General features: G+C 32.6%; 51 protein-coding genes and 2 pseudogenes (2 of these 53 running past the window's edge). 4 read left to right on the top strand and 49 right to left on the bottom strand.

Annotation, left to right across the window (positions count from 1 at the left end):
- The 21 genes and pseudogenes from HMPREF3058_RS08860 to ylqF all read right to left on the bottom strand — a co-directional run.
- Positions 1-1,285, bottom strand: partial view of a proline--tRNA ligase gene (locus tag HMPREF3058_RS08860; RefSeq protein WP_002491396.1) — the 5' portion only. The gene continues 419 nt to the left of window position 1, outside the view; 1,285 of the gene's 1,704 nt are visible here — the first part of the coding sequence; the start codon lies at positions 1,283-1,285; its stop codon lies beyond the left edge, outside the window.
- 18 nt (positions 1,286-1,303) lie between these two features.
- A complete protein-coding gene (gene rseP, locus HMPREF3058_RS08865) occupies positions 1,304-2,590 on the bottom strand; it encodes an RIP metalloprotease RseP (RefSeq protein WP_002446294.1) in 1,287 nt (428 codons plus the stop codon).
- 232 nt (positions 2,591-2,822) lie between these two features.
- Positions 2,823-3,605: a phosphatidate cytidylyltransferase gene (locus HMPREF3058_RS08870; RefSeq protein ID WP_001829499.1), complete on the bottom strand. Its 783-nt coding sequence runs from the start codon at positions 3,603-3,605 to the stop codon at positions 2,823-2,825.
- Between the two features lie 3 nt (positions 3,606-3,608).
- Positions 3,609-4,379, bottom strand: a complete 771-nt coding sequence (locus tag HMPREF3058_RS08875) for an isoprenyl transferase (protein WP_002487391.1) — start codon at positions 4,377-4,379, stop codon at positions 3,609-3,611.
- Positions 4,380-4,599: 220 nt separating this feature from the next.
- Positions 4,600-5,154: a ribosome recycling factor gene (gene frr / locus HMPREF3058_RS08880; RefSeq protein WP_002446292.1), complete on the bottom strand. Its 555-nt coding sequence runs from the start codon at positions 5,152-5,154 to the stop codon at positions 4,600-4,602.
- A 16-nt stretch (positions 5,155-5,170) separates the two neighbouring features.
- The gene (pyrH, locus tag HMPREF3058_RS08885; RefSeq protein ID WP_002439511.1) at positions 5,171-5,893 is read right to left on the bottom strand and encodes a UMP kinase; all 723 of its coding nucleotides are present in this window, start codon (positions 5,891-5,893) and stop codon (positions 5,171-5,173) included.
- 140 nt (positions 5,894-6,033) lie between these two features.
- A complete protein-coding gene (gene tsf / locus HMPREF3058_RS08890) occupies positions 6,034-6,912 on the bottom strand; it encodes a translation elongation factor Ts (RefSeq protein ID WP_002446291.1) in 879 nt (292 codons plus the stop codon).
- A gap of 151 nt (positions 6,913-7,063) precedes the next feature.
- Positions 7,064-7,852 (bottom strand): 30S ribosomal protein S2, encoded by a 789-nt coding sequence (gene rpsB / locus HMPREF3058_RS08895; RefSeq protein WP_001832557.1) that lies wholly within the window; start codon positions 7,850-7,852, stop codon positions 7,064-7,066.
- 356 nt (positions 7,853-8,208) lie between these two features.
- Entirely contained in the window at positions 8,209-8,982 is a 774-nt protein-coding gene (gene codY / locus HMPREF3058_RS08900) for a GTP-sensing pleiotropic transcriptional regulator CodY (protein WP_002446289.1), read from the bottom strand.
- A 23-nt stretch (positions 8,983-9,005) separates the two neighbouring features.
- Positions 9,006-10,409 (bottom strand): ATP-dependent protease ATPase subunit HslU, encoded by a 1,404-nt coding sequence (hslU, locus tag HMPREF3058_RS08905; RefSeq protein ID WP_002491368.1) that lies wholly within the window; start codon positions 10,407-10,409, stop codon positions 9,006-9,008.
- A 69-nt stretch (positions 10,410-10,478) separates the two neighbouring features.
- Complete coding sequence (gene hslV / locus HMPREF3058_RS08910) at positions 10,479-11,021, bottom strand: ATP-dependent protease subunit HslV (RefSeq protein ID WP_002446288.1); 543 nt, start codon at positions 11,019-11,021, stop codon at positions 10,479-10,481.
- 3 nt (positions 11,022-11,024) lie between these two features.
- Positions 11,025-11,885, bottom strand: coding sequence for a tyrosine recombinase XerC (gene xerC / locus HMPREF3058_RS08915; RefSeq protein WP_371093967.1), 861 nt, complete (start codon positions 11,883-11,885; stop codon positions 11,025-11,027).
- Between the two features lie 253 nt (positions 11,886-12,138).
- Entirely contained in the window at positions 12,139-13,446 is a 1,308-nt protein-coding gene (gene trmFO, locus HMPREF3058_RS08920) for an FADH(2)-oxidizing methylenetetrahydrofolate--tRNA-(uracil(54)-C(5))-methyltransferase TrmFO (protein ID WP_002491408.1), read from the bottom strand.
- Positions 13,447-13,470: 24 nt separating this feature from the next.
- Positions 13,471-15,540 (bottom strand): type I DNA topoisomerase, encoded by a 2,070-nt coding sequence (topA, locus tag HMPREF3058_RS08925; protein WP_002446285.1) that lies wholly within the window; start codon positions 15,538-15,540, stop codon positions 13,471-13,473.
- 182 nt (positions 15,541-15,722) lie between these two features.
- The gene (gene dprA, locus HMPREF3058_RS08930) at positions 15,723-16,595 is read right to left on the bottom strand and encodes a DNA-processing protein DprA (RefSeq protein ID WP_002491388.1); all 873 of its coding nucleotides are present in this window, start codon (positions 16,593-16,595) and stop codon (positions 15,723-15,725) included.
- Between the two features lie 323 nt (positions 16,596-16,918).
- Positions 16,919-17,019, bottom strand: a pseudogene (locus HMPREF3058_RS12505) (IS200/IS605 family transposase); the annotation flags it as partial.
- 57 nt (positions 17,020-17,076) lie between these two features.
- Positions 17,077-17,188, bottom strand: a pseudogene (locus tag HMPREF3058_RS12510) (IS200/IS605 family transposase); the annotation flags it as partial.
- Between the two features lie 196 nt (positions 17,189-17,384).
- Complete coding sequence (gene sucD, locus HMPREF3058_RS08935; RefSeq protein ID WP_002446283.1) at positions 17,385-18,293, bottom strand: succinate--CoA ligase subunit alpha; 909 nt, start codon at positions 18,291-18,293, stop codon at positions 17,385-17,387.
- A gap of 21 nt (positions 18,294-18,314) precedes the next feature.
- Complete coding sequence (gene sucC, locus HMPREF3058_RS08940; RefSeq protein WP_002439496.1) at positions 18,315-19,481, bottom strand: ADP-forming succinate--CoA ligase subunit beta; 1,167 nt, start codon at positions 19,479-19,481, stop codon at positions 18,315-18,317.
- A 107-nt stretch (positions 19,482-19,588) separates the two neighbouring features.
- The gene (locus tag HMPREF3058_RS08945; protein WP_002489955.1) at positions 19,589-20,359 is read right to left on the bottom strand and encodes a ribonuclease HII; all 771 of its coding nucleotides are present in this window, start codon (positions 20,357-20,359) and stop codon (positions 19,589-19,591) included.
- Between the two features lie 4 nt (positions 20,360-20,363).
- Positions 20,364-21,227, bottom strand: coding sequence for a ribosome biogenesis GTPase YlqF (gene ylqF, locus HMPREF3058_RS08950; protein ID WP_002491374.1), 864 nt, complete (start codon positions 21,225-21,227; stop codon positions 20,364-20,366).
- A gap of 327 nt (positions 21,228-21,554) precedes the next feature.
- Between ylqF and HMPREF3058_RS08955 the strand changes: the two genes are divergently transcribed.
- Both HMPREF3058_RS08955 and HMPREF3058_RS08960 read left to right on the top strand, forming a co-directional pair.
- A complete protein-coding gene (locus tag HMPREF3058_RS08955) occupies positions 21,555-24,155 on the top strand; it encodes a YfhO family protein (RefSeq protein ID WP_002491381.1) in 2,601 nt (866 codons plus the stop codon).
- Entirely contained in the window at positions 24,148-26,751 is a 2,604-nt protein-coding gene (locus HMPREF3058_RS08960; RefSeq protein ID WP_002491362.1) for a YfhO family protein, read from the top strand. The genes HMPREF3058_RS08955 and HMPREF3058_RS08960 overlap by 8 nt, the downstream gene beginning before the upstream one ends.
- A gap of 179 nt (positions 26,752-26,930) precedes the next feature.
- On the opposite strand, the gene rplS is transcribed toward HMPREF3058_RS08960, so the two are convergent.
- The 17 genes from rplS to HMPREF3058_RS09045 all read right to left on the bottom strand — a co-directional run bounded on the left by rplS (position 26,931) and on the right by HMPREF3058_RS09045 (position 44,956).
- Positions 26,931-27,281 carry a 50S ribosomal protein L19 gene (rplS, locus tag HMPREF3058_RS08965; RefSeq protein ID WP_002436293.1) on the bottom strand — a complete coding sequence of 117 codons (351 nt, stop codon included), beginning with the start codon at positions 27,279-27,281 and terminating at the stop codon, positions 26,931-26,933.
- Positions 27,282-27,386: 105 nt separating this feature from the next.
- A complete protein-coding gene (trmD, locus tag HMPREF3058_RS08970; RefSeq protein WP_002491394.1) occupies positions 27,387-28,124 on the bottom strand; it encodes a tRNA (guanosine(37)-N1)-methyltransferase TrmD in 738 nt (245 codons plus the stop codon).
- Positions 28,124-28,627, bottom strand: coding sequence for a ribosome maturation factor RimM (gene rimM, locus HMPREF3058_RS08975; protein WP_002446276.1), 504 nt, complete (start codon positions 28,625-28,627; stop codon positions 28,124-28,126). Before rimM ends, trmD begins: the two co-directional genes overlap by 1 nt.
- Positions 28,628-28,753: 126 nt before the next feature.
- Entirely contained in the window at positions 28,754-29,029 is a 276-nt protein-coding gene (gene rpsP, locus HMPREF3058_RS08980) for a 30S ribosomal protein S16 (protein ID WP_002439483.1), read from the bottom strand.
- 244 nt (positions 29,030-29,273) lie between these two features.
- The gene (ffh, locus tag HMPREF3058_RS08985; RefSeq protein WP_002446275.1) at positions 29,274-30,641 is read right to left on the bottom strand and encodes a signal recognition particle protein; all 1,368 of its coding nucleotides are present in this window, start codon (positions 30,639-30,641) and stop codon (positions 29,274-29,276) included.
- Between the two features lie 30 nt (positions 30,642-30,671).
- Positions 30,672-31,004, bottom strand: a complete 333-nt coding sequence (locus tag HMPREF3058_RS08990; protein WP_002457379.1) for a putative DNA-binding protein — start codon at positions 31,002-31,004, stop codon at positions 30,672-30,674.
- A gap of 1 nt (position 31,005) precedes the next feature.
- Positions 31,006-32,232 carry a signal recognition particle-docking protein FtsY gene (gene ftsY / locus HMPREF3058_RS08995; RefSeq protein ID WP_002491391.1) on the bottom strand — a complete coding sequence of 409 codons (1,227 nt, stop codon included), beginning with the start codon at positions 32,230-32,232 and terminating at the stop codon, positions 31,006-31,008.
- Entirely contained in the window at positions 32,229-35,798 is a 3,570-nt protein-coding gene (gene smc, locus HMPREF3058_RS09000) for a chromosome segregation protein SMC (protein ID WP_002499370.1), read from the bottom strand. The genes ftsY and smc overlap by 4 nt, the downstream gene beginning before the upstream one ends.
- Positions 35,799-35,924: 126 nt before the next feature.
- The gene (rnc, locus tag HMPREF3058_RS09005) at positions 35,925-36,662 is read right to left on the bottom strand and encodes a ribonuclease III (protein ID WP_002491399.1); all 738 of its coding nucleotides are present in this window, start codon (positions 36,660-36,662) and stop codon (positions 35,925-35,927) included.
- Positions 36,663-36,776: 114 nt separating this feature from the next.
- Positions 36,777-37,010 carry an acyl carrier protein gene (locus tag HMPREF3058_RS09010; protein WP_001830184.1) on the bottom strand — a complete coding sequence of 78 codons (234 nt, stop codon included), beginning with the start codon at positions 37,008-37,010 and terminating at the stop codon, positions 36,777-36,779.
- Between the two features lie 288 nt (positions 37,011-37,298).
- Complete coding sequence (gene fabG / locus HMPREF3058_RS09015; RefSeq protein WP_001830161.1) at positions 37,299-38,033, bottom strand: 3-oxoacyl-[acyl-carrier-protein] reductase; 735 nt, start codon at positions 38,031-38,033, stop codon at positions 37,299-37,301.
- Positions 38,026-38,955: an ACP S-malonyltransferase gene (fabD, locus tag HMPREF3058_RS09020; RefSeq protein WP_002491398.1), complete on the bottom strand. Its 930-nt coding sequence runs from the start codon at positions 38,953-38,955 to the stop codon at positions 38,026-38,028. The genes fabG and fabD overlap by 8 nt, the downstream gene beginning before the upstream one ends.
- Position 38,956: 1 nt before the next feature.
- Positions 38,957-39,934 (bottom strand): phosphate acyltransferase PlsX, encoded by a 978-nt coding sequence (gene plsX, locus HMPREF3058_RS09025; protein ID WP_002457382.1) that lies wholly within the window; start codon positions 39,932-39,934, stop codon positions 38,957-38,959.
- A 1-nt stretch (position 39,935) separates the two neighbouring features.
- Complete coding sequence (gene fapR / locus HMPREF3058_RS09030) at positions 39,936-40,496, bottom strand: transcription factor FapR (protein WP_002491364.1); 561 nt, start codon at positions 40,494-40,496, stop codon at positions 39,936-39,938.
- A gap of 160 nt (positions 40,497-40,656) precedes the next feature.
- A complete protein-coding gene (recG, locus tag HMPREF3058_RS09035; protein WP_002491367.1) occupies positions 40,657-42,705 on the bottom strand; it encodes an ATP-dependent DNA helicase RecG in 2,049 nt (682 codons plus the stop codon).
- Positions 42,706-42,908: 203 nt separating this feature from the next.
- Positions 42,909-44,567, bottom strand: coding sequence for a fatty acid kinase catalytic subunit FakA (gene fakA / locus HMPREF3058_RS09040; protein WP_002491386.1), 1,659 nt, complete (start codon positions 44,565-44,567; stop codon positions 42,909-42,911).
- 14 nt (positions 44,568-44,581) lie between these two features.
- Positions 44,582-44,956 carry an Asp23/Gls24 family envelope stress response protein gene (locus HMPREF3058_RS09045; RefSeq protein ID WP_001830156.1) on the bottom strand — a complete coding sequence of 125 codons (375 nt, stop codon included), beginning with the start codon at positions 44,954-44,956 and terminating at the stop codon, positions 44,582-44,584.
- Between the two features lie 357 nt (positions 44,957-45,313).
- Between HMPREF3058_RS09045 and rpmB the strand changes: the two genes are divergently transcribed.
- Complete coding sequence (gene rpmB / locus HMPREF3058_RS09050; RefSeq protein ID WP_001830107.1) at positions 45,314-45,502, top strand: 50S ribosomal protein L28; 189 nt, start codon at positions 45,314-45,316, stop codon at positions 45,500-45,502.
- An 83-nt stretch (positions 45,503-45,585) separates the two neighbouring features.
- Here rpmB and HMPREF3058_RS09055 read toward each other — a convergent pair whose 3' ends face one another.
- The 9 genes from HMPREF3058_RS09055 to HMPREF3058_RS09095 all read right to left on the bottom strand — a co-directional run bounded on the left by HMPREF3058_RS09055 (position 45,586) and on the right by HMPREF3058_RS09095 (position 54,615).
- Positions 45,586-46,221: a thiamine diphosphokinase gene (locus HMPREF3058_RS09055; RefSeq protein WP_002491384.1), complete on the bottom strand. Its 636-nt coding sequence runs from the start codon at positions 46,219-46,221 to the stop codon at positions 45,586-45,588.
- Positions 46,222-46,225: 4 nt separating this feature from the next.
- Positions 46,226-46,870 (bottom strand): ribulose-phosphate 3-epimerase, encoded by a 645-nt coding sequence (rpe, locus tag HMPREF3058_RS09060; protein ID WP_002446262.1) that lies wholly within the window; start codon positions 46,868-46,870, stop codon positions 46,226-46,228.
- Complete coding sequence (rsgA, locus tag HMPREF3058_RS09065; RefSeq protein ID WP_002491385.1) at positions 46,871-47,746, bottom strand: ribosome small subunit-dependent GTPase A; 876 nt, start codon at positions 47,744-47,746, stop codon at positions 46,871-46,873.
- 307 nt (positions 47,747-48,053) lie between these two features.
- Positions 48,054-50,054, bottom strand: coding sequence for a Stk1 family PASTA domain-containing Ser/Thr kinase (gene pknB / locus HMPREF3058_RS09070; RefSeq protein ID WP_002499341.1), 2,001 nt, complete (start codon positions 50,052-50,054; stop codon positions 48,054-48,056).
- Positions 50,051-50,794 carry a Stp1/IreP family PP2C-type Ser/Thr phosphatase gene (locus tag HMPREF3058_RS09075; RefSeq protein WP_002446259.1) on the bottom strand — a complete coding sequence of 248 codons (744 nt, stop codon included), beginning with the start codon at positions 50,792-50,794 and terminating at the stop codon, positions 50,051-50,053. Before HMPREF3058_RS09075 ends, pknB begins: the two co-directional genes overlap by 4 nt.
- Positions 50,795-50,800: 6 nt before the next feature.
- Positions 50,801-51,895: a dual-specificity RNA methyltransferase RlmN gene (gene rlmN / locus HMPREF3058_RS09080; protein ID WP_002446258.1), complete on the bottom strand. Its 1,095-nt coding sequence runs from the start codon at positions 51,893-51,895 to the stop codon at positions 50,801-50,803.
- 2 nt (positions 51,896-51,897) lie between these two features.
- Positions 51,898-53,205: a 16S rRNA (cytosine(967)-C(5))-methyltransferase RsmB gene (gene rsmB, locus HMPREF3058_RS09085; RefSeq protein ID WP_002491366.1), complete on the bottom strand. Its 1,308-nt coding sequence runs from the start codon at positions 53,203-53,205 to the stop codon at positions 51,898-51,900.
- Positions 53,202-54,134 (bottom strand): methionyl-tRNA formyltransferase, encoded by a 933-nt coding sequence (fmt, locus tag HMPREF3058_RS09090; RefSeq protein ID WP_002446256.1) that lies wholly within the window; start codon positions 54,132-54,134, stop codon positions 53,202-53,204. Before fmt ends, rsmB begins: the two co-directional genes overlap by 4 nt.
- Positions 54,127-54,615, bottom strand: coding sequence for a peptide deformylase (locus HMPREF3058_RS09095; protein WP_001830064.1), 489 nt, complete (start codon positions 54,613-54,615; stop codon positions 54,127-54,129). The genes fmt and HMPREF3058_RS09095 overlap by 8 nt, the downstream gene beginning before the upstream one ends.
- 221 nt (positions 54,616-54,836) lie before the next feature.
- On the opposite strand from HMPREF3058_RS09095, the gene HMPREF3058_RS09100 reads away from it, so the two are divergent.
- Positions 54,837-55,040 (top strand): TM2 domain-containing protein, encoded by a 204-nt coding sequence (locus HMPREF3058_RS09100; protein ID WP_001830141.1) that lies wholly within the window; start codon positions 54,837-54,839, stop codon positions 55,038-55,040.
- 105 nt (positions 55,041-55,145) lie between these two features.
- Here the strand turns inward: HMPREF3058_RS09100 and priA are convergent, their stop codons facing one another.
- Both priA and coaBC read right to left on the bottom strand, forming a co-directional pair.
- Positions 55,146-57,554 (bottom strand): primosomal protein N', encoded by a 2,409-nt coding sequence (gene priA / locus HMPREF3058_RS09105; protein WP_002499343.1) that lies wholly within the window; start codon positions 57,552-57,554, stop codon positions 55,146-55,148.
- Positions 57,554-57,671, bottom strand: the 3' end of a protein-coding gene (coaBC, locus tag HMPREF3058_RS09110) for a bifunctional phosphopantothenoylcysteine decarboxylase/phosphopantothenate--cysteine ligase CoaBC (RefSeq protein ID WP_002491373.1). It continues 1,082 nt past the right edge of the window; only the last 118 of its 1,200 coding nucleotides appear in the window; its start codon lies beyond the right edge, outside the window; its stop codon occupies positions 57,554-57,556. The genes priA and coaBC overlap by 1 nt, the downstream gene beginning before the upstream one ends.

Here is a 57,671-nt window from a genome sequence, read left to right on the forward strand (position 1 = left end):
GATTATCTAGAAAAGTTGCATTCATTGATTCAGAATATTTTGTTCCTAATTTGAAAACTTGTCCTACTTCAATGCCTTCAGCAAATTGTGCTACTCCCGAGCCATCACTTAACATCTCACCTTGTGTAATGAACCTAAAGTCACTGTATTCTGTTACGTCAAAGTCTCTACCAATATTGACATTTATATAGTGATAATGATCTTCATTAGCTCCTACAACATAGTTATTTAAATCTTGTAAGTAATTATCGGCATAAATTTTAATATCTTTTTCAAAAATAGGACCAATAGACCCCGGATTGGCACCTACAAGATTAACAATTTCATCCTGTGTAGCCATTTCAACATGTTCCGTGCCGAAATATGCTTTTAATTTCACTTCATTTAATTCATGATGTCCACGAACTAGTAACATAATAAATTCGCCATCTATTTTAAAAATCATCGTTTTTACAATTTCATCTAATGGTCTCTCTAAATAGTCTGCAACTTCTTGAGCTGTTTTAACATTTGGCGTCTCAACTTTAGTCAATTCTGCAAGTTCAGAATGCTTATGAGAAGGATGATAAACAACTTCGGCCTTTTCAATATTAGCTGCGTAGTCACTCTCATTACTATAAACTATTGTATCTTCCCCAATTTCACTCAATGCCATAAACTCGTGTGTATGACTTCCCCCTATTGCACCTGAATCTGCCACAACCGGTCTTGCATTGATGCCTACACGTTTGAATATGCGACTATATGCTTGATACATATCTTGATAAGTTGCATCTAATGAAGCTTCATCTGAATGGAAAGAATATGCATCTTTCATAAGAAATTCGCGTCCTCTTAATAATCCAAAGCGTGGCCTTTTCTCATCTCTATATTTGGATTGAATTTGAAATAAAGTAAGGGGTAACTGTTTATACGATTTTAATTCATCTCTTACTAAAGAAGTGACTACTTCCTCATGAGTAGGTCCTAATGCAAATTCACGTCCGTTTCTGTCTTTTAAACGCATTAGTTCTGGACCATATGCACTCCAACGACCTGACTCTTCCCATAATTCTGCTTGTTGTAAAGCTGGCATAAGAATTTCTACAGCATCTATACTTTCCATTTCTTCACGTATGATTTTAGATATATTATTTAGGACACGTGTAGCTAGTGGTAAGTAACTATATATACCACTTGTACTCTGTTTAATTAACCCTGCTTTTAATAATAAACGATGGCTTAATGCTTCCGCCTCTGCAGGGACTTCTCTCATCGTTGGTATAAATACTTTAGATTGTTTCATTCTCTTTTTCCTCCCTATTTATAAGAAATACCGTTGTATATCATTCCAAGTGACTAAAATCATAATAATAACCACAAAAAGTGCGCCTACAGCAATAATTCCTGTTTCCGCTTTTTTATTCACTGGTTTTCTAAAAATAGCCTCATATAGTACAAATAATATGCGACCACCATCAAGCGCTGGAATAGGTAACAAATTCATTATTCCTAAGTTAACACTTAATAAAGCGGTGTATCCTACTAAATTAATAATTCCAGATTTAACAACAGAATCAACACTGTGATAAATACCAACAGGGCCATTTAACATATCAAATGAAAATTCTCCTGTAAATATACTGGCTAACATACCAACAACAGCTGTAAAAATAAGCTTACCTTTGTCGAAAAAGTTATAAATACCGTAGCTTATTGGTTTAAAAACGCTGTGTTCTGTAGTAGGAGCAAAACCAATTTGATAAGTTGTTTGAGTTTTAGTTTTAGTTATCTTTCTTTCTACTTTTTTAGGTTGGAGATCTACAGACTTGGTTTGGCCATCCCTTTTAATTTTTACAGTTGTTTTAGCCGTTCTATTTTGGTCAAGAACATGTTTGATATCATCAAAATTTTTAATTTTATGATTACCTACCTGAACTATTTTATCACCTTTGTGCAATCCAGCTTCATCAGCCGGAGACTTCTTCACAACTTCTCCTATGACATTGGTTGGCGTACCTTGGTAGTATGCTAATCCAATAAATAGTACTAAAGCTAAAATAAAATTAAATAATGGACCTGCAAACAATGTTAAAAACTTAGGCAATGGTTTCTTATGTGCAAACTGTCTATCTCTTGGAGCAATTTGTACAAGGCTTCCATTTTCGACAAAAAATGCCTTTTTCGCTATAGTGAAGTGATGCCTTTCGTCATCATAAGAAGTAATACCTTCAATATATAGGTCATCTTTAAAATCACATTTCTTAACTTCTATAGCTTCAATTTGTTGAAATTTATGTTGATCATCTAGAATTATATGTGTGATTTCATCTTGGTTATTTAACTTTATTTTTACGTTCATACCTGGTTGAACTGGGGGTTCTTCAAGACCATCACCAGCCATTCTTACATAACCACCCACCGGTAATAGACGAATTGTATATAATGTTTCATCTTTACGAAAACTAAAAATTTTAGGGCCCATACCAATCGCAAATTCAGGACACATAATTCCTGCTCGCTTAGCAAAAAACATGTGTCCATATTCGTGAACAGTTACGAGGACACCAAATACGATGATAAATGAAATAATCGTAATTAAAATGCTCATGTTCTACACCTCTAATGAATTTATGTTTAATTAAAAAATCATCTAAGTAATTAAATCGAAGATAATATTAAATATTATAATATGTTAATACTTAATATCATATTATTTTGTGTTATTGTATCTTAACAATTTATCAATAAGTGCTGAAAAGGAGTTAAGAGATATTCACCACTCATCAACATCTCAATAACTCCTTCATTATAACATCTATTCCATTTTACAATTCATAAATTTAAGTTTGTATCAGTAAAATATTTAATAGCGGTAATACAAACATGAAGCTATCAAATCTATCTAATATACCGCCATGCCCTGGTAGTATACGTCCCGAATCTTTAACACCAAAATGACGTTTAAACCCAGATTCTACTAAATCACCTAATTGACCAAACATACTTAACACAATTGTGACTAATAATAAAAGCCAAATATTCATATGTAAATCTACAAACATTTGCATCACTAATGGTACTAAAATGCTACATAAAATACCACCAAAGAAACCTTCAATTGTTTTATTAGGGCTAATAACTGGCCATAACTTATGTTTACCCATAAGGCGACCAAAAATATAAGCACCCGTATCTGTTAGCCAAACGATTAAAAATGCAAATAAAATATATCTCAAGCCCTCAGAACGTGTCTCATAAAAATACATGAAACCAATTCCTACATAAGCTACAGACATCAAACAAAATGCAGCATCCATAAAACTAAATCTGTTTTTAGATAGCACTGTATAACTTAAAACTATGAAACTCATAGCAATTAAACCTTTAAGTTGGATAACTTGAACCCATTCACCTGCATCTTGAGGTAACATGATAATAATTAGGGCTAAAGCACTAATCAGACCAGGTATAGATAAAAATTTAATCATATTCATATTAAGTAATTCTTTTAAGGCTATCAAAGCTAATAAAAATGCGAAAAGCATTAATATTAAGCCACCCTTGAGCAAGATAGGCAAGAATATTAATAAAGCTATAATCGCGGTTAATGTTCTTACTTTCATTTTTTACTCCTCACTTAATCCTCCAAAACGTCTTTGGCGTGATTGATATATTTTCAAACACTCTCTTAACTCTTTTTCATCAAAATCTGGCCATAGCTTTTCATTAAAAATAAATTCACTATATGAAGCTTGCCATATTAAGAAATTGCTTATCCTTTGTTCTCCTGAAGTGCGTATTAATAAGTCTGGATCTGGATAACTATGCGTCATTAAATGACGTTTTATTAACGCCTCATCAATCACATCAGATCCTTGTCCGTTTAATTGTAATTCGTTATATATTGTTTTCATACTCTGAATAATCTCAGCTCGTCCACCATAATTTATGGCAAACACAAGAGTTAACCCAGTATTGTTCTGAGTTTTAGCTTTAGCAAAATCAATAGCATTAATTGTCGATTGTGGTAAACCTTCATAAAACCCTATTGTTTCAATTTTAACATTCTTTTCAATTAATTCTGGTAGAAATGTTTTAAGGAAATTCACAGGAAGATTCATAATATAATTAACTTCACTTTCAGGTCTAGACCAATTCTCTGTTGAAAATGCGTATAGTGTTAAGTACTTAATACCTAAATCACTCGCTTCGCGAGTAATTTTTTTGATTGTTTGCATACCTTCATAATGTCCTTTAATTCTAGGCATTTTACGTTTTTTTGCCCAACGTCCATTTCCATCCATGATAATAGCCACATGTTCAGGTATATTATGTATGTCTAAATCATTATTATGGTTTGTCTCAGTTTTGTTTTTATTTTTCAGCTTTTTAAACATGGTCTTTCCTCCGAGCCTGATCGTCTCTGTTTATAATATTAGTTAATTAAACAATCATCTATCATTTTATCATACTCATTTATTCCATTGAATAAGCAAATAAAAAAACTGTACCAAAGTCTTAGTTGGTACAGTTTAGACTATGAAGATATTCAATGTCTGACAGATGTTTCATTTTAGATAATATACTAATATGAATGTGTTTGCGATAATAAAATACCTATACTGACATAATATCTTTTTCTTTGTCGGCAACCAATTGATCTATATCTTTAATCGAATTATCTGTAGCTTTTTGTACATCATCAGTTTGACTTCTTAAGTCGTCTTCAGTAATGTCACCATTTTTTTCGTCTTTTTTAAGCTGATCATTAATATCACGACGAATATTTCTAATTGAGACTTTAGCATCTTCACCAATTTTTTTAACTTCTTTAACTAATTCTTTTCGTCTTTCTTCAGTTAAAGCTGGTACAGAGATACGAATAACCTCACCATCACTCGTTGGATTAACCCCAAGATTAGCCGCGATAATTGCTTTTTCAATATCAGCAACTGATGTCTTATCATATGGTGAAATAACTAATAGACGTGCTTCAGGCACATTGATACTTGCTAATTGTTGCACTGGTGTAGGTGCACCATAGTAGTCAACTGTAACACCATTAAGTAAATTGGAGTTTGCTCTACCAGCACTAATGTTAGCAAGTTCACGAGATAAGTTATCAATTGATTTTTGCATTCTAGACTTTGTATCTTTGATTATGTCACTCATTTTTTACACCTCAAAATTATTTTGTAATTAATGTTCCGATTTTTTCACCCATTACAGCACGCTTAATATTACCTTCTTCCATAATAGAGAAAACATTTAATGGAATGTTATTATCCATGCAGAACGATGAAGCTGTTGAATCCATCACTTGTAAACCTTCTTGAAGCATTTGAATATGTGTCAAATGTTCATATTTAATTGCATTTGCATCAACTTTTGGATCAGCTGAATAAACACCATCTACATTATTTTTACCCATTAAAATTACATCTGCTTCTACTTCAGCCGCACGTAAAGCAGCAGTTGTGTCAGTTGAGAAGTAAGGATTACCAATTCCAGCGGCAAATATAACAACACGTTTTTTCTCCAAATGTCTAATTGCACGTCGACGAATATATGGTTCAGCAACTTGTTTCATTTCAATAGAAGTTAAAACACGTGTATCACAATCTAATTGTTCTAAACTGTCTTGTAATGCTAAAGCATTCATTACAGTAGCAAGCATCCCCATGTAATCAGCCGTACCACGATCCATGCCTAGGTCGCTACCAGTTTTGCCTCTCCAAATATTTCCACCGCCGACAATGACAGCAATTTCACAATCCATTTTGGCAACTTCAGCAACTTGCTGTGCAACGCTTTTGATAATGATAGGATTTATGCCGAATCCTTTATCACCTGCTAAAGCTTCACCACTCAATTTTAATACTACACGTTTATATTTAGAAGTTTGTGCCATTTTCTTATCCTCTCTATCGTAAAAATATGTAAATATATAAGTAAAGAAGACACGAATGTCTCCTTTTAGCTATCTTAACAATAGGCTTATAAAAAGGAAACGTGTGAGGTGTCTTCTTCCTTGTTAAACTTTATGACAGATTATTTCATTTGTCCTTTAACTTCTTCAGCAAAGTTTTCTTCACGTTTTTCCATACCTTCTCCAACTTCATAACGAACGAAATCAGTAAGTTTACCACCTTTAGCTTTTAAGAAAGCTTCAACAGTTTCGTCTGGATTTTTAACGAAGTTTTGATCTACAGCACAAATTTCTTGTAAATATTTACGTAAACGACCTTCAACCATTTTTTCAACGATTTTTTCTGGTTTACCTTCGTTTAATGCTTGTTGTTTTAATACTTCTCTTTCATGATTGATTTCTTCTTCGCTTACTTGTTCAGAAGAAACATATTTAGGGTTGATTGCCGCAATGTGCATTGCTACGTCTTTAGCAGCTTCTTCATCAGTAGTACCTTCAACTACAGTTAACACACCAATACGTCCACCCATGTGTAAATATGCACCAAATGCATCATTATCAGTTTTTGTTCTGATAGAGAAACGACGGATGCTTAATTTTTCACCAATTGTTGAGATAGCTTCTTTCATTCTTTCATCAACAGTTTTACCGCTAGATAATTTAGATTCCATCAAAGCGTCTACTGTTTCTACCTTGCTATCTAAAATATGGTTAGCAATTTCTTTAACTAATTCTTGGAAACCTTCGTTACGTGCTACGAAGTCTGTTTCTGAATTAATTTCAACGATTGCAGCTTCATTACCTTTTACTTCAACGTGTACAAGACCTTCTGCTGCGATACGGTCAGCTTTTTTAGCTGCTTTTGCAATACCTTTTTCACGTAAGTAGTCAATCGCTTTATCGATGTCACCATCAGTTTCAGTTAGCGCTTTTTTACAATCCATCATTCCTGCGCCAGTTTTTTCACGTAATTCTTTAACAAGTTTTGCTGAAATTGCCATTCATTATTCCTCCAATATAAATAGTAATTATTGATATACCTAGATTTTAGCATTATTTTAGGTTATATTTCCATTACAGTATTATGATTTAATTTTATTTTTAAAAAAAGGTGATAAGCATTAGTATCTTATCACCCATTTAAACTATCTCTTAGTTTGATTCAACAGAAGTGTTTTCTTCAGTTGTTTCTGCTTGTTCAGATTCTTCTTTGTCATCTAAATTGATGTTTTGTTCTGCAGCTACTTCTTCATTAGATACACCTTGTTGACCTTCTAAGATAGCGTCTGCCATTTTACCAGTTAATAATTTAACGGCACGAATAGCATCATCGTTTGCTGGGATAACGTAATCAATTTCATCAGGATCACAGTTAGTGTCAACAATACCTACGATAGGAATATTTAGTTTGCGAGCTTCAGCAATAGCGTTGCGCTCTTTACGAGGATCAACAACGAATAATGCTTGAGGCATTGATTTCATATCGCGAATACCGCCTAAGAACTTAATTAAACGGTCGTATTCTTTTTTAAGTTCAACAACTTCTTTTTTAGGTAATACTTCAAATAATCCGTCTTCTTCCATTTTTTCAATTTCAGAAATACGTTTAATTCGTTTTGAGATTGTTTTGTAGTTAGTTAAAATCCCACCTAACCATCTTTGGTTAACGTAGAATTGACCAGCACGCTCTGCCTCAGCTTTAACTGATTCTTGCGCTTGTTTTTTTGTACCTACGAATAAGACTTTTCCGCCTTCTTCAGAGATTTGTTTAACAAAGTTGTATGCTTCTTCAACTTTTTTCACTGTTTTTTGTAAATCAATGATATAAATACCATTTCTTTCAGTGAAGATATATTTTTTCATTTTTGGGTTCCAACGGCGTGTTTGGTGACCGAAGTGCACACCGGCTTCAAGTAATTGTTTCATAGAAATTACTGCCATTTTAAATTCCTCCTAGTGGTTATTTACCTCCATAATCAACTGATATAAAGACAAATATTTAATTTGCACCCTTTATATTTAAATTGATTATGTGCGTATTGGCTTTATAGCCGTCAATTAATATATCATATTTAATACATAAAAGCAATAACATGATTTGTATTATTGAATTTCTGTTTGAATAACAATAAAGATGGAGATTATTTAATAACATTCTTAATTTCTCTAAACATTTTATAGTCGATAATTAACATATAAAATAATAGGTTTCTGAAAAAGTAAAAATCAGTCCATTCATTATTCACAGATTAATCTTAATTTACTAATATTTCAAAAAAACATTTCATATTCAACTTTTACTTATTTTTTTCAAGCTCATCAAGGAATTTATCTTTTTTCACTTTAATAAATGTCCCTTTCATTCCAAGAGAACGTGATTCTATGACACCAGCACTTTCAAGTTTGCGTAAAGCATTCACTATGACTGATCGTGTAATGCCCACTCTGTCAGCTACTTTTGAAGCTATAAGTAAACCTTCTGTACCACCAAGTTCTTCAAATATATGTTCGATTGCTTCTTTTTCTGAGTATGAAAGTGAGTTGATTGCCATTGTTATAGCAGCTTTATCTCTAGCTTCTTTTTCGACTTCATTATGTTTTTCTCGTAATATTTCCATTCCTATTACAGTGGCTGCATATTCTCCTAATACTAAGTCATTTTCATTGAAGTCGTCTTGAACTCGACCTAAGACTAGCGTACCAAGTCTTTCGCCACCACCTAAAATTGGAAAAATAGTTGTTCTACTATTTAAAAATACCTCTCTATTCTCTGGTGGAAATACAGTTAATTCATTATCAATATCGATATTTGATTCTGTTTGTTTAACATTCATCAACTCTTCAGTATATTCGCGCGGTATATGTCGATCTTCTAACATATCTTTAATACGTTCACTTTTTAATAATTCATTCAAACAAGATCCTAAGATTTTACCTCTTCTCGACACAATAAATACATTAGTAACTGTAACATTACTAATTGTTTGAGCAACATCTTTAAAATCTACTGCAATGCCTTTATGTTTTTGTAATAAAGTGTTTAATTCTCTTGTTTTAGATAATAAGCTCATATTTTTTCTCCTTCTATATATATTTATAAAATAAATGCACTTAAATCTTTATTTGTTGAGATTGATTTTAATTTGTCATCTACATATTGTGGGGTAATATCCACAACAGCATTCGGCATGCTTGGTGCTTCAAATGATAAATCTTCAAGCATTTTTTCTAGAATAGTGTGTAATCTACGAGCACCAATATTATCAGTATCTTGATTAACTTGATATGCAATTTCAGCTAATCTTTGAATGGCATCTTCTGAGAAGTTAACTGTAACTTCTTCAGTTTGAAGCAATGCTTCATATTGTTTGACAAGCGATAATTTTGGTTCTGTCAGAATTCTCACGAAATCTTCTACTGAAAGGTTTTCTAATTCTACTCTAATTGGAAATCGACCTTGTAATTCAGGAATTAAATCACTAGGTTTTGATACGTGGAATGCACCAGCACCTATAAATAGCATATGTTCAGTATTTACAGTACCATATTTTGTCTGAATCATGCTACCTTCAAGTATAGGAAGAATATCTCGTTGTACGCCTTGTCTTGACACATCTTGACCACTATTTTGATTGTTAGTAGCAACCTTGTCTATTTCATCAATAAATATGATACCCATTTGTTCTGCAAGCTCTAAGGCTTGTTGATTCGCAGTTTCTTGGTCGATTAATTCGTCAGCAAAATCATCAGCTAAGATTTTTCTAGCTGTCTCAACCGAAACTTCTCTTTCGACTTTTTTCTTGGGCATCAATTGATTCATCATATCTTGAATCTGTTGATTTTGATTAGTCCCTAACATTCCCATTGATGCAGGATCTTGTTCTACTTTTATTCTTACTTTTTCATTTTCAAGTTTGCCCTGTTCAAGTTGTTTTTTTATTTCAGAACGTTTCGTTTTAATTTCCTCAGTTGGCGGTTCTTCCTCTTCATCTTGATTTTGACCGAAGTTTGGAATTGCTCCACCGAATAAATTTTCCAAAGGATTGTTACCTTGTGCTGCCTTCTTTTTTAAACTCGGAACAAGTAATTTAACTAATTTGTCGTTTGCTTTCTTAGTTGCCTCATCTTTAACTAATGACTTTTTCTCGTCTTTTACTAAACGTACAGCAACATCAACTAAATCTCTAACCATGCTTTCAACATCTCTACCAACGTAACCGACTTCTGTAAATTTAGTTGCCTCGACTTTAATAAACGGTGCTCCAACAATTTTTGCCATGCGTCGAGCTATTTCAGTTTTACCAACTCCCGTTGGACCAATCATTAAAATATTTTTAGGCGCAACCTCTTGTTTCTCTTCTTCTTTTAAAAGACTTCTACGATAACGATTTCTTAATGCAATAGCCACCTTACGTTTTGCATCATTTTGTCCTACAATATACTCATTCAATTTAGATACGATGTCTTTTGGGGTTAATTTAATTCCATTTGTATCCATATTTAACATTCCTCCATATTGCTACTTTGTTTTATGAGATTCATTTCCTTAATTTGAGCAATGCTGTTTTTAAAGCGTTTCTACAATTATATTGTCATTTGTAAACACACAAATATCAGCTGCAACTTTTAAACTTTCGTATGCCATTTCACTAGCAGAAAGTTGTGTTGCATGTCTTTTTAAAGCTCGACCTGCGCTAAGTGCGTAGTTACCACCTGACCCAATGGCAATTAAATCATCATCAGGTGCAATAACTTCACCTGTACCACTAACAATAAGTATGGCATCTTTATCCATTACGATAAGCATCGCCTCTAGTTGTCGTAATTGTTTATCTCCACGCCATTCTTGTGCTAGTTCAACAGCTGCGCGCTCTAAATTACCACTAAATTGCTGAAGTTTTGTTTCAAATTTTTCGAAAAGTGTGAAGGCATCAGCAACACTACCAGCAAAACCAGCCAATACTTTTCCTTCGTATAAACGTCTCACTTTTCTCGCAGTTTGTTTCATAATAACTTGTTGGCCTAATGTGACTTGACCATCACCAGCCATAGCTGCTTCACCATTATGGCGTACAGCGTAAATTGTTGTAGCGTGTAAAGAATTATCCATAAATTACTCTCCTTTTTTTGCTCGAGGATGTGCGTTTAAATACACCTTTCTCAATTGTTGATTCGAAACATGTGTATAACGTCCAGTGGTCGATAAATTGACGTGACCAAGTAAAGACTGTACAGTCCTTAAATCAGCACCTTGATTTAATAAATGTGTAGCAAAAGTATGTCTTAATTTATGAGGATGTATGTCATTGACCCCAGCGGTTCTTTTAACGACATCATTAAGTACATACCTTACTCCTCTTTCGGTGATAGGATCACCTTTCATATTTACAATTAAATAATCATGATTAGCTAATTGTTTAGGTTGAAATTCTTCTAAGTATCTTTCTATACTCTGTCTACAGAACTCTCCAAAAGGTATAAACCTTTCCTTATTTCCTTTACCTAAGACTTTTACACCAGGTAAGTTCATATCTATATCTTTTAATTTAATATTTATTAATTCAGACACACGTATTCCTGTTGCATATAACAATTCAATAATAACTTTGTCCCGTATGCCCTTTTTATTATCATGCTCTACAGTTTGAAAAAGTGCTTCCATTTCTTCTTCATAAAAGAATTGAGGTAAATACTTCTCTTTTTTAGGATGCACTAGTTGAACAAAGGGATTACTAATTGAATTATTTTGAGTCATCCAAAATTCATAGAAGGTACGTAACGTTGATATCTTTCTTGATACCGTAGTTCTTTTTAGTTGATTAGAATATAAAAAAGCCAAATAGTTTCTAGCATCTTTATATTCAAAAGTCTCAAGTTGTAAATGTTCTCTTTCTAAAAAGTTGTTAAATTGAACTAAGTCATCATGATAAGATTTTAACGTATACTCTGAAAAGTTTCTTTCAACCTTTAACATGTATAAAAATGTTTCTTGGATTTTATCCAAAATCAATCCCCTCCATCATATTGCATTGTAGCATATGTGTAAAAACGCATACAGTAATTTGATAATCAATTCAAAATCTTTAGAGAATTAATTCCATACTTTATATAAATTAGTCATAATTTTCTCTAACTCACTTGTTTTACTTAATTTACGTTAGTTTTAAACAATATTCATCACAAAAAAACCAGGTAGTTATCAACTACCTAGTTAACCTATTTGTAAATTACAGCGTTTGTTTGTAATTATCTAAATACTCTAACGCTCTTTTGGCTTGTGTTTCATATCTTTCTTTTTTATCTTTAATACGTTTTTCAAGAGATGGTAAAAGACCAAAATTGGCATTCATAGGTTGAAAGTTCTTCTCATTTTTTGCATGCGATATGTAGTAAGCCATACTACCTATCATTGTCTCCCTAGGGAAAATAACTTCCCCTTTACCTAAAATTTTATGCGCAAGATTAATACCTGCAACTAATCCACTAGCAGCACTTTCAACATAACCTTCAACGCCAGTCATTTGTCCAGCAAAATATAAATTATCATGTCCTTTTAATTCATATTTTTCGTTTAAAACATCAGGTGAATTAATAAAGGTATTTCGGTGCATCACACCATATCTTACAATATCAACATTTTCTAATCCTGGTATTAAACGAATGACTTCTTTTTGCGCACCCCATTTTAAATGTGTTTGAAAGCCAACAATATTATATAATGTTCCAGCTGCATCATCTTGTCTTAATTGAACAACTGCATAAGGGCGTTTCCCAGTCTTAGGATCTTCAAGTCCAACAGGTTTCATTGGACCAAATAACAAAGTTTTTCGTCCTCTTTCAGCCATGACTTCAAAAGGCATACAACCTTCAAAATATTTTTCTTTTTCAAATTCATTGACTGGTGCAACTTCAGCTTCTAATACTGCATCATAAAAACGATTAAATTCTTCTTCAGTCATAGGGCAATTAAGATACGCTGCTTCACCTTTGTCATAACGTGATTTTAAATATACTTTATCCATATTAATTGAATCTTTTTCTATTATTGGTGCGGCAGCATCGTAAAAATACAATTGATCTTTACCAGTAATATCAACAATTTCTTGAGCTAAATGCTCAGTAGTTAGAGGACCAGTTGCAATAATCGTATAACCTTCTGGTATATGATTAACTTCTTCATTTAACACAGTGATGTTTGGGTGGTTTCTTAAGGTATCTGTAATATAGCCAGCAAAATCATGTCTGTCCACTGCTAAAGCACCACCAGCTGGCACACGTGCTTTATCTGCTGATGTGATAATTAACGAGTCTAAATGTCTCATTTCCTCTTTAAGTACACCGACAGCATTTGTAAGTGCATTACCTCTCAATGAATTTGAACAAACCAATTCAGCAAATTTATCTGTATGGTGCGCTGGAGTCTGTTTAACTGGACGCATCTCAATTAAATTCACTTTAATTCCACGTTGAGCTAATTGATATGCAGCTTCAGAGCCAGCTAAACCAGCTCCTACAATATTTACTTTTTGAGTCATTTTGCCCCTCCTAAAATTACTCATCTATTTTTGAACTTCTTCTTCATAATCACAGTTGGAGCACACAACTTGACTACTTTTACCTTTTTTCTTATTCACAAGGTAATGATGACACTTAGGACAATCTCTTCCAACAGGCTTATCCCAAGAAATAAAATCACATTCCGGATATCTAGAACAACCATAGAAAATTCTATTTTTCTTTGATTTACGTTCTACGACATCTCCTTCATTACATTTTGGACACGTGACACCAATCGTTTTGACAATTGCTTTTGTGTTACGACAGTCTGGAAAGTTTGAACATGCCATAAACTTACCATATCTTCCCATTTTAATTACCATTGGAGAACCACAGACTTCACAATCTTCACCTGCTGGCTCGTCTTTAATCTCAATCTTTTCCATTTCAGATTCGGCGCGCTCAACATCTTGTTTAAAACTGTTGTAGAAATCTCCTATTACTTTACGCCAATTCATGTCACCTTCAGCAATTTTATCAAGTAATGTTTCCATGTTTACAGTGAATTCTACATCAATAATTTCTGGGAAGTATTCTTTAACTTGCTCATAAACAATTTCTCCTAATTCAGTTGGAATGAAGCGTTTACTTTCTAACTTGACGTAGTTCCGCTTTTGAATCGTATCAATAGTAGGAGCATATGTTGAAGGTCTTCCAATTTTAAGTTCCTCGAGTGTTTTAACTAAACGTGCCTCGGTATAACGAGGAGGAGGTTGTGTAAAGTGTTGTGCCGGTTCAATCTTTGTCGCAGTCACCTTATCTCCTTTATCAAGTTGAGGAAGCTTATTTTCTTTATCATTCTCTTTATCATCTTTTGCCTCTACATATAGTGTCATAAAACCTTTAAATTTAATAGTTTGACCATTAGCTCTAAATTTAATGTCGTTTTGAGTTACATCTAAAGCTACCGTATCCAAAATAGCTGGAGCCATCTGACTTGCTACAAATCTCTCCCAAATTAATTTGTATAGACGGTGTTGATCTCTAGTAAGAAAAGCTTTCATATCATCAGGAGTTCGCATTGTACTAGTAGGTCTAATAGCTTCGTGAGCATCTTGATCACCTTGTTTACCCGATGATTTACGCTGAGACACGTACTGTTCACCATATTTATCAGTAATATATTGCTGCGCTTCTGATTTTGCAGAAGTTGAGATACGAGTAGAATCAGTACGCATATACGTGATTAAACCTACTGTACCTTGACGCTTTAAGTCAATACCTTCATATAATTGTTGCGCTAGCATCATTGTCTTACGTGCTTTAAAATTTAATTTACGTGCAGCTTCTTGTTGTAAGGTTGATGTAGTAAATGGATGAGCAGGATAACGCGTTTTTTCTTTACGATTCACATTTGTGATTTCAAATTGATCACCATTTAATGCTTCAGTAATCTTTTGAACATCGTCTTTGTTATTTAGCTTATAAGGTTTATTTTTATAGTGTAGAAATTTAGCTGTAAACTTAGATTTCTTGTATCTAAATTCACCTTCAATAGACCAATACTCTTCAGGTTTAAAATTACGAATTTCATTTTCACGGTCAATGACTAAACGTAAAGCAACTGACTGAACTCTCCCAGCAGACAGCCCTTTTTTAACTTTCTTCCATAATACTGGAGAAATATTATAACCAACGAGTCTATCTAAAATACGACGTGCTTGTTGCGCGTCAACTAAATCCATTTCAATACCACGAGGATGCTTAAAACTATCTTTAACAGCATCTTTTGTAATTTCATTAAATACTACTCTATTTTCTTTGCTATCTTCTAATTCTAAAATTTTTGATAAATGCCAAGCAATCGCTTCACCTTCACGGTCAGGGTCACTAGCTAAAAATATCTTTTTGGCTTTTTTCGCATGTTTTTTTAAATCTTTAACTACAGGACCTTTGCCACGAATTGTAATATATTTTGGTTCATAGTTATCTTCAGTGTCGACACCCATTTGACTTCTTGGTAAGTCACGAACATGTCCCATTGAAGCAATAACTTTATATCTTTTGCCTAAATATTTTTCAATGGTTTTAGCTTTTGCAGGCGATTCAACAATGACTAAATTATCTGCCAAAGTTTATTCCCCCTTGCAAATTTAATTACTAAAGATAAATGATAAACGGTTATTTTTGTATTTGTCAACGTTTTAATTTTTAATTTCCAATTTTGTAAGAATTGTTATTATTTTTGATTCATTAAACTTTAACTAAATTAAAGGATATAAATAATTAATTCAGAAAGTAAATCTATCATTTACTAAAATAGATAATCAATTAAGATACTACTTTCATCTATAACAACTTGAGCACCTTCATTTATCCTTCGTAAATTGCCTTTAGTCATTTTGTTGAACATTGAACCAGGTAGAACATAAACATTTCTATTTTGCTCTAAAGCACAATCAATAGTAATTTGACTACCACTTCTTTCTTCAGCCTCAGTTATAAAAACCCCTCTAGACAGACCACTTATAAGTCTGTTTCTTTCAGGAAATTTATACTTATTTATAGGAGAAAATGGTGGATATTCACTTATCACTAAGCCATTTCTTTCAACTTTAGTTCTTAAATTTAAGGTTGCTTTAGGATAATGATAACAATGTCCAAATCCAAGTACGCCAATAGTTGGTAAAAAGTATTTAAGTGCGGTTTGATGTGCTACACTATCTGCGCCACGCGCTAATCCAGAAACAATCGCCATATTTAATTGTCTAAATGAAGGAAAAAGATAGTTTAAAGATTGACTTGTATATTGTGTGGCATTACGTGAGCCAATTACAGCTAGAGAGTGAGAATGATTAAAGAACTGTGGATTTCCTTTGTAGAATATCACATAAGGATAATCATACATTTCTTTGCAAAGAGAAGGGTAGTTATCATCGAAGTATGTCGTAAAACTAACATTTGCTTTTTTCATTTCTTTAATAATGTCCATCAGCTTTAATTTTTTGAAACGTTCATATTTGTTCCATAGTCTTTCAGAATTACGCTCTGTAAGCCATCTTTTTATCATGTCATGTTGATGAAATACGTTTTCTGATAGAAAGTCGGGATATTTACGTGTAAGATGATGAAGTTGTGCTGTAGTGAAATTTGCCCAATATAGTTTTAACATCGTATGTTGTATCAATTATCATTACTCCTTTGTTTATATTATACCTTCAAATCCAAATTTTTTAGTTTACTGTTTAAAGACATTTATTTTTTAAATATCATGTATTTGTAAGGAGTAATTTAATGATAAGGGTTTAACGTGTCATAGTATATTGTAAAATTGTCGAATTTCATGTTTCTACTATTATATATATCAATGTATCAAAAAAGATAACTAATTTTAAAATAAAACCATACTGATACTTAATTCGTTATTTTGATTTTTATTTAAATCAACCTACCTGGTTCCTCACCAAATTCTCTGCACTAGAATTTTCTGTTCCCATATTTATATTTTCAATTGAAATATCTATCAAAAATTAAACTATTCTTCTATTTAAGTATTCAACAAATGATGATACACCTATATGGGATGGAATACTTACCAACATATGTATATATCTTTGCTTCAATTATTTTACAATTTTCCACTCACATCATTGACACAAGGGATTTCCTATCCCTTATTTCTTTTCCATATATCACTAGCCTGCTATATCTGGGCTCAAAAACAATGTGCTACTTACAATTTCATTATGTATGTGCTAAACTGTTTGTGTCGGATGACATTAAAAAGCATCTCTTCGTGTTGAATATTTTGGTTGGCTGACCGATGTATATTCTAGCATGTAGAGATGCTTTTTTTAGATAAAGGTAAAACTTTTGTGAATCATACGCATAACGTATGGTGTTCTTTATACAAAAAAACAACGAACCTGAACAAGGTTTAATGTTCAAGGTTCGTTGAAATCAATACTAATATATATTATTTTTTAATAGTTAATAACTCTTCATAAATGCCTGCTTTTTTAGCTGCATCAATAAGGGTTGTTCCTATTTCAGAAGGTGTATCTGCAGTTTCAACACCACAATCGTTTAATGTTTTAATCTTTTCAGATGCTGTACCCTTACCTCCTGAAATAATAGCTCCAGCATGACCCATACGTTTACCTGGAGGCGCTGTCTGACCGCCGATAAAACCTACTACAGGTTTGTTCATATTTTCTTTAATCCATTGTGCCGCTTCTTCTTCTGCAGTACCACCAATTTCTCCAATCATTACTACGGCTTTAGTTTCAGAATCTTCATTGAATGCCTTTAAAACATCAATAAAGTTAGTCCCATTTACTGGATCACCGCCGATACCTACAGCAGTTGTTTGACCGATACCTTCTTCAGTTAATTGATGCACTGCCTCATACGTTAATGTACCAGAACGAGACACGACACCAACATGACCTTTTTTATGGATATATCCCGGCATAATACCAATTTTACACTCATCGGCAGTTATCACACCAGGACAGTTTGGTCCGACTAAACGTGTTTTACGACCTTGTAAATATCTTTTTACTTTAACCATATCAACAACAGGTATATGTTCAGTAATACAAATAACCATGTCTAAATCGGCATCAGCTGCTTCAATAATTGAATCAGCAGCGAATGGTGCTGGTACGTATACAACAGATACATTAGCTCCTGTTTCATTTTTAGCTTCTTCAACAGTGTTATATACTGGAACACCTTCTACAACTTGTCCACCTTTACCAGGCGTTACCCCTGCGACAATTTGTGTCCCATAATCAAGCATTTGTTTTGTATGGAAAAGGGCAGTAGACCCTGTGATACCTTGTACCATTACTTTCGTATTTTTATCAATAAATACACTCATCTTAGTGCTCCCATCCTTTCCTTATGCTTCTTTAACAAGTTTAACAATTTTTTGAGCACCTTCAGCCATAGTTGCCGCTGGCTCAATAGCTAAACCTGATTCGTTTAATATTGCTTTACCACGTTCTACATTAGTTCCTTCTAAACGAACAACTAATGGTAATGTTAGTTCAACTTCTTTAACCGCTGCTACAATACCTTCGGCAATAACATCACATTTCATAATTCCACCAAAAATATTTACAAAGATACCTTTAACATTGTCATCACCTAAAATAATTTTAAATGCTTCAGTTACCTTTTCTTTTGTAGCACCGCCACCTACATCTAAGAAGTTGGCTGGATTTCCACCAAAATGATTAATTGTATCCATTGTTGCCATTGCTAAACCTGCGCCATTAACCATACAACCAATATCTCCATCTAAAGCGATGTATGATAAATCATATTTAGAAGCTTCTATTTCCTTAGGATCTTCTTCTTCTAAATCTCGTAATTCTAAAATATCTTTATGTCTAAATAATGCATTATCATCAAAATTTAATTTAGCATCTAAAGCCAATACTTGACCGTCTCCAGTTGTAACAAGTGGGTTGATTTCAACAATAGAACAATCTTTTTCGATAAAGACATTATATAGTGCGAGTAAAAATTTAGTTGCTTTTCCAACTGATTCTTTTGGAATGTTAATATTAAAAGCGATACGTCGCGCTTGGTAAGGTGATAATCCTACTACTGGATCAATTGTTTCTTTGAAAATCTTTTCAGGTGTTTGAGCTGCAACCTCTTCAATTTCAGTTCCACCTTCTTCTGATGCCATCAAAGTCACTTTATCAGTAGCACGATCAATAACAAAACCAACATAATATTCTTTTTGGATATCGCATCCTTCTTCAATATATAAACGTTTAACCTCTTTGCCCTCTGGCCCAGTTTGATGTGTGACCAATTGTTTACCTAGCAGTTCATTTGCGTATGTTTCGACTTCAGATAATGATTTAGCAATTTTCACGCCGCCTGCTTTACCTCTACCCCCAGCGTGAATTTGCGCTTTAACCACATATACGTCTGAATTTAATTCTTTCGCTTTTTCCACTGCTTCTTCAGCAGTAAATGCTACTCGTCCCTCTGGAACTGCAACGCCCATTGAACGAAATATTTCTTTCCCTTGATACTCGTGGATATTCATCTTCCATCCTCCTGTTTCTTAGGTTAAGTTGCCCTTTAATTATAAAAAATGTAAGCGCTATTGTAAACTGATTGACAGTATTTATTACAATTTAAGCAAAATTCAAATTATTTCATCATTGATTTAATCGGTTCAAATGATTGACGATGTTCATTGATAAAGCCCACTCGATCAATAGCCTCTAAATGTTGCTTAGTTCCATAGCCAGCATTTTTATCAAAACCATAGTCTGGAAACTGTTTAGATAGTTGTCTCATATATTGATCACGATATTCTTTAGCCATGATACTTGCTGCTGCGATAGATACACTTTTAGCATCACCTTTAATAATTGAAGTTTGTGGGATATCAATATCTAGTGTCATTGCGTCTATTAATAAATGCGTAGGTGTAACATCTAAGTGATTTATAGCACGTAGCATTGCTAATTGAGTTGCCCGATAAATGTTCAATTCATCTATTTCAACTGAGGACGCTATGCCATATGCATATTGATAGACATTTTCTTTTAAATTTTGATTAAGTCGTGCTCTATTTTTGGGAGATACTTTTTTAGAGTCATCTAAACCAATATAATGATGATTCTTCTCTAAGATGACTGCACAAGCCACAACTGGTCCAGCCAAGGGCCCACGCCCTACCTCATCAATTCCACAAATTAATGCATCCCTATTAGATGACATAATATTGTTTTCGTATTGATTCATGGATAAATAGTGCTCTTCTAATGCTTGTTGCTTAAGAATATTTTTTTCCCTAGACTTAATCGCATTTATAACACCTTTACGTGAATCATTATTTGCTTCATGTTTATGTAACTCTTCCAACGTTTCAATTTGAGATAGTTTTTCTTTAATTTCTTTAATTGTTAGAGACATACTATCATTCACTCTTCATTTCTTTTAAAATATCAAAACAATAAGTTCCAATTTTGGCATTTCTCATATCATTGATAATCAACTCAATGACAGATTCATAATCTACTTCATTTCCTTTTTGTAACAATCCTCTTCTTCTTCCAATCGCATCAAACCAATCGAGTATCTCAGCGTCTTCATGTGTATCAATATTATAATGTTTCTTTAAAGCGGAAACATCATGCTTAATCATAAAATTCAAACCATAAATAGCTACCTCATCTAAATGCACAATACTATCCTTAATTGCACCAGTTAAACTTAATTTTTTACCGACCTCTTCATCTTCGAATTTAGGCCATAAAATACCTGGTGTATCAAGTAATTGAAGAGACTTCCCAACTTTAATCCATTGTTGCTGTTTTGTTACTCCTGGTTTATTTCCAGTTTCGGCGATACTACGTTTTGCTAACTTATTTATTAGTGTTGATTTTCCAACATTAGGAATGCCTAGAATCATAGCTCTTATCGCTCTAGGTTTTAAACCTTTAGCTTTTTCACGATCAAATTTTTCTTGAGTTGCTTTTATAGCTTCAACTTCAACATTTTTAAGATTCTTGCCATGTTTTGCATCTACAGCCACCGGATAAAAACCTTCATCTTTAAAATAAGTTTCCCACTTTTCTAATTCTTTTAAATTCGTCATATCTTTTTTATTTAAAATTACTACTCGAGGTTTTTGTTTAATGACATCATCAATCATAGGGTTTCTCGAACTGTATGGAATACGTGCATCGACGAGTTCAAAAACTACATCTACCTTTTTCAGTTGTTCACTAACTTGTCTTTTGGCTTTAGCCATATGACCTGGATACCATTGTATCGCCATGAGTCATCATCCTATTCTTATTATTTTCTTAAACTTTTATCTATAACTTCATAATTATACTTTATAATAGCTAACCCAACCACTTTAAGTTTAACATGTGCATCATTTGGGATAAAAACCATTCTTCAATTCATAACAAATCTACGATGACCATTTGTAAACTTATTCAAAACTATTAAAATCAATTAACTTTATTAAATTACATTAAATTTAATGTAAATAGATTTAAATAATGCCACTAATACTTTCATTCATTGCCACAATAACCTACAATTTGACTAAACTAAAAAATTTTCAGCTCAATATGATGCGTTTTAGGAGAAATAAATGAGAAGAAAAGCATGTTTCATTATATTATTAATTACATTATCATTAATTGGTCATAGTTATATTATTTTTCGTTTCCATCATGATGGTATTCTTTCAACTGGCCCAAATGATGGTATGGAACAGATGATTCCTATTCAAATGTATCTTTATCATCAATGGACTCAAGGAAACTTATTTTATTCAACACATTTGGGTCTTGGTGGAGATTTTTTCACTGACTTAAGTTATTATTTTTCAACAAATTTAATATTTATTTTAAATGTCCCTATCATCAAATTATGTGAAATATTCTTTTCATTGAACACTAATCAAATTCTTCTTTGGATGTACAATGCGCTAATTGTTTCAATTATTAAGGCAACTATTGCTCTGTTTTGCACTTATTTATTTAGTTATTATATTTCTAAAAATAAAATAATCAGTTTATTGATTTCATTTATTTTTGTTATGTCACCTTTGTACTTTAGATTTACAATTTACTGGCCATTCTTTAGTGATACTTTCATTTGGTTACCACTCTTATTATTAGGGATTGAACGTTTATTAAGGGATTTTAAAGTAGGTTTATTTATACTAACTGTAAGTCTAATTCTAATTAATAACTTTTATTTTGCATATTATTTCCTCATTATTGGTATAGGTTATACCTTGATTAGAATTATTTACAGACATCCTAAAGATAGTTTAACTCGTTGGCAAGCTTCTCTTACAATTATATGTAGTGCGCTACTCGCTTTAGGAAATAGTATGTTTGTGTTCTTTCATGGTGTTCAAAGTTTTCTTAATAATCGTCGACAATCATTTACAGGACAAGTAAATTGGATTGAACATTTAAGTAAAGACACTAATATATTTTTCGATAATTACTTGATTGTTGTGTTATTTTTATCTATTCAAGCTCTTTTGACAATCAAATTATATAAACATTTTTATTATAAATTATTTGCATTGTTATTATTGGCAACAATTATTTTTGCATTTCTCCCATTTGTTGACCAACTATTTAATGGGTTTTCAGCACCTCAAAAACGATGGCATTTTATCTTAGCCTTTAATAGTTCAATTTTAATTGGGTTATTTGTAAAGTATTTTAAAACAATTCGTCCAAAGACCTATATTTATACTAATCTGATAGCTCAAAGTGTCATCTACATAAGTTCAATTAGCTACCATACTTTTTTACCTTGGATCTCTTTAGTTCCAGTTGTGTCAGTGATTGGGCTATTAATTTTATTAATAAAAGAGAAAAAAGTACGTTATTATCTTACTTACATTTATAGTATTTCGATTGCTGCTCTCAGCCTTATGATTACTTTCGTATTCATAAAAAATCAAATTTTCTTTCAAGATCATATTAATCGTGCGAACAAGCGATACATTAATTCAAGTTTATATAGCTCGGCTATGCAAAGATCTTTAGTAAAAGAAATGAATCAAACTAAGAATGACGATCAACGAATAAATTGGCGTGTCGATGAACAAGATAATACCCCTATGTATCAAAATTTTAAAGGACTTAGTATTTACTCTAGTATATTTCATCACAATATTCTCGATTTCTATTACGATGCGTTAAAAATTAATTTAGCTGAAGAATCTGTCAGTCGATACCAGTCTACGAATGCTCGCCAAAATATCGAGAGTCTGTTTTCAGTAAAATATTTAATGATGAAAGACTCTCAAAATTTTATTCCATCTTATTTTAAAAAAGTTAAGTCACGCGGACAATATATTATTTATAAAAATCAACTTCTACTACCAAGTGTAAAAGTAACACAAAACATTTATAATCATAAAAGTTTAAAAAAGCCTATAGATAGGGAGCATGCAATGATTAATGGTGCTATTGTGACATCCAATGGTGAATCATACCACTCAAAAGTTAAAAATTTATTAGACCAAACACGTGTGTCAACACAAAATATAACACGATATTCAAACAATGAACTAACCGTTAATAAAGAGAGCGGAATAATCAAATTACATTTACCTAAGAATATAAGAGACAAATACAAAGATTTTTATCTCACTATGAATATTGAACGAGGTGAACCTGACAGTAATTACACAGTGAGCATCAATCAATATCATAATCATCGTCTATACAACGATTCTATATATCGCACGGGAATAAGCAAGGTGCTTTATCGATGTTTACCAGACAAAAATGGTGACATTACGATTCAATTATCACCAAATGGTAAGTTCAATTTGGAACTGTTAGAATTAAACGGTGAAAATTATGATACGCTAAAACAAGCACACCATCATGCTAACTTTAATATGTGTTATAAAGATATAAAAAACGGGGTAAAAGTTAACTTAGATCATCATTCTAAGGGACTTGCAGTTATTAATATTCCGTATCGTAAAGGTATGCGTGCATACGTGGATGACCGACAAGTCAATATCAAAAAGGTAAATTATATGATGACAGGTGTCCCAGTTAATAAAAATGATAAAACAATTGTGATTCAATATCGACCACCTTTTCTAAAAACGATGTTTTCTATCTCAATATTTAGTATAGTGTTGAGTATTGTATTCATTAGATTAAAGAATATAAGGAAAAGAAAGATGAGGACTCGCCATGATTAAAAATATATGGAATAAACCTATGAAACGTTTTACACTAATCGTTTTACTTAGTTGCATATTGTCATTTATTCTATATGACCCTTTTCTCTATCAATTTATAACTAAAGGTATTGTATTTAGTGGTAGTGGAGATGGCTTCAGACAAATGATGCCTTTTCAAATGTATCTTTATGAACACTTTACATCATTAAAAGGGTTTTATGATGCTTCATTTGGGTTGGGAGGCGACTATGTAAAATCACTGGCATATTATTATTCACTCTCTCCATTGATGTGGATTAACTTCTCCATGATATGGATATTGGAACAAACTATCAATGTGAATCCTCATGATATCAGCTTTTGGCCAATAAACCAATTAATCATGGCATATGTGCGCACTGTAATCACATTTATTTTTTCATTTTATTTATTTAATTATTTGCGACTTAAACCTGCACCATTGTTTATAGCAACTATATTATATGGTATGTCTACTGTAGTTACATATTATAATTTTACTTGGTCATTTTACGGCAATCTTTTAATTATGTTACCTATGTCAATTTGGGCTATAGAAAGATTCTTTAAAGAACGTAAAATAGGATGGTTTATTTTCGCGATTGCTTATACGTTATTCTCAAACTTTTATTTTAGTTACTATGAAGCAATTGTCATTGGTTTCTATTTTATTTATCGAGTCGCTATTCCTCATGAGACAGATATCGTGAATCGTTGGCAGAAATTTTACATACTCGTATGTGCCACTTTGTTAAGTGTATTAGTAAGTATTTACGGACTATATACTGGTGTATCTTCTTTTTTAGATAATGAAAGAGCGCAAAATCCTAATTTCAAAATTACTTTTTTCACAAATTTATTTGAAACCAATTATAATATTTTTGCTGATGGCTTTTACATTACAATTTCTTTTATTGCTATCATTGCATTATTTTGTTTTAAATTATATCAACACTATTATTATAAATTGTTCGCAATTGCAACTTGGATCTTACTCATCGGTTCTTTTTTTCAATGGTTCGATAGTGCATTTAACGGCTTTTCATTGCCCCAAAGACGTTGGGTTTACTTCTTAGCATTATCAACAAGTGTATTAATTGCATTGTTTATACAACATTTAAGTGAAATATCAATTAAAGAATATACCTTTGTTGCTATACCAGTATTCATATACGGTTTCGTATTTATCACACTGTCTGAAAGATCAGTAAAGTGGATGTTTGTTGCATTGATTTTAATCATAGTGTTGTTTATATTTATTAAATATAAATCGTTGTTAACCCGTACTTCAATGATGGTATTACTCGTTGTCTTATTTTTAGCTCAACAAGTCTTAATGACTAATGATTCTAGAAAAATTACTATCGAACCTTATCAAACGACTATCAAAACAATTAATGATTCAAGCTATAGAAGTCCTGTCCTAAATAAAAAAATTAAGTATATGCATCAAAGCTCTACAAATCCATTGAAAAGATTAGATTATTTTTCATACTATGCATTAAACTCACCTATGATATATCACTACAACGGAACATCATTGTATTCTAGTATTTTCGATGGAGATATATTGAAATACTATGACAAGACGTTACAAATTAATATGCCTGTAGATAAAAATAGTACTTATCGATATTTAAATAATCGTGCAAACTTAATGTCTCTTTGGGATGTTCAAGATCGATTACGACATCCTGATGATTTAAATATGCCTTATGGTTTTAAAAAGAAAGAACTTATAACTGATAAAAAAGATCAATGGATTCATTCTGTTAATACAATAAATTATCCTAGTGCACACGTTACTAATAAAATTTATGATCCAAAAACACTAAAATCTCCCCTTGATAGAGAGCAAGCTATGCTTAAAGGTGTCGTATTGAATCATAAATCCCAAGCCAATACTGATTTTAAACCTAATACTAATTTACTTTCTAATGCAAAACAAAACTTAAATCATGCGAATTGGATTGATAGTAAACATTTAAAAGTTAAACAGAATAATGGTGGCGTCACTCTCAATTTACCACGCAATATAGTTAAAAATTATAAAGATATGTATATTGAAATGGATGTTGAATTACTATCTCCTGACAAAGAACATAAAGTAGGAGTTAATGAATATTCACAAGAAAGAAACCGTTTATCATACAAATATCGTCGTTTTGTTTCGCCAGTGACGATGCGTGCTAAAGCTTCAAATCAACTTAACATCAAGATGTCAAAAGGAGTTTATCGTTTTAAAGTAAAAGGAATTTATGGTGAAAACTATCAAACATTAGAAAAAGCTTCTCAACAGCTCCAGCCAGTTAAAGTAAAAAAAGAAAGAAATGGTTTCACAATTATTAAAAAGAAAAAGGAACACGGTTATCTCGTCTTGCCAATGGTATATGCTAAAGGAATGCATGCAATGGCAAATGGAAAGCCTCTAAAGGTTCAACAAGGAAACGGTATTATGACTACTATTCCTGTAAAAGAGGGACAAACAAAGATAAAATTAAGTTATACCCCTCCTTATTTTTATTTATTAATCACTGTCAGTTGTATTGGAATCATTTTGAGCATTCTTTTCACTCATTACGTAAAAAGAAAATAAATTAATTATTAATGATTTTCATAACTAAATAGTTTTAATAAAATAAAAAAGCTTTCAAACTCTGATAAAACAGAAGTTTGAAAGCTTTATTTTCATTGTGGCACATCTTAAGCAATATGTTGAAATTGGCAACTATAGTGCTTATAGACTGGCCTTTTATAAATTGTCGAATATACTGATTAGCGAATTTCTTGAATTCTAGCAGCTTTACCACGTAAACTACGTAGGTAATATAATTTAGCACGACGTACTTTACCACGACGTTTAACTTCAATTTTTTCGATTTTAGGCGTGTGTAATGGGAAAGTTCTTTCCACACCTACACCAGAAGAAATTTTACGAACTGTGAAAGTTTCTGAAATTCCTCCACCACGGCGTTTAATTACAACACCTTCGAAAACTTGGATACGTTCGCGAGAACCTTCAACGATTCTTACGTGTACACGTAAAGTGTCTCCTGAACGGAAAGTGGGTAAATCAGTACGTAATTGTGATTTAGTTACTGCTTCGATTAACTTATGATTACTCATTATAAATTCTCTCCTTCAACCTATGTTCTTGCCTAGACAAAAGTATAGCAGCGGATCATAGTGATTATTAGTGTTTTTTCACACTTGAATTATAATAGCATAACGTTAATCATTTTTCAATTTCTTTTTATAGGTTTCTAAAATTTCTCTATCTTTTTCAGTTAATGGATATTGTTCTAATAAATCTGGTCGCTTTTCATAAGTACGAATGAGCTTTTGCTCATGTCTCCACTGATCAATGTGCGCATGATTGCCAGATAATAATACTTCAGGTACGCTCATATTTTTATATTCACGAGGACGTGTGTATTGAGGAAATTCTAACAATCCATCTGAAAATGAATCATCTTGATGTGATGCTTGATTACCTAAGACGCCTGGAATAAGCCTCACTATTGCATCCGTCATCGTCATTGCTGGTAACTCTCCACCAGTTAGGACATAATCACCCATTGATATTTCGTCAGTTACAAGATGCTTACGTATGCGCTCATCATATCCTTCATAGTGTCCGCAAATAAAGACAATATGTTTTGCTCCACTTAATTCTTGTGCAATCTCTTGAGTAAAGGGACGGCCTTGTGGACACATAAGTATCACTCGAGTATGTTCATTACGATTTATGTCTTCCATAGCATTAAAAACAGGTTCAGGCTTTAATACCATACCTTGGCCACCACCAAATGGGTAATCATCAACTTGATTATGCTTATTAATAGAATAATCTCGGAAATTGATAGTATTAACATTGATGATTCCCTTATCTTGCGCACGTTTTAGTATTGAGTGGTTTAAAACACCTTCAAACATTTCAGGAAATAGCGTTAAATAATCTATCTTCATTAATCTAACAATCCTTCCATCGGTGTAATTTTAATCGTTTTATTTTCTATATCAATATCCTTCACAACATCTTCAATATAAGGAATGAGATACTCTTTTTCACCTTTCACAATCCAAACGTCATTAGCACCTGTTTCAAAAATATTAATCACCCGGCCAATTGGCGTATCATCATCTTTAAAAACTGTACAACCAATTATATCCGAATAATAATATTCATGCTCTCCTAATTCTATATCTTGGTGATCACGTTCTTGATAAATATAATCACCTTTCAAATGTTCAATATCATTTATGTTGTTGATTCCTTCAAACCTTAACATGTGAAACCCTTTATGTATACGATAAGAATCGACCGTATAAACAATTTCAGTATTATTATGTTTTACAAGTAATTGTTCACCAGGTTGAAATCGTGTTTCAGTAAAATCAGAGTTGGATTTCACCTTTACTTCCCCTTTAATACCATGGGTATTGACTATTTGTCCAACCTCTACTTCCATATATGACCCTCCTTCTAAATAAAGTTTATTAAACTGAATCAAATATATATTAACACGTATGTATGTAACAAATAAATATGATTAAAAAAGGACGCCATATTGGCGTCCCACAAAAACATGAGCTAATTATTTAGCATTCTTTTGTTCATCAAATTTTTTCAAAATACCTTCTCTAGATAAGATATTGTGAACTGTATCAGTTGGTTTAGCACCGTCGTGTAACCATTTTAAAGCTAATTCTTCGTCGATTTTAACTTCTGGTGCATTAACGTGTGCTGGATTGTAAGTACCTAATTGCTCAATGATACGACCATCACGTGGTGAACGTGCATCTGCAACTACGATACGATAGAATGGGTTTCTTTTAGAACCTAAACGAGTTAAACGAATTTTAACTGCCATTTAAATTACTCTCCTTTATGTGTTTATTATTTTATTTTCTACAAGAATAAATAATAACAGTTACACAAATTTTTGTAAAGACTTTTTTCTTTACCAAAAGTAGATTTACGAAGTAAATCGTACTTTTGGTTATGCATGTGCTTTAGCTCAGGCGTTTCTGTTAATTTTGTTAACAATCCTTATTAAGGTTCAAAAAAATCAAGCATCGAAGACACTCTCAAGTTTTGATGCTTGATTTCATAAATTAAAACGGTAAGTTCATACCCTTTAACATATTTTGCATTTGGTTTCGTTTAGCTTTTTTACCTTTACCGCCACCAGTAAATTGTTTCATCATTTTCTTCATATCATTAAATTGTTTCATTAGTCGATTAACTTCTTGTAAAGATCGGCCGGATCCTTTTGCAATACGTTTTTTACGCGATACATTTAATGTTTCAGGGTTTGAACGTTCTTTAGGTGTCATAGATTGTATAATCGCTTTAATATGATCAATTTGTTTATCACTCATATTAAGCTTATCTAAACCTTTCATTTTATTCATACCAGGAATCATTTTCATTATATCATCTAAAGGACCTAAATTCTTAACTTGATCTAACTGTTCTAAGAAATCATCTAATGTAAATGATGACTCTCGCATCTTCTTCTCTAGATCTTTAGCCTTTTCTTGATCTACATCTTGTTGCGCTTTTTCAATGAGACTTAAAACATCACCCATACCTAAAATACGCGAAGCCATTCGTTCAGGGTGGAATAATTCTAAACCATCCAATTTCTCACTCATACCTACAAATTTAATAGGTTTTTGGGTAACGGAACGGATTGAAAGTGCTGCACCACCACGTGTATCACCATCTAATTTAGTCAATGTTACACCTGAAACATCTAATTGTTCATCAAATGATTGTGCCACATTCACAGCATCTTGACCTGTCATTGCATCAACAACAAGCATAATTTCATCTGGTTTAGAAATTTCTTTAACTTCTTGAAGCTCATTCATAAGTGTTTCATCAATATGCAAACGACCAGCTGTATCAATGATAACGAAATCTAGATGTTCTTCTTTAGCATGTTTTAAAGCATTTTCAACAATTTGTTGTGGTGATACTTGATCACCTTCACTATACACAGGGATATCAATTTGTTTACCTACTGTTTGTAATTGATCAATAGCAGCTGGACGATAAATATCTCCTGCCACAAGTAAAGGTTTCTTGTTATATTTTTTACGCATTAATAATGCCAACTTACCTGCTGTCGTCGTTTTACCTGCACCTTGTAAGCCTACCATCATAACAACAGTTGGTGGTTTGTTTGCCATCTTAATGGATGTATTTTCTCCACCCATTAAGCTAGTAAGTTCTTCTTGTACGATTTTAATAACCTGTTGGCCAGGTGTTAAAGATTGCATGACATCAGAACCTAGCGCACGTTCTGAAACAGTCTTAACAAATTCCTTAACAACTTTGAAGTTAACATCGGCTTCCAATAACGCTAATCTCACTTCACGCATCATCGTTTTAATGTCTGCTTCTGTTACTTTCCCTTTACCACGCATTTTTTGCATCGTGGCTTGTAAGCGATCGGATAATCCTTCAAATGCCATAACGTTTGCCCTCCTTTATTATAATGATCACTACTCTAATTCTTCTAATTGAGTGATATATTGTTTAAGCAACTCAGGTTGATTAAGTGATTGTTTCATTAAGTTATATAATTCACGACGTTTCTCGAATCTTTGGTATAGTCGTAATTTCGATTCATAATCTTCTACTAAATCGCCAGTTCTTCTTATATTATCATAAACTGCTTGTCTACTCACTTCAAATGTATCAGCAATTTCACTTAAAGAATAATCTTGTAAATAAAATAATTCGAGATAATTTTTTTGTTTATTTGTAAGCAAACTTTGATAAAAATCAAATAGATAATTCATACGCAATGTTTTAACTAAATCATTTTGTCCCATTTTAGTTACCTTCTTCAGATTCAACGGATGAATTTCTAGAGATTTCTTCAGGAATATCTTCATTTTGTTCTATCATATCAGCAAATAATCCATATACATAGCTTTCAGGATTAAACGGTTGTAAGTCATCCATTTTTTCACCTAAACCAACATATTTAACTGGAATGTGTAACTCATTTCGAATTGCTAATACAATACCCCCTTTAGCAGTACCGTCTAATTTAGTTAAAACTATACCTGAGACATTTGTAACTTCCTTAAATGAACGTGCTTGTGAAAGTGCATTTTGACCAGTTGTTGCATCTAAGCATAATAAAGCTTCATGGGGGGCATCAGGTATTGCTCGATTAATCACACGTTTCATTTTATCTAACTCTTGCATTAAATTAGATTTATTTTGCAAGCGTCCTGCAGTGTCACAAATTAAAATATCTACGTCTTTATTTTTTGCTGCATTAATCGCATCATATACTACTGCCGCAGGATCAGAACCTTCGTTTTGACTCACAACTTCAACGCCAACACGTTCTCCCCAGACGTTTAATTGTTGAATTGCTCCAGCTCTAAAGGTATCACCAGCAGCTAACATTACTTTTTTACCTTCTTGTTGATAACGATAAGCTAATTTACCAATTGTTGTTGTTTTGCCGACACCATTCACACCAACCATCAGTATGACATTTAAACGTCCATCTTCAATATTCATTGCTTCAGAATGATCGTCCTCTTGATGATAGATTTCTACAATCTTCTCAACTATAACCTCTCTTAAGTCTTCTGTTTCTTGTATATTACGTCTTTGTGCTTCTGTACGTAGCTCATCAGTTAATTTCATAACAGTATTAAAACCAACGTCCGCAGTAATAAGCATTTCTTCCAGAGCTTCGAAGAAATCTTCGTCAACTTTTCTATATCGAGCAATTAAATTATTTAACTGTTCTTGGAAGTTTTGACGTGATTTTTCCAAACCGGCCTTGAATTTTGCTCCAATTTTTTGAGCTTCTATTTCTTCAAAATCTTCAATCGATATCAAGCCATCTTCGTCAAAATCAGCTTCACTTAATTTTTTAGGTTTCTTTTTGGGTTTAACTTGTTCATCAGAATCATTCGGATCCATTGAATCTGAATCACTGTTAACATTTGAATCTACAGTTTCATCTAGGTCTTTTTGATTATCATCTTCATTTTTACTAGAAAATTTATCTTTCAGACGTTTAAAAAAACTCATGCTTGTTCCTCCTTCATAACCTCATCTATTGTATTTAGGTTGACGCTAACTAACTTAGAAACACCAGACTCTTGCATTGTTACACCATATAAACGATCAGAAAACTCCATCGTTCCCTTCCGGTGTGTAATTACAATGAATTGTGTTTCCGTAGATAATTCATTTAAATATTGAGCATATCGTATCACATTAGCTTCATCTAATGCCGCTTCTACTTCATCTAGTATAACAAAAGGTGCTGATCGAACTTTGAGAATGGCGAACAATAGCGCTATAGCACTTAAAGCACGTTCACCACCGCTTAATAATGAAAGATGTTGTAATTTCTTTCCTGGCGGTTGCACGATGATATCAACGCCAGCAGACAAATAGTCATCTTCAGTTAAACGAAGTTCTGCTTGTCCACCACCAAATAATTGCTTAAACACTGTCGTAAAATGATCTTGAACTGCATGAAATGTTGTTTTAAAACGTCCTTCTACTTCTTTATCCATTTCATGAATGATTTGTTCTAAGGTTTCTTTTGCTTCTCTTAAATCTGTTCGTTGCTCATTTAAAAATGTGTATCGCTCATTCAACTCTTCAAATTGTTCTATAGCATTTAAATTTACAGGACCTAATTCATCGATCGACATCTTCGTTAATTTTACTTTTTTACGCAAATTGTCAATAGTTTCATCAGAATCATATTCCATTCTTGCACGTTCTACTGTGAGTTGATATGTGTCATTTAAATGATCTATTGCATGATTGATTAATACATCTAGCTTTGATTGTTTTGCTTTAATATCTTGGTAATAATTTTCTATAGAAAGTATATCTTGATGACATTTTTGAAGCTGACTTTCATTTATTTCGATTTTCTCATTAAAATCTTTACGTTGCTGTTTAATCTCACTAAGTTGTTGATTTAAATTTTGTCTTACATTTTCTTGTTGCTGAATTTGCTCTTTCAACTTTTCAAAAGCATCTTCACCCATCATTTCATCTGAATTAAACAATTTGATTTTTTCATTTACTTCAAGTTTTTGACGTTCTGAATCGCTAAGTTGTTTATCTAAACGTTCGTGTACTTGCTTTTGCGATTTAATTCTCTCTTTAACAACAGCTAAATCAGATTGTTTTTGATGTAGTTGCTGTTGTGTTTGATGTGTCGAAGCTTTTCCCTCTTTTGATAATTGTGTATATCTTTCAATATCATTTTCTAGTTGCTTCAATTGTTGTTGTATCTCAGTTAAATGATTTTGCTTTTCTTTTAAAGTTTCTTTACTTTTATCACTTTGATATCCATCATTTTTTTCAAATTCGAACTCTTCATGTTCATTTTTAAGATGTGCTTCTTGTGTTTTTAGTCTATCTAGTTCTAATTCGTGATGATGTACTTGTTCTTTTAAATTGTTGTACTGCTGACTTGCACTAAAATATTGTTCACTTAATTGTTCAGCTTGTGTTTTTTGTTCTTTAAACTGACGTTCAAATTCTGCTGTTTGTCGTTGATAATCTTCAAGTTGATTTCGCATTGTTGATAATTCATCTTTTTGTGACAATATACTTTTTGTTTTACGTGCTCCTCCTCCTGTCATGGAACCACCAGGATTTACAACATCACCTTCTAAAGTTACTATTCTTGTCCGATATCGAATGGCACGTGCAAGTTCATTTGCATGTTTTAAATTTTCTACAATGATGGTATTACCTAATAAATTTTCAATGATGTTTTGATATTTAGCAGATACATTTATGGCATCAGATGCAATATTAATAAATCCTTGTGAACTACGAGCTACATCTTTAATCTCAGCAGCTACATGTCTTGGTTGAATCACGTTTAATGGTAAAAAAGTAGCACGACCTAAACCTCTTTGCTTCAAGTATTGGATTGCTTGACGACCGTCTTTTTCATTATCAACAATAATGTGCTGTAACGATGCACCTAAGGCGGTTTCAATTGCTTGTGTCATTTCTGAAGGAACGTTAATTACTTCTGCAACCGCACCATGAATCCCTCTTAGTTCTTTATCTTTTGCTTTCAAAATGTGCTTTACACCATTAAAGAAATACGTGTAATCTTCCTCTTGAGTAGCTAAACTATCAATTCTTGATTTTAACTTTTCATTATAACGATAGGCTTGATATAGTTTATTTTCATATTCAGAAAGAAGTCTTTTAGAATCTGTCAACTGTCGTTCTAATTGTTGAATATTTTGTTCTACTTTTTGCATAGATTTCTTAGAACTTTGATATGCCTTGTTTGTTTGAGTAATATTTTGTTGAATATCTTTAAGTTGATTGAAAGCCTCTACTAAACGCGAATCTAATCGTGATTTTTTTGCTTCATTTTCATTGATTGTATGTTCTAAAAATCTTATATCATTATTAACATCTGATTGTTCTGACATCAATGTATAATAACTATTTTTAATTTCTTCCAGTTTTTCGTCGTGTTGTTCATCAGATACATAAAGAAGTGACTCTAATTCTTGAACTTCCTTGTTTAATTGCTTTTGCTTATTTTTCAAATCGGCTAATAATTTTTCATTTTGAGCTTTTTCATTTTTAATAGAATCAATTTGTGATTCTAAATTATCTAATTCTTCCTCATATCTTGCATTTGTTTCTGATTGGTTTTTCTTTCGTTCTTCTAATACATTTAGCTTACCTGATAATTGCTCATAATTCTCAGTTGCTTTAACTAATTCATAATTTAACTTTTCAATGTCATAATCGTTTTGTTGGCGTTTACCTTTATATCGTTGTAGTAACTGATTGATTTGAGCTTGTTGACCTTCTTTCTCAGCCTGTTGACTCTTTAGGTGATTTAAACGCTCATCTAATCGTTGATTATCTTCGGTATAATGATCAATGTCAGATACTGTAACGATGACATCACTTTGCTCCATTTCTTTAGATAATTGCTTATATTCTTTAGCAATGGCCGCCTCTTCTTTTAACGGTTCCACTCGTCCCTCTAAATCATATAAGATATCTTCGACCCGATTAAGATTATATTCAGTATGGTCAAGTTTTTGAATCGATTCAGCTTTACGCTTTTTATATTTAAGTACTCCAGCAGATTCTTCAATAATTTGTCGACGATTGATTGGTTTTGCATTCAATATTTCATCTACTCGTCCTTGAGAAATAATACTAAATGCTTCCTTTCCAAGTCCTGAATCGAGAAATAAATCTATAATATCCTTTAACCGTGCACGATCATTATTTAAATAATATTCACTCTCACCACTTCGATAGAGACGGCGTGTGACAACTAATTCCTCAGAATCAATTTGTAATTTTTGTGAATGATTATCTAATTTAAGTTTTACTTCAGCAAAATTTTGAGCTTTTCTATGTTCAGCACCTGAAAAAATGATATCTTCCATTTTAGCACCACGTAGTGATTTGGCAGATTGTTCACCTAGTACCCATTTAATTGCATCAGTAATATTACTTTTACCACTTCCATTAGGACCAACAATAGCTGTCACACCTTTATCAAATTGAACATTGGTATGGTCGGCAAAAGATTTAAATCCTATGGCATCAATTGATTTTAAATAAACCATTGTATTCTCCTTATCACAGTCGTGTTGAGTTGATAAGCTTGGGGCTATATTAACAATTATTCAAAATTATCAATATAGATTGAAGCTTTATATGATGATCAATCATAGATTATCATATTTTTATAATTATAATGATTTTTTATTTTTCATTAGTTTATACGCTTGTTCTGCTGCCTTTTGTTCGGATTCCTTCTTTGTCTTTCCTTTACCCTCTGCAACTGCTTTATTTTCTAAAATCACTTCCGATGTAAATAGTCTATGATGTGCGGGACCCTCTTCTTTAATTAATTGGTATGTCACATCTCCTTTATTTTGGCTATGCACATATTCTTGGAATTGTGTTTTAAAGTCTACGACACCAATGAGCTCGTCATCTTCTACATACGGAAAGATAACTTTTTCAGCAAATGTCCATACTGTGTCTAAACCTTGATCTAAATATAGTGCACCTACAAAAGCTTCAAAAGCATCTGAAATAAGGGAAGGTCTTGTTCTGCCTCCTGTCTTCTCTTCACCTTTACCTAATAAAATCAGTTCGTTTAATTTAATTTTATTCGCAAATATCACAAGTGAAGGTTCACAAACAATTGTTGCGCGCATCTTTGTCAAATTACCTTCTGGTAAATGAGGATGTCTGTCAAAAAGATAGCGTGAAACCGTCAATTCTAATACCGCATCACCTAAAAATTCTAAACGTTCGTTATGTTCTAAACGATTCATATTAAAGTCATTAATAAAACTTGAATGAGAGAAAGCTTGTTGATATAAATCAATATTTTTAAAATGTAATCCTAACGACTTCATTTTATCAGTAAACTTTTGTTGAAAATCATGTACCATTTCTTTCTTTTTCTGGTTAGCCACAACCTAACCTCCTAACTATAAAGTTTAAAAGCTTAATTTAATTTTACGTGAAAACAGGCTAAAACTAAAGAAAAAATCTGAGCCGACGAGAAGACGACTCAGATATTAATCATTTTATTTTTCAAGGCTGTTGATGTATTTAACAGCATCACCAACAGTGTTGATTTTTTCTGCTTCTTCATCAGGAATTTCAGTACCAAATTCGTCTTCTAATTCCATTACTAATTCAGCGATATCAAGTGAGTCAGCGCCTAAATCATCTTTGAATGATGCGTCTTCAGTTACCTTGTCAGCATCTACGCCTAAACGATCAACGATGATGTCTTTTACTTTATCGAAGTTTTCCACGTCGCTTCACCTCCTTTTAAAGAGTCTTTTGATAGACTATTTTATTTTCCCATTTTACTTTCTAAAATACAAGTAGAATTTTAGAAACACTTAATACATGTGTATTTAGTGTTTCTTATGCATGAGCCTCAGCTCATGTGTTCCTCTTTTCACTTAATACATGTGTATTTAGTGTTTCTTATACATGAGTCTCAGCTCATGTGTTCCTCTTTTCACTTAATACATGTGTATTTAGTGTTTCTTATACATGAGCCTCAGCTCATGTGTTCGTTTGCTCCTTTTCGAACATTACATATACATTCCGCCATTAACATGAATTGTTTGGCCTGTAATATATTTAGCTTTATCAGAAGCTAGAAAGGCAACAGTATTAGCTATATCTGTATCTTCTCCAAAACGTTTTAAAGGAATTTGCTCTAACATTTGATCCTTCAAATCATCACTTAAAGCATTTGTCATATCTGAAACGATGAAGCCAGGTGCTACAGCGTTCACTGTAATACCTCGTGATGCTAGTTCTCGTGCTGCTGTTTTAGTTAATCCAATAACACCTGCTTTTGTTGCAACATAGTTTGCTTGTCCAGGATTACCCATTGCACCAACAATACTAGTTAAATTAATGATTGCACCACTACGTTGACGTAACATTTGTGGCGTTACTTTTTGAATACAGTTAAACACGCCTTTTAAGTTCGTATCAATCACGTCATCCCACTCTTGTTCTTTCATGCGCATAAGTAAGTTGTCTTTAGTTATTCCTGCATTGTTAACTAATACGTCTACAGAACCAAATTGACTTACCACTTCTTTAATCATTTCTTTAACTTCATCGCCTTTTGCAACATTGGCTTGTATTGCAAAACTTTCTACACCTTTAGCTTTAATTTCTTCAACAACTGCTTCTGCTTTATCTTTACTTCCAGCATAATTGACAGCTACATTATATCCTTCTTCCGCTAATTGCAATGCAATGCTTCTACCTATACCACGAGAAGCACCTGTAACTAAAGCACTTTTATTCATGATTATTATTCCATCCTTTCACATCTTCAAGTGTTTGAATTGAAGTGATTTTTACATCTCGATTAATTTTTTTGATGAGCCCAGATAATACTTTTCCAGGTCCAATTTCAATAAAGTGATCGACACCTTGATTAATCAACCACTCCGTTGATTGAATAAATTGAACAGGTGAATATAATTGTTTAACCATATTGCGTTTAATTACTTCGGCATCGGTTTCTCCCTTTGCATTAACATTCTGAACAATTGGATAATTAGCATTATGCCACTCAAATTGATTAATGAAATTAGCAAAATCCTCTTCAATAACTTTCATCATTGAAGAGTGAAAAGGACCGGAAACAGCTAACGGAAGAACGCGTTTAGCTCCAAGTTCTTTGCCCTTTTCTACTAATTCATCAATTAAAGGTTTATGTCCAGACACCACGATTTGACCTGGTGAGTTAATATTAGCAGGTTCAATTAACTGTTCATTTGTAGATAACGTTTGACATATCTTATCAACATCATCATAGTCCAAACCTAATACTGCTGCCATACCTCCAACACCGTTAGGAAACGCTTGAGCCATAAGTTGGCCACGTTTACGTACAATTCTAACTGCATCTTCAAAAGCTAATACACCACTAGCAACTAAACTTGAATATTCTCCTAAGCTATGTCCCATAGTATAATCTACTTTTAAATGATTTAAAGATTCTAGTAACGCAATACTATGTGTTAATAGTGCAGGTTGTGTATTTTCTGTTTCTCCTAATTTCCCATCATTATCAGTAAACATCGTTTCTAACAAATCAAAGTCTACTGTCTCTTGAGCTAAATTTAATACTCGAGTCGAGCGTTCTTCTTCGTTATATAAATCACTAGCCATCCCTACTTTTTGTGCACCTTGACCAGGGAATACAACTGCTATTTTACCCATTTTACTCACCTACTGTATCTTTCATAATTTGAACGATATTCTCTTCACCAGCAATTTTTGCTTGTCTAATTGCAGAATAAAATGCTTTAGCGTTTGAACTACCGTGAGCTTTTACAACCGTACCATCTAAACCTAATAATACTGATCCACCATATTCTGAGTAGTCCATTTTCTTAGCAAATGTGTCTAAATCTTTTTTCAACACTGCACCAGCTAATTTATTTTTGAAGCTACTCATTATTGTTTCTTTCAACATTTTACCTATAGACTTTGCAGTGCCTTCAAGATTTTTAAGGACCATGTTACCTGTATAACCATCTGTTACTACGACATCAACATTTCCATCCATAAGTGTTTTTGCTTCAATATTACCTGTAAAGTTAAATGATTGATTTTTCTCAAATAAATCATATGCTTTTTTAGTTAAAGAATTTCCTTTAGCTGCTTCAGTGCCAATATTAAGAAGTGACACCGAAGGATTTTGAATACCGCGAATTTTTTGAGCGTAAATATTTCCTAATTGCGCATATTGTAGTAAATGTTCTGCTTTAGCGTCAGCATTGGCACCAACATCTAAGAACACAAAACCTTTGCCATCAGTAGTGGGCAATGTTACAACTAACGCAGGCCTTGCTACGCCTTTAATACGTCCAACAATAAATAACCCAGCTGACATTAAAGCACCTGTATTTCCCGCTGATACACAACCATCAGCTTCACCTGATTTTACCGCCTCAGCCATCTTAACCATGGAGCTATCTTTTTTACGTTTAATTGCACGTACTGGTTCATCTTCCATTTCAATCTTTTCGGTACAATGTCGAAACTCTATACGCTCATGACTTAAATTGTATTGTGATTCGTCACCAAAAAGAATAATTTCCAAATCTTTAAAGTCCTCGACAGCTTTTTTAACTGCATCTAATACAATACCAGGCGCATCATCTCCACCCATCATATCTACTGCAATTTTAACCATTTCATTCATCCTCACTTGTATAGTACATTTTGAATTTTCCTTTAAAAACTAACATATCTGAAACATAAGAATTCACTTCAATAATATAATGTTTATCTGTTATATCTATGACACGGGCATCTGCTCGAACTGTATCATTTAATTTTACTTTTTCTTTAAATTCAACTTGACTTTCATGTGTCAATACTATTGGTTTATGTATAAGAGCTACACATAATGAGTTAGCTTGTGCAAATAAGACATGCCCTCTAGCAATCTCACTTTTTGCAAAAACAGAATCAATTGTAATTTCAATTAGAGATTGCGCGCTAACATCAGGATTCACTTGAATCAAATCACCAATAATTTCATTGGCTTCTATTGATTTGATTCGGCCATAATTCTGTTCAGCGACTAATTTAATTCTTTTACGTAACTCAGGAATATTTAAATGTGTGCGATCTAAACGTATGGTTTGAATACTTACATCAAACTGCTCACACAATTCATAATCAGTGATGAAGGGGTTTAATTCGATAGCCTCTTTAATGGCTACTCGTCTATCGTTTTTCTTTAATTTCACACGCTCACCCCTCATTTTAGTACCAAGTCTTAAATATTCCTTAAATATCATAACACTTTCTTTATCTATTACTCAACAATAAACTGTATCAATCTATATTCAGCTGATTGTATCTTTTTATAAAATCAAAATATATCTTTGAATAGTATAATATTTTTTTCTAATCAAAACGAATGTGGCGTAAGTTTTGTTTAATAAACTCTCTTAAATGACTATATTGTTGTTCGAAAAATTGGCCAGATTGTATAAGTTCTGCTGCTTCATCTCTAGCAACTTCAAGCATACGATAATCTTCTACTACATTTGCTACAAGAAAGTCTGGAAGACCGCTTTGTTTTACTCCAAAGAAATCTCCTGGACCTCTCATTTCTAAATCTCTTTCACTTAATTCGAATCCATCAGTAGTTTGAGTCATAATGGTCATACGTTCAATACCTGTTTCAGTCTTGGGAGATGCAATTAATACACAATAACTTTGATGTTCACTACGACCAACACGCCCACGTAATTGATGTAATGTAGATAAACCAAATCGATCTGCATCATAAATCATCATAAACGTTGCATTAGGTACATTTACCCCCACCTCAACTACAGTAGTAGAAACTAAAATATCTATTTTATGTTCACTGAATTTTTGCATGACTTGATCTTTTTCTTCAGCAGTCATTTTCCCATGTAGTAATCCAACTTTTTCATTACCGTAATCACTTTGTAAGGATTCATAAAGTGCTACAACATTTTGTACATCTTCTAAATGCTCAGAGCTTTCAATTAATGGACAGATCACATAGGCTTGTCTACCCTTTTTTAATTCATTCGACATTTGTGCAAGTACTTGATCATATTGCTCATGTTTTGCCCAACTTGTTTTTATAGGTTTTCTGCCTTTTGGTAATTGTTTAATTGAAGATACATCCATTTCACCGAAAACAGAAATAGCGAGTGTTCTAGGGATTGGTGTCGCTGTCATAAACAACACATTGGTCATCGCACCTTTTTCTCTTAGAATTTGTCGTTGGTTAACACCAAATCGGTGCTGTTCATCTGTAATGACTAATCCAACATTATTGAAGACAACATCATCTTGTATCAAGGCGTGTGTACCAATCAAACAATCGATAGTTCCATTTTCTAATTGTTCTAGAAGAAGTCGTCTTTTTTTCCCTTTAACAGAACCAGTTAATAAAGCTACGTTCATTGTATTACCAAATAGTTGCATCAAACTTTCAGCGTGCTGTTCAGCTAAAATCTCCGTTGGAACCATTAATGCAGATTGATATCCTGCAGTTTTTAAGGCGTACATACAAATTGCTGCTACCACAGTTTTGCCGGATCCAACATCACCTTGTAACAACCGATGCATACGAATAGGCGCCTTTAAATCACGAAATATTTCATTGACACTAACTTTTTGAGCATCAGTTAACTCAAATGGCAAACTATCAATAAATTGTTTTACTTTATTTATATCGTAATTAATTTCAATAGCCTCATCTGATGTCTTTTCTAAGCGATTTAACCATTGCATACGTAGCTCAAACATAAATAGCTCTGTAAATGCATAAGTTCGTCTAGCTCTTAGCAAGTTTTGTTTATCAATAGGATGATGTAATGTTTGAATTGTATATGCTAAAGTTTCTAATTTATACTTTTCTCTGAGGTCATCAGTCAACCATTCATGAATTGTAACATCACTAAGTGCCTGTCTAATGTTATCTCGTAACTGCTTTTGTTTTATTCCTTCTTTAACTCGATATACTGGTTCTAAATGGGCATCCTCTTGATTTTTTTGATCATTAAAAAAAATACGATTACCATTAATCTCTTGTTTATTACGATTCCATTTCCCTTTTATAGTGACAATACTATTTAGTTCAAGTTTCTTTTTTAAATATGGTTGATTAAAAAATACGCATTTAACAGCGATATGATTTATCATAAGATGGACAGTTAATTTCGATTTATTACGACCAAAAAAAGCAACAGTTGGACTTGAATAAACCTCACCTTGCACTGTTACAGTTGCTTGATCGTCTGCTTGATTTAAATCAATAACAGTATTATCTTCATAACGTGTCGGTAAGTATAATACTAAATCTTCAACTGATTTAATATTTAATTCTTCTAACAACGCTAAACGTTTTGGACCTATACCTTTAATTTTATCTAATGCATACGGGCTCTCAATAAGATGAACTTTTGACATGATGAATCACCTATTATTTTTCATTATCTTTAATCTCAACATCTATTTTACCATGTTCAATTGATTAATTTGCGTTTCACGGGTTAATTATATCAACACTTCACTATTAAAATTCTCATTATATATAAAAATAACGATTAGTGATTTAAAATCACTAACCGTTATTTCAACTATTTATTATCAAAAGGTAAATAGTATTTTATTTATTCTACTGCGAAGAAATACTGATAAATAGGCTGTCCACCTTCGTGTTGTTCTACTTCTACATCAGGGTACTCCGATTCAATCCAATCAATGATTTGGTTTGTAATTGAATTATCGGCATCTTCGCCTGAAATCATTGTTAAAATTTCGCTATCTTCATTAAGAAGTTTGCTGAGTAGACCTTTAACTGCATGAAATTGATTAACGTCACTTGTCACAATTTTATCTTCAGCTAGACCCATGAATTCATCTTTCTGGATTTCAATACCGTCTATTTTAGTATCTCTAACTGCAAAAGTAATTGAACCAGATTGAACAGTTTCCAAAGCATCATTCATGTGGCTTTTATTATCTTCTAAACTAGATTCTTGATCATATTGGAATAAGGCTGATATTCCCTGTGGAATCGATTTAGTAGGAATCACTACAGTTTCAGCTTCTACAATACTAGCCGCTTGTTCACTGGCCATCATAATATTTTTATTGTTTGGTAAGATAATTGCACGTTTACATTTTGATTGTTCAATAACCTTAACTATATCTTCAGTAGAAGGATTCATTGTTTGCCCACCACTAATAATGTGCGTTGCTCCCATAGATTTAAATAATTCAGCAATCCCATCGCCTACAGAAATTGTAACAATAGCTGTTTCAACTGTTTTGGATTCATTAGTTGCTTTATTTTGAATTCCATCTTGTTCCTTACGAATAACTTCACGATGTTGTTCACGCATGTTTTCTACTTTAAGTTTAATTAGCTCACCATATTTTTGACCATAATTAAATACATCCCCCGGATGTTCTGTATGTACGTGCACTTTAACAATTTCATCATCATTAATTACTAATAACGAATCACCGAATTCACTCATATCATTACGAAATTCTTGCTCGTCAAATGCTTTTTTATTTTTACCAAATCGAACCATCATTTCCGTACAATAACCGTAAACAATGTCCTCTGTATTAATAACCCCGTGAAAATCATGATCGTCATTAACAAATGATTCAGTATCAAGTTTAGGTGCTTGTGCTCCTACTTTTTCGCCTTTAAGACCCTTTAAGAAACCTTCATAAACGCATAATAAACCTTTACCACCACTATCAACAACGCCTACTTCTTTAAGTACTGCTAATAAATTAGGCGTATTATCTAAAGACTCGCTTGCAGCTTCAATCACGTGTACCATTAAATCAACGCAATCTTCAGCTTGATCCACGTAATCCATTGCGGCTTTTGCTGCATCTTTGGCTACTGTTAAAATCGTCCCCTCTACCGGTTTCATAACTGCCTTATAAGCTGTTTCAACTCCAGCTTGAAAACTCTCAGCAAACTGTTGCACGCTTATTTCTTTTTCTTCTTCAATATTCTTACAAAAACCTCTGAATAATTGAGAAAGAATAACACCTGAATTACCACGAGCTCCCATAAGTAATCCTTTTGAAAATGTTTTACCTAACTCTCCAATATTTTGAGATAAATTATTTTCGACTTCCTCACGACCAGAAGTAATAGTTAAATTCATATTTGTCCCTGTATCTCCATCTGGAACAGGATAGACGTTTAATGAATCCACTAAGTCTGCATTATTTGATAAATTTTGTGCCCCTTGTATAATCATATCGGCAAATAATTTACCATTTATTTTGCTAATCATTTCACGTTGTCCTCCTAAACCTTTTTCACTGTCTCATTTACACGTACACCTTGTACGAAAATATTTATTGAATTAACTTTCACATTTAGTGTTTTTTCTAAAGTATATTTAACAGTTGATTGAAGATTGCTTGCTACTTCAGAAATTTTCACACCATAGCTCACGATGATATACATATCTACATCAATAATTCCGTTGTCTTCTCTAACTTTAATGCCTTTAGCATAGTTATCGTGTCCAAGGATTTCAGCGATACCATCTCTAACTTGTTGTCTTGATGCCATACCAACAATTCCATAACTTTCAACGGCTTTGCCACCAACTACTGATGCAATTACATCATTTGAAATATCAATTTTACCGTAGTCATTTGAAATTTCTAATGTCATATCTGTTCCTCCTGAAAATTTCAGAATTTTATTTTTAAAGCGTTGTGCCTAGGTTATTTTATTAATGCCTTAAATACTTTAAAAATCAAATCATTGTTGATGCTTTAAATTAATAAAATTTGTATTTTTAAAAATTAGGTTTACTATGTTTGTAAATTTATCTAATTAATTTAACTGTTTCTTTACAGTATCATACTATATAACTCCACATCACACAATTATAGCATAATAAATTGCATTTTATTGTAATTTTTATAATTTATAAAAGTCTTTATTGCCGACAATCTCATTATGTGTTATCTTATTAAAGTATATAAGTAGTAGTGTATATTTATATTTATTAAAGGAGGTACTTTCATGGGTAAACAATGTTTCGTAACAGGTCGTAAAGCTTCGACTGGTAATCATCGTTCACACGCTTTAAATGCGAATAAACGCAGATGGAACGCTAACCTTCAAAAAGTTAGAATCCTTGTAGACGGCAAACCTAAGAAAGTTTGGGTTTCTGCACGTGCTTTAAAATCTGGTAAAGTTACTAGAGTTTAATAAATATAATGCACATAATAAAAATATCCTTATGTGGAGGATAAATTTTAAGACCTTAAAGGTGAGCCCTTTAAGGTCTTTTTTTAGTCACGACTACGTATTTTTAAAATTGATCCTTGTTCAACTCGAATGATTGCTTCATTATCCATTACCTCATTTGAAATTGTGAGTGTAGAGCCTAAATTTAAGTGTTCTTGATTTAAATTATATTTGAACCCCTGTAAAGTTAATATAGCTTTATCGTTGAGAGGGATAAACGATATATATGGATAATTACTATCTCTGTAGATTACATACTTACCTTCACCTAATAATTGAATATGATTTTGTTGATCAATGACTTTTATTTTTATAGACTGATGTAAGTATTGAGGTTTTTGTAAAATTTGAAGCACACCCATAAAGTGATCTAACCGACCGCCTGTTGCACCATAAATTGTAATTTCTGTGTATCCTCTTTCAACTGCTTGAGCTACTCCTAAAGCTAGATCAGTATCATCTTTTTCAGCTTCAACCGGTTCGATATGAAGATTTTGCATCAACATCAAACGTTCTACGTCATTCACTGAGTCAAAATCACCTACAGAAAATATAGGTTGAATACCTTGTTTTACGAGTATAAGCGCACCTCTATCAATACCTGCCCAATTAGAATCTTTTTCTTTTTCGAAAATATGATTAGGTAACAAACGCTGAGAACATAATAAATTAATCTTCACATTATCATTCCTTTAATAAAGATGTTACTTTTGCATAATCCTCTTGTTTAAAGAAGTATGAACCAGTGACTAACATTGTAGCACCCTGTTCTACACATCGTTTACTCGTTTGATCGTTAATTCCTCCATCTACCTCAATATCAAAAGTTAAATGATTTTCATGTTTGAGTTGATTTAATTGCTCAATCTTAGTCACGCATTGTTCTATGAATGTTTGTCCGCCAAAACCAGGATTTACAGTCATTACTAAAACATAATCAACAATACTCAATATAGGTAAAATTGTTTCTACAGATGTTCCGGGATTGATGACGACACCTGCTTTTTTCCCTAATTGTTTAATTTGTTCAATTGCCCTATGTATATGTGTTGTCGCCTCAACATGGACTGAAATCATATCAGCACCATGTTCAGCAAAAAGATTAATATAATTTTCAGGTTGTTCAATCATTAAATGAACATCTATTGGCAAATGAGATTGTTGTCTAACAGCATCCAATATTGGAATACCAATTGAAATATTAGGGACAAATTTACCGTCCATCACATCAAAGTGTAATCCGTCTACCTTGGCTGCTTCTAACAATTGAAGTTCTTCTTTTAAATTTAAAAAATCTATAGATAAAAGTGATGGTAAAATTTTAACCATTTAGTATCGAACCTTTCTATTGGAAATTTCATTATATAATTGCTGATAATGATCATATCTAAATTGTGGAATTTCTCCTTTTTCAACGAGTGTCTTAACATGACACTGTGGTTCTTTTATATGATTACAATTACGAAACTTACATTGCTCTCCTGCTTCATGAATATCTATAAAAAAATCTTTTAGTTGCTCTTTTTCAATATGATTAAAATCTAACGCGCTAAACCCCGGTGTATCAGCGATGTAACCACCTTTTCTATCGTATAATTCGACATGTCTTGTAGTGTGTTTACCCCTATTTAATGACTTAGAAATATCATTTGTTTCTAATTTCAACTGAGGCTGATAACTATTTAAAAAAGTAGATTTCCCCACTCCAGATTGGCCACTTAATACTATTAAACCGTCAGACCATTCATCAACAGTAGCAGTATAATTACTATCTTTTCCAATAAACTGCGTAGCATATCCTATTTTTTGATATATTTTTATTGTATCTTTGATTTTTAGAATTTCTTGTTCAGAAGCTAAATCATGTTTAGTGATTAAAATTCTAGGTTTGAGATGATAAGAATGAGCAATCACTAAATAGCGATCTAATAATTGTGTTGAAAATTCAGGCTCGACTGCACTCATTACTATCACTAACTCGTCAATATTACTTACTGGTGGTCGTTTTAGTTCATTATTTCGGTCATGTACATGATGAATATAGCCCTCTTTCGTATTTTGAACTTCAAAATCTACGATATCGCCCACCACAGGTGAAAACTTCTTTTTTCTGAATAAACCACGTGGTTTGGTATCAAATCTCTCACCTTCTACATCTACTTGATACACACCACTGACTAGTTTAACGATTCGACCAGTCTTCAAAAAGACACCTCTCATTTATGTTTTATTATTCATATTATATCAAAATACTAGTACTTATAATATAACAACTCAATTCAAGCTCATTATTTACTTACTAGTATATTGTTTTCAATAAATTTTTAAAGACAAATTGTCTCACATTAATAAAACGAGCCTGCAACATATGTATTCATATGTACAGACTCTTCATCTTTTTTAAGGATTTTTCATTTTAATTAGATAATCATTCAAAATTATCTCTATTATAATCATCATTGAAAAGTTACACTACAAATTTATTATCTACTTCCCATTAGTTGTTACTCATTTAGCCATCATAGCTCACATCTTTATCAGCTACAATTTTATTATCAACTCTTATGGTGTAGCCAGCGTCACTTCCTTTTTTAATTCTTAAAGGAATATTAATTGTCTTATCACTTTTAATATTAAACGTTTGAACTGCTGAATCACCTTTGTTATCAATATCACGAATAAATACTTCTACTTTTTGACTTTTATTTTTTTTACCGGTATACGGTACTTTAACAGTCTCATTTTTAGTCGTTGTATCCTTGTCCTCATCATCATCTTCATCAGACTTTTCTCCTTTAGAAACTACTAATAGTATAGTAGAACCTTCATCAACAGTTTTATCCTTTGGAGATTGAGAAATGACATTACCTTTTTCAACATCATCGTTGTTTTCTTTTGTCACTTGAACTTTAAATCCTTTATCTTCAAGTTCTTTTTTTGCTGACTCATATGACTTATTTTCATAATTGTTGACATATACTTGTCGAACACCTAATGATTCATAAATTGTAATATGATGATTATTAACGGAAACTTCACTATTAGCTACAACACTTTGTTCAGAAATTAATCCTTTTTCATATGTTTGACTATAAGCTTGCTCAACGTGAATATCTTTAAATCCGATAGCCTTTAATTTTTTTAGCGCATCATTTTTCGACATACCTAAAACATTTGGCATCTTAACCTTCTCTGGTCCTTTGGATAGAACGATATCAACTCTATCCCCTTGTTCGACGCGTTCTCCACTATCTGGATTTGTTTTAATAATTTGGTTTTCAGGATATTTATCACTATAATTTCTTGATATGTCACCTACTTTTAGATGATGACTATCTAATACCTTTTCAGCTTGTTTTTCAGTTTTCCCTTTAAGATCAGGCATTTCTTCATATTTATTTCCAAAAACAGCCATAGCTACAAAAGAAAATAAACCAATTAATAATATTACAAAAATGATTGATAAAATTGCAATTTTCATTTTAGAACGTTTTTTGTCGCTTTTTTGATAATAACGTGGTTCAGACGATTGAAATTCTTGTTGTTTTATTGAATCATTAACAATAGGTATTTGCATGGTTTTATTAAGGTCATTTTGATTTTGTTCATCATAGATTTTATGATTCAAATCATCTTTAGTGAGTGGTACAGTTTTAGTTTTATCTAGTTCGTATTTTTCTTCATTCAAACGATTCTCATGTAACGCACTTGTTAAATCGTCACACATTTCTTGAACAGTATGATAGCGATGATATTTATCTTTCTCTGTTGCACGTAAAACGACATTACTCAATGATTGAGGTACATCATCTCTTTTATCCGTTGTAATATTTGGGATGCTATCTTGAATATGCTTTATAGCAATACTCACTGCAGTCTCTCCATTGAATGGTGGCTCTCCAACTAACATCTCATATAATACAATACCAATTGAATATATGTCAGTACTTTCATCAGTAGCTTCGCCTTTAGCCTGTTCAGGTGATAAATATTGAACGGTTCCTAGAACATGATTCGTTTGAGTCAGCGACGTTTCACTCAATGCTTTAGCAATACCAAAATCAAAAATTTGTAATTTTTTATTCTTATCAATTAATATATTCTGTGGTTTAATATCTCGATGAACAATTCTCATGTCATGCGCATGTTTGATTCCACTCAAAATTTGTTCTGTAAACTGAATAGCAGTTTCTACACTAAGTGGACCATGACTGTGTATATATTCCGCTAAAGTAGGACCTTCTATGTATTCCATAACAATATAAAAACAATCATCTTCCTCATCTACATCAATCATACTGACTATATTCTCATGAGAAAGTTGAGAAGAATTATGTACTTCTCTTTCAAAACGTTTAAATGTCTCTTCTTTTTCACTTGGAGGAATCGAAATCGCTTTAATAGCAACTTTTCTGTTAAGTATTGAATCTTCAGCTAAGTAGACAATACTCATCCCACCACCACCGAGTTTATCGGTTATAGTATAGCGTTCATTTATGACTTTACCTATCATACTTTATCACCTTCTAACTTTAAAAGGATAAAGCTGACATTATCTTTTGAATCATGAGCAAGCGCTAAGTCCAATAACTCATTACCATGTACGTCTAATGAACTATTTGAACTTAGTAATTCTTGGATTTCATAATCTCTGACATAATCAGTAAGTCCGTCAGAGTTCAAAAGAAGATAATCATAAAAATGAGTTCTCTTGATAAACAAATCTGGAGAAACACGTTTATCTGTTCCCATGACTTTAGTAATAATATTACGTTGTGGATGATGAAATGCTTCATCTTTAGTAATTTGCCCCGTCATTACTAAGTGATTAACAAATGAATGGTCGCTCGTAATTTGATCCATCTGTCTCTGATTAATTACATAAGCGCGCGAATCTCCTACATTTGCTACAACAACTTGTTTATCATAAATGATGGCACAAACGAGCGTTGTACCCATACCTCTGTACTCTTCATTTTCTTGAGCATAGTTGTACAGCTGAAAATTGATTTCTTTAATGTTCGAACGCAACCACGATTCAGCACGATTTATTTCAATTAGATTTTCTTCTTCAAAACGCTTTTGAAGTTCATAAGTGACAAACTGACTAGCTATTTCTCCAGCTTGATGTCCACCCATGCCATCGCATAATACTAGCATTTGTTGCTGTGTTTGATTGTAAAATATACCGCCAGCGTCCTCGTTTTTCTCACGATGTTGCCCAGTATCAGTGAAAAATTGTGCGTTTAACATATGTCTTTACCTCGTTTCTACTTGTCGTTCCTTCGCTCTTAATTGTCCACATGCAGCATCAATATCTGACCCTTGCTCACGTCTAATTGTAGCATTAATTCCTAATCTCTTTAATTCCTTCTCGAATTTAAAAATATCATCTTTTGGTGTCTTTACATAATTTCTTTCAGGGACATGGTTAACTGGTATTAAATTAACGTGGCAATTGAGATCCTTAATTAAATGTGCCAAATCCCTCGCATGTTCAAGTTGGTCATTAACACCACCAAATAATCCATATTCAAAAGTAACACGGCGATTTGTCTTTTCTTGATAATAACGAATAGCTTCCATTAACTTATCAACATTATAAGCACGATTGATAGGCATTAATCTTGATCTTATTTCGTCTTTAGCACCATGAAGACTCACAGCAAAATTTATTTGTATATCTTCTTCGGCAAAATCATAAATTCTTGGAATAATTCCTGATGTAGATACAGTAATATGACGTGCACCAATATTTAAACTGTTATCATCATTAACAATTCTTAAGAAATCCATCATTTCATCGTAATTCTCGAAAGGTTCACCTATGCCCATAATGACAATTTGTGATACACGCTCATTCGTTTCGTCTAGTGCCTTTTGTACAGTTAATACTTGGGAGACAATCTCTCCTGCTTCTAAATTACGCTTTAATCCGCCCAAAGTAGAAGCACAAAACGTACAACCAATTCTACATCCTACTTGTGTTGTAACACAGACAGAATTTCCATATTCATGTCTCATTAAAACAGTTTCAATAGTATAACCATCTTGTAATTCAAATAAAAACTTGATTGTTCCATCTTTGCTTTCTTGTTTAACAACAGTGGTCAATGTCGTCATTGCAAAATGATCTTTAAGAATTTGACGTAACTCTTTAGACAGGTTAGTCATTTCATCAATAGTATTTACACGCTTTTGGTATAACCATTCAAAAATTTGTTTTGCTCTAAATTTTTGTTGTCCATGATCAATAAGCCATTGTTGCATCTCGTCATACCTTAAGGAGTAGATTGATTGTTTTTCGAAATTAGGCAAGAATTTGTTTTTCTTCTTTTTTTCTGCAGTTATCATTTCTAACTTTCCTTTCTTTTTATCTTGCTAATAAAGAATCCATCAGAATTAAAATCTTGTGGAAGTATCTGTAACGTTTTAACTTGTTCACCAGTTACTGGATTTTGGATTGGTTCAAATTCAAAATCTTTATGTCTCTTTAAAAAAGTATAGATGACATTTTCGTTTTCCATTTGTTCTATTGTACATGTTGAATACACTATTGTACCACCAGGTTTAATATTATCTTTAACATTTTCTAAAATTTGTAATTGTAATTCTACTAAAGACTTAATACTATTTTGTGATTGACTATATTTAATTTCAGGTTTGTGTCTAAGAACACCTAAACCACTACACGGTGCATCAACAAGAATCTTATCATACATTTTATCGTATACTTCTGTGGCATCATGTTGAAAAGCCTTGATATTATTCAATTTCAATTTTTTAATATTTTGTTTAATAAGATTTATTTTATGTTCATGAATATCTGTTGCATCGACGTGACCTTCTGGTGACAGAATTTCTGCCATATGACAAGCTTTACCACCAGGTGCGCTGCACGCATCTAAAACTTTGTCATCACGCCCTAGGTTCATTACATAAGCTACCATCATTGAACTTTTATCTTGAATAGAGATATAACCTTCTTTAAAAGCGTTTGAATTAACCACAGGCAAGCCTGATATATGAAGACAAAATGGTAACATATCGTCTTTTTTAACCTGGTAACCTTCCTGTTCTAACTTAGAGATAATTGAATCAATAGAACCACGAGATATATTGGCACGCACGGTTGTAGCCACAGGCTCTAAAAAAGATTGTGCAATTTTTTCAGTTTTTTCTATTCCAAAATGCGTCACCCAATGATCAACAATCCATTTGGGAAGACTATATTGAATTGCAATTCTTTTTTTAGTATCATCTATATCTTCAAAGCTTGGTAATTCAGTGCGCATTACTGTTCGTAATATACCATTAACTATATTCCCTGTGTGATAGCCACCGCGTTTCTTTGCTATATCTACCGCTTCATGAATAATAGCATGGTTAGGTATTTTATCTAAATATAAATATTGATATAAACTCATCCACAGTAATTGTCGTACCCATGATTTGATTTTAGTTTTGATAAAAGGCTTAAGTAGATAATCTAACGTGTATTTTCTTTTTAGTGTTCCATATACTAATTCTGTGAACAAATTTTTATCTACTGTATTAATGTTATTTGTAGATAGAACCTCATTAATTTTTAAATTACTATAAGCACCTTTATTTAAGACGTCATTGATTGTTTCTAATGCATATGTTCGTACTGATTTCATCATAATAGAACTTTCCCAACTAACGACTCTTGTACACCACTTAAATAATCAGTAACTTTCATACGTTTTTTTCCTGCAGGTTGAATCTCAGTAAGTGCGATTGCATCATCAGAACCAGTAGCTATGATGAGTTCATGCTTAGTAGCTTCAATAATTGTTCCTGGATTACCTTTTTTCCCTTTCACAATGAAAGCGCTAAATAATTTGAGATTCTTTTCGTTCATAGTTGTATAAGCTACTGGCCAAGGAGACAGTCCTCTAATATGGTTATGAATTGCTTGTGCACTCATATTCCAATCAATTCTCTCGTCTTCACGACGAATATTAGATGCAAATGTTGCAAGTGCATCATCTTGGGGGATGCTGTCATTGGTATTATCAATGATACTAGGAAGTGTCTTCTTTAATAATTCGGCACCTAAAAAGCTTAATTTATCATGCATTGTACCAACATTATCTTCTTCTTCAATACGAATTGATTGTTGCGAGATGATATTACCTGCATCAAGTTTTTTAACCATATACATAATCGTGATTCCAGTTTCTTCCTCGCCATCAATGATAGCCTGATGTATAGGTGCTCCTCCTCTATACTTAGGTAGCAATGATGCATGGACGTTAATAGCTCCTAATTTAGGTGCATTGAGTAATGACTCTGGTAATAGTTGACCGAACGCAGCCGTTACTATTAAATCTGATTCTAAAGAAAGTAACACGTCTAATTCTTGAGAATCTTTAAGTTTTTCAGGCTGGTATACCGGTATTTGATGTTTTGTAGCTACTCTTTTTACTGGTGGTGGTGTCATCACTTTCTTACGTCCCACTGGTCTATCAGGTTGTGTCACTACAGCGATAACTTCATGCTCAGCAATTAACATCTCTAAAACTTTCGTTGAAAAATCAGGTGTTCCCATAAAAATGATTTTACTCATTGTCAAAATACGCCTCCACTTCAGTTTCATTTAATATATGATGTGCTCTTTTGGTAAATTGAATTCCATTAAGATGATCAATCATATGTAAAATCATGCGTGCAATATCATCATATGCAGTTAATTCAACTGCATTTCCATTGATATCATAGCTTTGTACAGTGATCATTTTGCTACGTTTAACTTCTCCATATATATGAGGTAAACTGATTGAGCCTTCTAAATCAGAAACAGTCTCTTGAGATTGACTTTTAACAACAGGATTAATAAGTTGTAATAACCCTTCTTGTTCCATATCGATGAGTGCAACACTTTGATCTACTCCAATTTGAGGTGCACTAATTGCAGCGGCTTCCTCATGATATAATGTATCTTCCAAATCTTCCAATAACACTTTTAGTTTTTGATCATACGTGCTTACAGGTTGAATCGTTTTATTCAAAATAGGATGTGTTGATTTTACTAATTTCTTTACAGTCATCACTTAGGCTCCTCATTAAAATTCATCATATCATTATAACTTACTTAGTATGAAATTGCGACCTTTCAAAGTAAGCTTATATCATTATCTCCTCTTCGTTCACCTCATACTTTAGAATGAAATATCAAAGTTATAAAGTAAAATAATTGCGTAATTTTGATTAAATTATAAAATAAGAAATGTAAGATATATAAAGCATTATGCTAAAGGAGTTGATATAAATGGAAGTTAATAAAGTCATTTATATTTTATTAGCAGTTTTTCTTGGTAGTTTTGGCATCCATAAATTTTATGCTGGCAAACCAATTCAAGGATTATTGCATATTCTATTTTGTTGGACTGCTATCCCGCATGTGTTAGCAATTATTAGTGCAGTTTTAACATTATTCAAACCTGCCGATGCTAACGGGAATGTTAGAATGTAAATCAATTGAATATCCATATGGCGCACTTAGTTTGATTTATAAGAACAGCCTCAAAAAACATCTAAAGTGATGGATTTTGAGGCTTTTTGATGTTTGACATTTCATTCACATCATCATTTGTGGATTAATATCAATTTTTAATGATAGTTTATCCTTTACATATTGATCATGATAATAATCATCTAAATATTGTAACGCTTGATGTAATTGAGGCTCACTCTTATATTTTACTAGTATTTGAAAACGATATTCATTGTTAATTCTTGCTAGTGCTGCTGGTGAAGGACCTAGCACGAATGCTTTTTCACTTAAGTGCTGTACTAAAATTTGATGAATATGCTTAGAAGCCACCATGACCTTTTTTATATCTGTATGTGAAATGGTAAAGTTAATCAAGAAATAGTAAGGTGGATATTTTCCTAATTTTCGATAATTCATTTCTTTTTGATAAAAAGAGAGATAATCGTTTAATTTCACATCCTTTATTGAATAATGATCAGGATTGTACGTTTGTATGATAACTTGGCCTTCTTTTTCATGACGACCTGCGCGTCCAGATACCTGAGTTAAAAGTTGGTATGTTCGTTCACTGGCACGAAAGTCAGGTAAATTTAACATAGTGTCAGCATTGAGCACACCAACTAGAGTAATGTTAGGATAATCCAAACCTTTAGCAATCATTTGCGTACCTAATAAGATATCTCCTTTTCCTGCTTCAAAGTCATTTAACAATTTCTCATGTGCACCTTTTCTTGAAGTTGTATCAACATCCATCCTTATAATACGAGCTTGAGGGAATTCTTGTTGTAATAATTCTTCTACACGTTGCGTTCCAGTTCCGACTTGTCTGATATGATCACTTTCACAATTTGGACATCGAGAAGGTGGATTTTCTTGATAACCACAGTAATGACATTTTAATTGATCGGTTGTTTTATGATATGTTAACGAAATATCACAATGGGGGCATTGGGGAACGTATCCACAATCTCTGCATAACATAAATGAAGCATATCCCCTTCTATTTAAGAATAGTACTATTTGTTCTTTTTTATCCAACCGTTCTTGTATCGCTTGTCTTAGTGCTATAGAAAACATGGAACGGTTACCTTCACTCAATTCTTCTCTCATATCTATAATATCAATATGCGGTAACGCTTGTTGATTGACTCTATGTGGCAATGACAACAATTCATAAACATTTTTTTCTGCTCTAGCATATGATTCAAGGCTAGGTGTTGCGCTACCTAAAACGACAGGACAATGATGAAATTGACTTCTCCATTGTGCAATATCACGCGCATGATATCTGGGATAATCTTCTTGTTTATATGTAGATTCATGTTCTTCATCAATAATAATGATGCCTAAATTTTTAAACGGTGCGAAAATACTTGAACGAGCACCTACACTCACTCGAGCTCGACCGTCTCTAATTTTTTGCCACTCATCATAACGTTCACCTTTTGAAAGTCCGGAATGTAATACCGCTACATCATCTCCAAATCGACGTTTAAATCTTAGCACCATCTGAGGTGTTAAGGCGATTTCCGGCACTAACATCATGGCTTCTTTACCTTTATTAAGAACTTCCTCTATTGTTTGAAGATAGACTTCGGTTTTACCTGAACCTGTGACTCCGTGTAATAAAAATGTTCTTTCTTTTTCATCATGAATATAATGTTTAATAGCTTCAAATGCATCTTGCTGTTCTTTAGTTAATATCCTCTTTTGTTCTTGTTCAAATATACGATTTGCATAAGGATCTCTAAAAACCTCGGCGGTATATTTTTCAATATAACCTTTTTTGATTAAAGAATCTAAACTCGAGTGAGAGAAACCCATATCATTGATTTCTTTTAAAAACACTGTTCGATGAGACTCTTCTAATAAAAATGCATACAAATCATATTGTTTTGTATATTTCTCGAGTTTTGCAAGTACTTCATCACCATTCAACGTATTAACTACGCCAACAGCTTTTTGAGTTTTCTTTTTTGTGTTTTGAGAAAGTATCGTGATCTCTTCAATCAATCCTTGATTTAACAAAGTCAACATTTCTTCTAAATCATTGTTTTGCTGAGCTTCTTTATATAAGTAATAACCGTCATTGTTAAATAGCGCTCTGGTTTTTGAAAATATATTTTTTGTATCGATGATTGAAAAAGCTTTCTTATACTTTGCTTTAATGGCACTTGGCAACATCGCTTCTAAAACAGAAATACGTTTCATCACATGATAATGGCTCATCCATTCGCTTAATTGAATCAGTTCGGATGTTAATTCAGGTTTAATATCACGCACTTCTTTTATTTCTTTTAGTTTTGATATATCCATATTTCCATCTGGTTCTTGTTGAATATTCATGACGTATCCTTGTATAGTTCTAGGACCAAAAGGTACCACAACACGAACGCCTATTTGAATCACACGTTCTAAATTTTTAGGAACAATATAATCAAATTTAAAATCGACACTTTTCGACGGAATATCAACAATTACTTTTGCAATCATTACTGCCACCTAGTTTCTAAAATTTCTATAATTTGATGTGCTAAAGCTGATTTTTTCCCTTTCTTAATATTTACTTTTTCATTATTTTTAAAATGCATAGTTAATTCATTGTCATCT

Origin of the sequence: Staphylococcus sp. HMSC068G11, assembly GCF_001815825.1 — a bacterium.
Taxonomy (GTDB): Bacteria; Bacillota; Bacilli; order Staphylococcales; family Staphylococcaceae; genus Staphylococcus; species Staphylococcus epidermidis.

Coding starts and splice junctions, on each gene's coding strand:
- rplS (WP_002436293.1), bottom strand. CDS start 27,281: ATGAGTAATCATAAGTTAATCGAAGCAGTAACTAAATCACAATTACGT.
- ftsY (WP_002491391.1), bottom strand. CDS start 32,232: ATGAGTTTTTTTAAACGTCTGAAAGATAAATTTTCTAGTAAAAATGAA.
- rpe (WP_002446262.1), bottom strand. CDS start 46,870: ATGGTTAAAATTTTACCATCACTTTTATCTATAGATTTTTTAAATTTA.
- fabG (WP_001830161.1), bottom strand. CDS start 38,033: ATGAATAAAAGTGCTTTAGTTACAGGTGCTTCTCGTGGTATAGGTAGA.
- sucC (WP_002439496.1), bottom strand. CDS start 19,481: ATGAATATCCACGAGTATCAAGGGAAAGAAATATTTCGTTCAATGGGC.
- rpmB (WP_001830107.1), top strand. CDS start 45,314: ATGGGTAAACAATGTTTCGTAACAGGTCGTAAAGCTTCGACTGGTAAT.
- fabD (WP_002491398.1), bottom strand. CDS start 38,955: ATGGGTAAAATAGCAGTTGTATTCCCTGGTCAAGGTGCACAAAAAGTA.
- rpsB (WP_001832557.1), bottom strand. CDS start 7,852: ATGGCAGTAATTTCTATGAAACAATTACTTGAAGCCGGTGTGCACTTC.
- HMPREF3058_RS08875 (WP_002487391.1), bottom strand. CDS start 4,379: ATGTTTAAAAAGCTGAAAAATAAAAACAAAACTGAGACAAACCATAAT.
- HMPREF3058_RS08870 (WP_001829499.1), bottom strand. CDS start 3,605: ATGAAAGTAAGAACATTAACCGCGATTATAGCTTTATTAATATTCTTG.
- pknB (WP_002499341.1), bottom strand. CDS start 50,054: ATGATAGGTAAAGTCATAAATGAACGCTATACTATAACCGATAAACTC.
- ylqF (WP_002491374.1), bottom strand. CDS start 21,227: ATGGCGATACAATGGTATCCAGGTCATATGGCTAAAGCCAAAAGACAA.
- HMPREF3058_RS09095 (WP_001830064.1), bottom strand. CDS start 54,615: ATGACTGTAAAGAAATTAGTAAAATCAACACATCCTATTTTGAATAAA.
- HMPREF3058_RS08945 (WP_002489955.1), bottom strand. CDS start 20,359: ATGTCTCTAACAATTAAAGAAATTAAAGAAAAACTATCTCAAATTGAA.
- rpsP (WP_002439483.1), bottom strand. CDS start 29,029: ATGGCAGTTAAAATTCGTTTAACTCGTTTAGGTTCTAAAAGAAACCCA.
- fakA (WP_002491386.1), bottom strand. CDS start 44,567: ATGATTAGCAAAATAAATGGTAAATTATTTGCCGATATGATTATACAA.
- priA (WP_002499343.1), bottom strand. CDS start 57,554: ATGATTGCAAAAGTAATTGTTGATATTCCGTCGAAAAGTGTCGATTTT.
- recG (WP_002491367.1), bottom strand. CDS start 42,705: ATGTCAAAAGTTCATCTTATTGAGAGCCCGTATGCATTAGATAAAATT.
- HMPREF3058_RS08990 (WP_002457379.1), bottom strand. CDS start 31,004: ATGGGACAAAATGATTTAGTTAAAACATTGCGTATGAATTATCTATTT.
- HMPREF3058_RS09075 (WP_002446259.1), bottom strand. CDS start 50,794: ATGTTAAACGCACAATTTTTCACTGATACTGGGCAACATCGTGAGAAA.
- fmt (WP_002446256.1), bottom strand. CDS start 54,134: ATGAGTAAAATCATTTTTATGGGAACACCTGATTTTTCAACGAAAGTT.
- HMPREF3058_RS08955 (WP_002491381.1), top strand. CDS start 21,555: ATGAGAAGAAAAGCATGTTTCATTATATTATTAATTACATTATCATTA.
- HMPREF3058_RS08960 (WP_002491362.1), top strand. CDS start 24,148: ATGATTAAAAATATATGGAATAAACCTATGAAACGTTTTACACTAATC.
- rsmB (WP_002491366.1), bottom strand. CDS start 53,205: ATGATGAAATCAGTACGAACATATGCATTAGAAACAATCAATGACGTC.
- smc (WP_002499370.1), bottom strand. CDS start 35,798: ATGGTTTATTTAAAATCAATTGATGCCATAGGATTTAAATCTTTTGCC.
- rseP (WP_002446294.1), bottom strand. CDS start 2,590: ATGAGCATTTTAATTACGATTATTTCATTTATCATCGTATTTGGTGTC.
- HMPREF3058_RS09100 (WP_001830141.1), top strand. CDS start 54,837: ATGGAAGTTAATAAAGTCATTTATATTTTATTAGCAGTTTTTCTTGGT.
- plsX (WP_002457382.1), bottom strand. CDS start 39,934: ATGGTTAAAATTGCAGTAGATATGATGGGTGGAGATGATGCGCCTGGT.
- xerC (WP_371093967.1), bottom strand. CDS start 11,885: ATGTTAAAGGTTGAAAGAAACTTTTCAGAGTATACGTTAAAATCTTAT.
- trmFO (WP_002491408.1), bottom strand. CDS start 13,446: ATGACTCAAAAAGTAAATATTGTAGGAGCTGGTTTAGCTGGCTCTGAA.
- frr (WP_002446292.1), bottom strand. CDS start 5,154: ATGAGTGACATAATCAAAGATACAAAGTCTAGAATGCAAAAATCAATT.
- codY (WP_002446289.1), bottom strand. CDS start 8,982: ATGAGCTTATTATCTAAAACAAGAGAATTAAACACTTTATTACAAAAA.
- ffh (WP_002446275.1), bottom strand. CDS start 30,641: ATGGCATTTGAAGGATTATCCGATCGCTTACAAGCCACGATGCAAAAA.
- hslV (WP_002446288.1), bottom strand. CDS start 11,021: ATGGATAATTCTTTACACGCTACAACAATTTACGCTGTACGCCATAAT.
- sucD (WP_002446283.1), bottom strand. CDS start 18,293: ATGAGTGTATTTATTGATAAAAATACGAAAGTAATGGTACAAGGTATC.
- trmD (WP_002491394.1), bottom strand. CDS start 28,124: ATGAAGATAGATTATTTAACGCTATTTCCTGAAATGTTTGAAGGTGTT.
- HMPREF3058_RS09045 (WP_001830156.1), bottom strand. CDS start 44,956: ATGACATTAGAAATTTCAAATGACTACGGTAAAATTGATATTTCAAAT.
- hslU (WP_002491368.1), bottom strand. CDS start 10,409: ATGGATACAAATGGAATTAAATTAACCCCAAAAGACATCGTATCTAAA.
- tsf (WP_002446291.1), bottom strand. CDS start 6,912: ATGGCAATTTCAGCAAAACTTGTTAAAGAATTACGTGAAAAAACTGGC.
- pyrH (WP_002439511.1), bottom strand. CDS start 5,893: ATGGCACAAACTTCTAAATATAAACGTGTAGTATTAAAATTGAGTGGT.
- rlmN (WP_002446258.1), bottom strand. CDS start 51,895: ATGATAACTGCAGAAAAAAAGAAGAAAAACAAATTCTTGCCTAATTTC.
- rimM (WP_002446276.1), bottom strand. CDS start 28,627: ATGGAAGTAGAGGTTGGACAAATAGTCAATACCCATGGTATTAAAGGG.